Annotated in this window: 33 protein-coding genes; 21 read left to right on the top strand and 12 right to left on the bottom strand. The window is 60.6% G+C overall.

Annotation, left to right across the window (positions count from 1 at the left end; translation table 11 throughout):
• Nucleotides 1-571: 571 nt before the first annotated feature.
• Complete coding sequence (locus GNK13_RS12425) at nucleotides 572-1300, top strand: hypothetical protein (protein WP_164102850.1); 729 nt, start codon at nucleotides 572-574, stop codon at nucleotides 1298-1300.
• Nucleotides 1301-1348: 48 nt separating this feature from the next.
• The gene (locus GNK13_RS12420) at nucleotides 1349-3877 is read left to right on the top strand and encodes a DEAD/DEAH box helicase (protein ID WP_164102849.1); all 2529 of its coding nucleotides are present in this window, start codon (nucleotides 1349-1351) and stop codon (nucleotides 3875-3877) included.
• Nucleotides 3878-4030: 153 nt separating this feature from the next.
• Here GNK13_RS12420 and GNK13_RS12415 read toward each other — a convergent pair whose 3' ends face one another.
• From GNK13_RS12415 to GNK13_RS12385, 7 genes are all read right to left on the bottom strand, one after another.
• Nucleotides 4031-5023 carry a type I restriction enzyme HsdR N-terminal domain-containing protein gene (locus GNK13_RS12415; protein WP_164102848.1) on the bottom strand — a complete coding sequence of 331 codons (993 nt, stop codon included), beginning with the start codon at nucleotides 5021-5023 and terminating at the stop codon, nucleotides 4031-4033.
• A gap of 18 nt (nucleotides 5024-5041) precedes the next feature.
• Entirely contained in the window at nucleotides 5042-5995 is a 954-nt protein-coding gene (locus GNK13_RS12410) for a hypothetical protein (protein ID WP_164102847.1), read from the bottom strand.
• Between the two features lie 767 nt (nucleotides 5996-6762).
• Entirely contained in the window at nucleotides 6763-7344 is a 582-nt protein-coding gene (locus GNK13_RS12405; protein ID WP_235935098.1) for an exopolysaccharide biosynthesis protein, read from the bottom strand.
• 334 nt (nucleotides 7345-7678) lie between these two features.
• Nucleotides 7679-8158, bottom strand: coding sequence for a DUF1579 domain-containing protein (locus tag GNK13_RS12400; protein ID WP_164102845.1), 480 nt, complete (start codon nucleotides 8156-8158; stop codon nucleotides 7679-7681).
• A 75-nt stretch (nucleotides 8159-8233) separates the two neighbouring features.
• Nucleotides 8234-8626: a YciI family protein gene (locus tag GNK13_RS12395; protein ID WP_164102844.1), complete on the bottom strand. Its 393-nt coding sequence runs from the start codon at nucleotides 8624-8626 to the stop codon at nucleotides 8234-8236.
• A 120-nt stretch (nucleotides 8627-8746) separates the two neighbouring features.
• Complete coding sequence (locus GNK13_RS12390) at nucleotides 8747-10126, bottom strand: DUF1501 domain-containing protein (RefSeq protein ID WP_164102843.1); 1380 nt, start codon at nucleotides 10124-10126, stop codon at nucleotides 8747-8749.
• Between the two features lie 179 nt (nucleotides 10127-10305).
• Nucleotides 10306-12702: a PSD1 and planctomycete cytochrome C domain-containing protein gene (locus GNK13_RS12385; protein ID WP_164102842.1), complete on the bottom strand. Its 2397-nt coding sequence runs from the start codon at nucleotides 12700-12702 to the stop codon at nucleotides 10306-10308.
• 511 nt (nucleotides 12703-13213) lie between these two features.
• Here GNK13_RS12385 and ahr point away from each other — a divergent pair.
• Nucleotides 13214-14230 carry an NADPH-dependent aldehyde reductase Ahr gene (ahr, locus tag GNK13_RS12380; RefSeq protein WP_164102841.1) on the top strand — a complete coding sequence of 339 codons (1017 nt, stop codon included), beginning with the start codon at nucleotides 13214-13216 and terminating at the stop codon, nucleotides 14228-14230.
• 162 nt (nucleotides 14231-14392) lie between these two features.
• On the opposite strand, the gene GNK13_RS12375 is transcribed toward ahr, so the two are convergent.
• Nucleotides 14393-15346, bottom strand: coding sequence for a nitrilase family protein (locus tag GNK13_RS12375; protein WP_164102840.1), 954 nt, complete (start codon nucleotides 15344-15346; stop codon nucleotides 14393-14395).
• 195 nt (nucleotides 15347-15541) lie between these two features.
• Here GNK13_RS12375 and GNK13_RS12370 point away from each other — a divergent pair, with 195 nt between their 5' ends.
• Together GNK13_RS12370 and GNK13_RS12365 are read left to right on the top strand one after the other, a co-directional pair.
• The gene (locus GNK13_RS12370; RefSeq protein ID WP_164102839.1) at nucleotides 15542-18019 is read left to right on the top strand and encodes a DUF1549 domain-containing protein; all 2478 of its coding nucleotides are present in this window, start codon (nucleotides 15542-15544) and stop codon (nucleotides 18017-18019) included.
• 32 nt (nucleotides 18020-18051) lie between these two features.
• Nucleotides 18052-19530 (top strand): DUF1501 domain-containing protein, encoded by a 1479-nt coding sequence (locus GNK13_RS12365; protein ID WP_164102838.1) that lies wholly within the window; start codon nucleotides 18052-18054, stop codon nucleotides 19528-19530.
• 291 nt (nucleotides 19531-19821) lie between these two features.
• Here GNK13_RS12365 and GNK13_RS12360 read toward each other — a convergent pair whose 3' ends face one another.
• The 3 genes from GNK13_RS12360 to GNK13_RS12350 form a co-directional block, all read right to left on the bottom strand.
• Nucleotides 19822-20448, bottom strand: coding sequence for a DJ-1/PfpI family protein (locus GNK13_RS12360; protein WP_164102837.1), 627 nt, complete (start codon nucleotides 20446-20448; stop codon nucleotides 19822-19824).
• 151 nt (nucleotides 20449-20599) lie between these two features.
• Nucleotides 20600-22381: a thiamine pyrophosphate-binding protein gene (locus tag GNK13_RS12355; RefSeq protein ID WP_164102836.1), complete on the bottom strand. Its 1782-nt coding sequence runs from the start codon at nucleotides 22379-22381 to the stop codon at nucleotides 20600-20602.
• A 58-nt stretch (nucleotides 22382-22439) separates the two neighbouring features.
• Nucleotides 22440-23303, bottom strand: coding sequence for a type 1 glutamine amidotransferase domain-containing protein (locus GNK13_RS12350; protein WP_164102835.1), 864 nt, complete (start codon nucleotides 23301-23303; stop codon nucleotides 22440-22442).
• A 161-nt stretch (nucleotides 23304-23464) separates the two neighbouring features.
• Between GNK13_RS12350 and GNK13_RS12345 the strand changes: the two genes are divergently transcribed.
• The 16 genes from GNK13_RS12345 (at nucleotide 23465) to GNK13_RS12270 (ending at nucleotide 40534) form a co-directional block, all read left to right on the top strand.
• Nucleotides 23465-23920, top strand: coding sequence for a nuclear transport factor 2 family protein (locus GNK13_RS12345; protein ID WP_164102834.1), 456 nt, complete (start codon nucleotides 23465-23467; stop codon nucleotides 23918-23920).
• A gap of 117 nt (nucleotides 23921-24037) precedes the next feature.
• A complete protein-coding gene (locus GNK13_RS12340) occupies nucleotides 24038-24463 on the top strand; it encodes a nuclear transport factor 2 family protein (RefSeq protein WP_203329040.1) in 426 nt (141 codons plus the stop codon).
• A gap of 50 nt (nucleotides 24464-24513) precedes the next feature.
• Nucleotides 24514-25701: an aldo/keto reductase gene (locus GNK13_RS12335; RefSeq protein ID WP_164102833.1), complete on the top strand. Its 1188-nt coding sequence runs from the start codon at nucleotides 24514-24516 to the stop codon at nucleotides 25699-25701.
• Nucleotides 25702-25710: 9 nt separating this feature from the next.
• On the top strand, nucleotides 25711-27333 hold the full coding sequence (locus tag GNK13_RS12330; RefSeq protein ID WP_164102832.1) for a GMC family oxidoreductase: 1623 nt from the start codon (nucleotides 25711-25713) through the stop codon (nucleotides 27331-27333).
• A gap of 341 nt (nucleotides 27334-27674) precedes the next feature.
• On the top strand, nucleotides 27675-28148 hold the full coding sequence (locus tag GNK13_RS12325) for a VOC family protein (protein ID WP_164102831.1): 474 nt from the start codon (nucleotides 27675-27677) through the stop codon (nucleotides 28146-28148).
• Between the two features lie 61 nt (nucleotides 28149-28209).
• Entirely contained in the window at nucleotides 28210-29514 is a 1305-nt protein-coding gene (locus tag GNK13_RS12320; RefSeq protein WP_164102830.1) for a potassium/proton antiporter, read from the top strand.
• A 163-nt stretch (nucleotides 29515-29677) separates the two neighbouring features.
• On the top strand, nucleotides 29678-31567 hold the full coding sequence (locus tag GNK13_RS12315; protein WP_164102829.1) for an AGE family epimerase/isomerase: 1890 nt from the start codon (nucleotides 29678-29680) through the stop codon (nucleotides 31565-31567).
• Nucleotides 31564-31932 carry an STAS domain-containing protein gene (locus GNK13_RS12310; RefSeq protein ID WP_164102828.1) on the top strand — a complete coding sequence of 123 codons (369 nt, stop codon included), beginning with the start codon at nucleotides 31564-31566 and terminating at the stop codon, nucleotides 31930-31932. Before GNK13_RS12315 ends, GNK13_RS12310 begins: the two co-directional genes overlap by 4 nt.
• The gene (gene glgX / locus GNK13_RS12305; RefSeq protein WP_164102827.1) at nucleotides 31904-34030 is read left to right on the top strand and encodes a glycogen debranching protein GlgX; all 2127 of its coding nucleotides are present in this window, start codon (nucleotides 31904-31906) and stop codon (nucleotides 34028-34030) included. Before GNK13_RS12310 ends, glgX begins: the two co-directional genes overlap by 29 nt.
• 137 nt (nucleotides 34031-34167) lie before the next feature.
• Nucleotides 34168-34506, top strand: a complete 339-nt coding sequence (locus GNK13_RS12300; RefSeq protein WP_164102826.1) for an STAS domain-containing protein — start codon at nucleotides 34168-34170, stop codon at nucleotides 34504-34506.
• Between the two features lie 37 nt (nucleotides 34507-34543).
• Nucleotides 34544-35020 (top strand): ATP-binding protein, encoded by a 477-nt coding sequence (locus GNK13_RS12295; protein ID WP_164102825.1) that lies wholly within the window; start codon nucleotides 34544-34546, stop codon nucleotides 35018-35020.
• The gene (locus GNK13_RS12290; RefSeq protein WP_164102824.1) at nucleotides 35017-36759 is read left to right on the top strand and encodes a PP2C family protein-serine/threonine phosphatase; all 1743 of its coding nucleotides are present in this window, start codon (nucleotides 35017-35019) and stop codon (nucleotides 36757-36759) included. Before GNK13_RS12295 ends, GNK13_RS12290 begins: the two co-directional genes overlap by 4 nt.
• 198 nt (nucleotides 36760-36957) lie before the next feature.
• Nucleotides 36958-37806: an outer membrane protein gene (locus GNK13_RS12285; RefSeq protein WP_164102823.1), complete on the top strand. Its 849-nt coding sequence runs from the start codon at nucleotides 36958-36960 to the stop codon at nucleotides 37804-37806.
• Between the two features lie 90 nt (nucleotides 37807-37896).
• Nucleotides 37897-38436: a transporter gene (locus GNK13_RS12280; protein WP_203329037.1), complete on the top strand. Its 540-nt coding sequence runs from the start codon at nucleotides 37897-37899 to the stop codon at nucleotides 38434-38436.
• A gap of 3 nt (nucleotides 38437-38439) precedes the next feature.
• A complete protein-coding gene (locus tag GNK13_RS12275; RefSeq protein ID WP_164102821.1) occupies nucleotides 38440-38916 on the top strand; it encodes a GNAT family N-acetyltransferase in 477 nt (158 codons plus the stop codon).
• Between the two features lie 343 nt (nucleotides 38917-39259).
• A complete protein-coding gene (locus GNK13_RS12270; RefSeq protein ID WP_164102820.1) occupies nucleotides 39260-40534 on the top strand; it encodes a porin in 1275 nt (424 codons plus the stop codon).
• Between the two features lie 129 nt (nucleotides 40535-40663).
• Here the strand turns inward: GNK13_RS12270 and GNK13_RS12265 are convergent, their stop codons facing one another.
• On the bottom strand, nucleotides 40664-42970 hold the full coding sequence (locus GNK13_RS12265) for a YXWGXW repeat-containing protein (protein ID WP_164102819.1): 2307 nt from the start codon (nucleotides 42968-42970) through the stop codon (nucleotides 40664-40666).
• Nucleotides 42971-43558: the final 588 nt, after the last annotated feature.

Below are 43558 nucleotides of genomic sequence, written 5' to 3'. Positions count from 1 at the left end.
GTCGCCTTCGGCTTGCCGTTAAACGACTTGATAGCCAACTGCTGGGCACTGCTGACTTTATGGCAATTCAGCGTGAGAAAGTGGCGCTGTCCAGTTAGCGAGAGACGGAAAAACCACGAAGGACACGAAGAGCACGAAGAAGGGTGGGAGTGTTGCGGCGAGGAGAGGCCCGGTAACGACGATTCTCAGTTCTCGCTCTTTCCTGTCCATCTGCGTTCTCTGTGTTATCCGCGGTTCCCTCCCCCTCCGCTGATCGATTCGTCTGAATCGTGCCATGCGTGGTTGTTCCCGGCCCACTACCGGACCTGGACTCCATGGGCGTCAAAGCAGCTGAAACAGACCACCACCGAGCAAATCGCCAAGTCGTCGCCCAGGGTCACCCACGCCTCCCCCCAAACCCGCTCGCCCTGAACGGGCAACGACAAGCAACTGCAACCTGTCGAATGGAGGTGCGTCCCCTTTTTATGGGTCTAGCCCGGCGAAAGGCGCATGCTGATGGCAGGTCGCACGGCGTCGGCCCCTGCACTATCATCTCCCCCTATTGGGTGCCGTGATGTGAGGGCGAGCAGGAATGCAACCACAGATCAAAAAGAACGTTTTCGGCAAGTACGAGGTCAAGTACGACTGCCCGAAGTGCGCCACCAGGCTCACGTCGCCACTCAGCGAGGCTGGCGACATAGAGCATTGCCCCGAGTGCGCCGCGGAACTCCGCGTGCCGGGCAAGAAGCAGCGAGAAGCGTGGGAAAAGAAGGTAAAGCAGGAGCAGGCCGAAAAGGAGCACGCTCGGAAAGAGAAGGAGAGAGCCCGAAAGGAAAAGGAGAGGGTTCAAAAGGAAGAAGCGAGGGCTCGAAAGGAAAAGGAGAGGGCTCGGCAAGAAGAGGAGCGGGAGCAGAGGCAGCTGATGGAGTGGATCGGTGAGCCAGAAGCAAAACAACCTGAGACATCGAGTTCCCGTCCGCCATTTGTCCAGGGCGAAATAGTTGGCTCCTCAGTTCCGGCCGGCGGGTTGTCGGACACGGCGGAGTGCCCGTTCTGCGCGGAGGTAATCGCGTCGAGAGCCAGAAAGTGCAAACACTGCGGCGAGCTGCTTGACCCCGTGCTCAGGGCAGCAGAGGAGGGCCGAAGGACGGCGGCTATGCCGCAAATCGTAAATGTCGTGCATGGAGGCAATGCGACGGCAGTTGCGTCGGCCACCGCCGAAGCATCATCAACGCCCAGCAGTAGCTGCGCGGGGTGCGTTAGTGCCGTCATCCTCATCTTTCTGCTTTTGCTGTGTGCAGGAGCGCTAAGTGGCGGCTAGGTCAGCCAGAGCAGTATTTCAATTTTGCTATAACAACCGGAGACGCGAATGGTTGACTTCAAGAAGAAGCTGAAACGACAGCAGGTAAGCAAACCCACGAATCCCGTGGAGCTTTACGAAACGCTCGACCGTGCAAGTGACAAGGGGCCGCTTCGGCCTGTACAGACACACGTCTTGAGCCAGTGGCACGATGAACGGCGAGACGATCGCGACATCATTGTGAAGCTTCACACCGGCCAGGGCAAGACACTCATCGGGCTGCTTATGCTTCAATCGAGGTTGAACGAAGGCCGCGGCCCCGCACTCTATCTATGTCCAAACCACTTTCTCGTTGAGCAAACCTGTATCCAAGCTCGCCAGTTCGGTGTGACTGTCACGCGTGCTGACCATGAGATACCTGACGATTTTCATAACGGAAATACGGTTCTCGTTACGACAGTACAAAAGCTCTTCAATGGGCTCACTAAATTCGGTTTGGGTCCGAGATCGGAAAAGGTGGGGACCATCCTTCTCGATGACAGCCACGCCTGTATTGACACGATCAAGCAGGCGTGTAGCATTGGCCTTGCGAGCAATGAACACCCTTATCAAGAGATCGTCCAGCTGTTTGAGGATGATCTCAAGCACCAGGGTGCCGGAACATTCAGCGACATCCGCAATGGCGATTTTGAAGCGGTACTTGCCGTTCCCTATTGGAGCTGGCTAGACCAAATTGACGCCGTCACAGAGATTCTGTCGCGACATAACAGCCTGAACTCCATAAAATTTACTTGGCCGCTTATTCGCGACATGCTCGATCGCTGCTTTTGCATCGTATCCGGGAAGTCACTCGACATCATCCCGCACTCTCCACCGCTGCAGCTCTTCGGCAGTTTTTTCAATGCGGACAATAGAATTTTCATGTCGGCAACAGTCACGGACGACTCGTTCCTTGTAAAGGGGTTGCGGCTCGCCCGAAAGACAATTGAGAACCCGCTTAATTACCCGAATGAGCCGTGGTGCGGGGAGAAAATGCTGCTACTTCCTTCACTGCTCGACTCCAATTTGTCTCGCGAGAAGGTGGTAGCGGAGTTTGCGAAGCCAGCAACCAGCACTCGAAAGTATGGCATCGTCGGCTTGGTACCAAGTTTTAAACGTGCCGAACTTTGGAAGGAAAGTGACGCAACCGTCGCTGACACTGACAGCATTGCTGAGGACGTGGAGAGGCTTCGCGACGGTGACTGCCGAAAAGCCTTGTGTATCGTCAATAGATACGACGGCGTCGATCTTCCTGACGATGCTTGCCGGATTCTTGTAATCGACTCCAAGCCATTGGGGATGTCGCTGCATGACCGCTACATAGAATCTTGTCGCCCAGACAGCGATGTAAACACACAGCGGATTGCTAGAATCGTTGAGCAAGGCCTCGGGCGAAGCGTTAGAGGCGAGAAAGACTATTGCGCTATAGTTCTTGCTGGCGCAGACCTAGTTCAAGCGATCAGAAGTGCCGCCGTTCGAAAATTCTACTCCGCGCAAACGCAGGGGCAAATTGATATTGGGCTGGAGATTGCGGAATTGGCAAACGATGAAATCGCGGCGGGAGTTGAACCGCTCGTTGCCCTGCACGGGTTAATTAGAAAGGTGCTCGAACGCGACGTCGGCTGGAAAGAATTCTACGTTGAGCGAATGGAAGATGTCCAACCTGCGAAGCCAGATGAGCGACTGCTTGAAATTTACGCGAGAGAACTAGCGTCGGAACATAAGGCTGATGCTTCACGATGGCCGGAAGCCGCAAAAATCCTGCAAGACCTACTCGATAGCACTGACTTTGCAGATCAGGAGCGCGGGTGGTACCTGCAAGAGATTGCCAGGTTGACCTACCGGCAGAGCAAAGCTGATTCCAAGAAGTTGCAACTGTCTGCCCACACGCTCAACCGTTTTCTCTTCAAGCCGGAAGATGGAGCGACGGTGAAAAGGCTTGAAGCCAATTCGTCGAAGCGAGTCGAAGCCATCGCATCTTGGGTGTCCGATGCGAGCGACTATGCAGAGTTGATGATCCGCGTCGAGGGAATCCTTACTGACCTGCGTTTCGGCAGTGATTCAGATCGCTTCGAGGCCGCGTTGAATGCGTTAGGCGCAGCCCTCGGATTCTCTTGTGAACGACCGGATAAGGAGTGGGGCGAGGGTCCAGATAATTTGTGGTGTCTTCGTGCTAATGCATACCTTCTCATTGAGTGTAAAAATCGTGTCAGTTTGGAACGTGACGAGATGGCCAAGGCGGAAAGTGGCCAAATCAATAACTCGATCGCCTGGTTTCGAAAGCACTACGGGGATGCGCAGCTTCACAGCCGCATGATTTTTCCCACAACCAAGCTCGGACAAGGTGTCGCGTTCAATGAATCCGTCATGATCATTAGGAGCGGCGAGCTAAAGCAACTGTTGCGCAATGTCCGGCGATTTTTTCAGGAATTCTGGAGGTCTGACATGGGAGACCTGGATTCGACCGTTATTCAGTCGTGGCTTGATCTTCATAACCTCAGCACTGAAAGTTTGATGCAAGATTACTGCCGCAAGCCGTTGGATGAGCGACTCCTGTAGCGTTGCCCGTCAGGCCGCGCGAGCGAAAAGAGCGAATCGCGAAGTAGCTGGTTTCCACATGACCGGCAGCGGGACACGCTGCCGCTCCGCAGTGGGATACCGTCAATTCCATGAACTAATCAATTACTCGCATCCAAGGGAGAAATCGCGTTGCTAGTTGCGACCTTGACCGCTCTGCGTTCGTTGGCACGGCGACTTCTCTATTTCGGAGAGAGCCTCGGCCGCTTGAAAGGCGGATTCGTCAAGCCGCTGCGCACCTTTAATCAAGAAAGGAACAAATGCATCGTGTTGACCACGCGTCGGTCTGCCAACAACGGCATCCAACGACGCATAGATCGGCCGAAGAGCGGTTATCATCTGCCCCGGCGCAATGAGTTCACGAATGTGATCTCGATTCTCGCTGTCGGTGAACTGAAGTATCTTGTCGAACATAGGCTTGTCGGCATCGAACGAAGCGAGGTGCTCGACGTCATCAATTTGAATGCCAACGGACATGGTGTAGAGATCGTTACGAACGCAGCCGAATTGCTGAAATTTAACAAACGGAAAGAACCATGGTTGCCCGGATGACGACCCCATCTTCACGACTGCAGTGCCAAAATCAGGTACGAAGTGCATCTCCGCCGCAAACGACACGTTCTTGGGGGAAAGAACGCTTTCGACGAGCGCCCACTCGCGACCAATGTGTTGGAAATCAATGACAAATATCGGAGCAATCCCGTAGATGTCATACGCAACTAACTGGCGTCCGCTACACAACGCGTAAAACCGAACGCGAACTTCTGGGTGGATCGCGTAGGAATACGCCTGTTCGGCATGCTTGGACTTTACCAGGTCCGTGTCTGGTCTCTTTGCATCTAACACAAGTCCGGGGCGACCATCGCTGTGCAACAGGTAGTCCGGAACGATGTGAACTGGATGTCTTTTTGACCCGATCATCACAAACGGATGCAGCAACGCTTTGCTGCGGACGATTCGGTTCGGCCCTGAAGCAGAATATCCGAGGCGTCTGAGGATCGGCACCACGATTTCTTCGCGAACCGCATCCTCCTTGAAATCAGGATCGTCGAGAAGCGACGGATCAAAGTTATCGAACATTTTTCGGATTGCCACCAGTAACCCACCATGCGCAGCTGCTGCCGCCACTGTACTGCATTTCCGCAGCTATTCTTCGTCGCGCTCCGAGCGATCGATCATCATTCCTTCTGGTTTCGCGAACTCACAGAAAACCTCGGCTGAGCTTTTCATCGCGATTGCGGCCACACCTGTGCCTATTATTGGTATGCCGATCCGCCATGCCGCCATTGTCGTTGCAAGCGCACCTGCGAAATAACCGCCATTAAAGACGGCTGGAACCTTCTTGGACCACAGCTTGTAAACCTCGCTGTCGGGGTCACAAAGCGACTTCCACGCTATCCTTTTCAGCACTGCGGCCGTCCTTTTGCCAACGCTCAGTGGCTTTTCAGTGTCCCCTGGCGAGGGAAGTAGCTTTCGATCGGGCAGCGGCAGGAGCTTGATTGAATAATGTCGCACATCCTGAAGCAGCTTAATGCTCGACGACGGAACCGCGTTGCCAATAAGTCGCAGGATTTCGTTGTCGGAGTTGTACTGAACGAGGCGCACCGCATGACGATGCATTTCTGCAGCGTCCAGAGGTGATGTATCGGTGCCTATCAGCTCAGCCAGTATGCACTCCTGCTCTATCCGTTCGATGAACCGCTTCTGAAACTTGTGCCGGCTTCGGTCAGAGGCGATGTCATCGAGGTTTTGGATGACTTCACGAATGGCGCGCTTGGCCTCGGTGTTTTTCTTCTGGCGTAAAAGACAGACAGCAAGCAATGACGTGGCCTCAAGGTGGATTCGAGTGCCTCGGTTCGCGAGTTTTCGCACGCCAATGAAGCCGGTCTCGGCATACGCGAGCCGGTTGGCGTCGAGCGCTGCCTCAAACGCCCACAACTTTGCCTTAAGTAGACGATGATGTCGGCGGTCACTGAACAGCTGCTGAATCTCTCCGGCGATTTCAATTGCCTCCTCAGCGGCTCCCCTTGATACAGCGGCCCGCAGCCTTGCCTCCATTGGGCGCAGTTGAGTAAGCGTCTCTTCAGGAAGTTCCGTCAAGATCTATTACCGACATAAAGGAAGCAGTGGTACATACAGCATCTCCCGAGCCCCGTCCGAAAGTAGGGTGCGACGTCCCGCAGGTCAAGGATGGTCGCTGGCGCAAATGCACGGCCTGATATAGCTGATCAGTGGACTCAGCCTTTGCCCCAAGTGTCGTTGGCTGCGCACCCATTGTACTTGGTTAATTTTCTACCGTTTTGGCGTTCGGCGGGGGCGAGGAGAGACTGGAAAACGCTGAGAATCGGCGCGAATCGTCGACACACCTGAAATGGCCGCTTATGCTCGTTTGAGCTGGGAAAACGTGGGAGAAGTGGCGATTCCCCGGTGGGACTGTCGATCCGGTGGTTGCGGGTGCGAGCGCCGTCAGCGTCGTTTCGGATAGGGCTCCAGTCGCCCCGTCCCGCGGGGGTTCTCGTGCGCGGGCCAGCAGAGCGGCATGAACAGCCCCGGATCGTTTAACGGCAAGCCGAAGGCGACTGGTCTTCTTGGAAGTCCGGCCCCGCCAGTTCTCCCAAGGCGGCCCCGGGTCCCCCCGGACGCCGAGTTGATCTATGAATCGGGAGCACCGAGAGACGGGGAGACTACGAAGGACACGAAGGACACGAAGAAGGGTTAGAGAGTTGCGGCGAGGAGAGGCCCGGTAACGACGATTCCGAGTTCTCGCTCTTTCCTGTCCATCTGCGTTCTCTGTGTTATCCGCGGTTCCCTCCCCCTCCGCTGATCGGTTCGTCTGATTCGTGCCATGCGTGGTTGTTCTCGGCCCACTAGCCGCCGATGAACTGGTAGAGCACGAGACCGAGAGTGCCGAGCGAAAAAAGGATCGCGATCCCGGCGACGAGCCCGTCCTTGGCCAGCAAGGCGAGGGCGAATGCTGTGATCGCTCCGCCGGCTAGGTTGGCGCTGAAGGGGACGAATTCGAGCAGCGGCGTCGAAGCGGCAATCAGGATACAGGCCACGGCGATCGTCAGCGCTCCAGCGTGGTTCACCAGCCCCGTGTACCGCCGCTTGGTCAGGCGGTCGAGCCAACCGGCTGGGCGGCGAAGCCAGGAGACCATCTGCTTAATGCGGCGGCTGCTGAGCTCCCGACGCTCCATCCACTGAGGAATCCAGATGTGCTCGCGCCTCAACAGGGGCTGGACCGCGACCAAGGCCACGAACAGCCCCAAAACGATTGGAACGCCGGGAATATCGGCTGGCCCTGGAGCCAACATGATCAGCCCCGGGACGAGGATTAGCGGGGCAAAGGAACGCTCGCCAAGCGCATCAAGAACCTGGCCGAGCGACACTTTTTCTCGATTCTCCGCTGCCGACTCGACCCGATCGAGCACGTCGTGCAGCGAGTGCACTTCCTTCGGCTCGGAAGGGGAGTCCTCCCGGTCCTGCTCAACGCGCCGCTCCTGCTGTGACCTGTCGGGGGAGCGATCGTCGGAGCGGGCACTTTGCCATTGTGTCTCGTGCGGTCGATCGGAGCTCGAGTAGTCACTGGGGGTCGTCGTCGTTGGGCGCATCGATTCCTCCCGATTGCGGGGCAGGCCAGCAGTTTCCCCCTTGGCTCTGCAGATTCCGCGCCCGCTCGCCGCTCGTCGCTCGCCAGTCGCCAGTCGCCGGGGCGATCGGAAGGGGCTTGGACGCGGGGGCTGCAACCGCGGCGGAACGCCGCCGGTAGGACGGGAGCTCCTCCTACTTCACTCGTCGGTGATGGGCGGTCATGAAATGCTGCCATTGACCGTCATCGCCGCGGACCCGCGAGGAGAGGATCCAGTGATCGTCATCGACCGATTCGAAAATATCCTGATAGGCGACCAAGCCTTCGCCTTCAAATCGGGGGCCTTCGGTATCGAGCGTCAGCACGCGTCCGGAGTCGTCGAGCGAGCCGGCGTAGATCCAGAGATGGTTCATCATGGAGCCGAAGAAAGTGCCGACGTATTGCTTCCGCCGTGGGTCGTAACCGAGCGTCAGAAGCGATGACCACTTCCCCATCTCCGGTGAGTCGCCGCCGCTCTCCATCACGACCCACATCCCTTCGAGCGAGCGAACCGAGATCCGCGATTCGCTTTTTTTCGACGGCTGATCGGCCCCCATCCGATAGTCCGACTCAACGTTCCAATCGCCAACGAGTTTGGCGAGCCAGCGGTGTTCAGCTTGAGGTTTTGCAAACATGAAGCGGTGATTCGTGAAGAAAATAAAGGCTTGGAAGAGTGCAAACGCGGGACAGCGGCGGGCCGATGAGGCGGCTCAGCCCTGTTGCGCGGCCAACTCGCGGGCAGCGATCAGGGCGTTGATCTCTTCATCGGCGGGCCGAATCTCGAACGGTCCGACCTTGATGCCGGGGTGTTTGGACATCAGCGCGACCGCGTGGTTCAGATCCCGGGCTTCGAGCAACAGGATCCCGCCGATCTGCTCCTTGGTTTCGGCGTAGGGGCCGTCGGTGACGACCGTTTCGCCATTCCGCACGGTCAGCGTGACCGCATTCCGCGCGGACTGCAGCGCCTCTCCGCCGATCCAGTGCCCGCCGCGGCGGAGTTCGTCGTCATAGGCAAAGCATTCCTCCATCATCGCCTCGAGTTCGGCTGCGGATTTCCCTTCCCATGCCGAGTCGTCGGCATACCCCAAACAGATAAATTTCATCGCCAACCTTTCGGGTTAAGTTGTGTCGAACCGCAAACTTCACCCAGTAATCGTTCGCGAAGCGGCGGAATCGACACGCGGCGAAAAATTTTTCTCGCAGCTGCCATCGGTCGACAGCGACTAGCTGAGGATGTCTTGGACCACGCGGCCGTAGACGTCGGTCAGGCGGAAATCGCGGCCGGCGTGTCGAAAGGTGAGTTGTTCGTGGTCGAGTCCCAGGAGATGCAAAATCGTGGCGTGCAGATCATGGACATGCATCTTGTCGACCATCGCTTTGAAACCAAAGTCGTCGGTCTCGCCGTAAGTCATCCCGCCTTTGACGCCGCCGCCCGCCATCCACATCGAAAAGCCGTGGTGGTTGTGATCGCGACCATCGCCCCCCTCGGACGTCGGCGTGCGGCCGAATTCGCCGCCCCAGACGACCAGCGTGTCTTCGAGCAAACCGCGCTGCTTGAGGTCGCCCAGTAATGCGGCGATCGGTTGATCGATATCGCCGCAGAGCTTCTTCGTTTGCTCGTTGTGGTTCGAGTGAGTATCCCACGGTTGGCCGTTGCCGTAGTAGACCTGCACAAAGCGGACGCCCCGTTCGACCAGTCGCCGGGCGAGCAAGCAGCCGTTGGCAAAATGGCCTTCTCCATACGCTTCGCGGGTGTGTTTCGTCTCTCGCGCGAGATCGAACGCGTCGCTCGCCTGGAACTGCATCCGGAACGCCGTCTCCATCGCTTCGGTGCGAGCGTCGAGGGCCGAATCGCCCGGTCGCGTCTCCCGGTGCACCGCGTTCAACTGTTCCAGCAGATCCAATTGTCGCCGCTGCGCCGCCCGGTCCCATCGATCATTCCTGAGGTTGGGAACCATCGTTTGGGGATCGATCTTCGAATGGTTGATATAAGTTCCTTGGTACTCCGAAGGCAGAAAGGCGCTATTCCACAAGATGGAGAATCGCACCGGCCGCCCCGGACAGAGCACGATATAACCGGGCAGATTCTCGTTCTCGGTACCCAGCCCATATAAGAACCAAGCACCCATCGTGGGCCGCGTCGGCAGGATCGTGCCGTTGTTCATTTGCAGCAAAGCGGGACCGTGGTTCGGATTGTCCGCATGCAACGACCGCAGTACGCAAATGTCGTCGATATGCCCGCTGAGCTTGGGCAGCAGCTCGCTCACCGGCACTCCGCTCTCGCCACAGGGGCGAAATTTGAACGGAGAAGGGAGCAGTCCGCCGGTCGGCCGCTCGGTGGTCAGGTCCGCTCCCGGTGGTTTTTGCCCCGCGTACTTTTCCAGCAGCGGCTTGGGATCGAACAAATCCGCCTGAAACGGGCCTCCATTCATGAACAGGTGGATGACGCGTTTGGCCCGTGGGGTGAAATGCGGACCGCGAATCTCCGTCGCACCAGGTGCCGCAAGAGCTTGTGGCGCCAGCGCACTGGCCGCGCCGACTAAACCCAACCCACCGCCGAATTGTTGAAGCAGTTGCCGCCGATTCAGTCCTAGGTGGTTCATGTCTGCTTCCGCTTTTGAGCGTTCGAATCGGGTATGGTTTTATACGATCAGCCGCCACACGCTAGCGTCCGGTTAAGCCTGAAACATAGTCGCCTTTCGCTCCGCGAAAGAAGCGGTTCTGCGCTACTTTCGCGGAGCGAAAGGCGACTATTTGGGGAATCCAATAGGGCGTTGGCTGGCTAATCGATAAACAGGAATGCATTGGAGGCTAGCAGCACGTGCGCGTACTGCTGCCAGGCGACCGCTCGGGATTCAGCGGTCGCCTGGTTCAGAAATCGAAGTCCGAGCTGGAGCTCCTGGTCAGTGGCCGCCCGCGAGAACAGCAGCCAGTGGGCACGCTCGATTTTCGCGCGGTCCGTTTCAACTCCGTCCGCCGACGCGTTCGCCCCGGCTGCAAACTCCGCGTTCAGACGATCGACGAGGGCTTCGGACTGTGCGGCCAGGAGAGGACCATTCAGCGCGAACAACCCCTGCAGCGCCGTCGTCGTCATGGTCCGCTGAGGGCTGTGCGCGTTGGGATCGGGGAAATCGTGAATCTGGAGCGTCGTTGACATCTCGCGGCGATGGATCGTCGCATAGATTGTCCGCCGCAGGTTCTCTGCCGACTCCAGCGGCAAGGAGGGGCCGCCAATGGTGAGGTCCAAGCGGCCGGTTGCCGCGAGCATCGCGTCGCGCCACGGCTCGAAGTCCAGCCGCCGGCGATTCATCCGCGAGAGCCAGCGATTCTCCGGGTCAAGCTCGGCCTTCCGCGGATCGAGTTCGCTTGACTGACGCCAGGTGGCCGAGAGGAGGATCTCGCGGTGCAGGTCTTTGATCGACCACCCGTTGGCAATGAATCGCGCAGCGAGATCGTCGAGCAGTTGCGGGTGCGAGGGACGGCTCCCCTGCTGGCCGAAATTGCTGGGCGTGCTCACCAGCCCCTGCCCAAAATGCGCGAGCCAGATTCGATTGACCAGGACGCGTGCTGCGAGCGAAGCTGCGTTGCCGCTGGTGATCGCTCGGGCCAACTCGAGTCTTCCGCTTCCCTGCTCGAACGGTTGCGAGGAGTCGGAAAGCACCGTGATAAATCGTCGCGGAACCACGTCGCCTGTGCGGTTGGGATTGCCGCGAATGAAGACGGGCAGATCGCGAGCTCCCGGGCGATATTCGAGCTTGGTGCCTTCTTCAGGCCGCTCGCCGGCACGCAGGACAAATAGCGACTGATCCGACACGGCGGATGCGAGCGGCGCGTTGTAGTAGGGAGTCGAAGATTCGATCTCTTGGATTTTGGCCGCGAGCTCCTCCGCTTTGATGTTCGGATCGGGCTCGTTCTCTTTCGGCTTCATCTTCTTCAGTTTCGCGATTTCCGCTTGGAGATCGGCGACTTGCGTTTTCGCGAGCCGCACCGGCTCGTAGAGCTCTTCCTCGACCAGCGGACGACCTTCCAACCGACAGCTCGCCACGATGCCGGCCAAGGCGTAGTAATCCTCGGTGCTAATGGGATCGAACTTGTGATCGTGACAGCGGGCGCAGGCGACGGTTAGACCGAGAAAAGTTTGAGAGACGGCGTCGACACGCTCTTCCCACTCGTCGGCCACGATGACTTTGATGATCTCACTGGGCAGCTTGAGCTCTTTCCAGTAGCTGGGGCTGAGTCCCAAAAAGCCCAGGGCCGGGATGTCCTCGGGCCCCGTTTCCGGCAGCATGTCGGTGGCCAATTGCCGGTGGATGAACTCGTCGTAGGGGAGGTTATCGTTGAACGCCTGCACGACCCAGTCGCGGTACAGGTGCGGCTCCCCCTTCTGCTCGAGCCAGCTGGCCGTCATGTCGGTGTAGCGAGCAAGATCGAGCCACATCCGGCCCCATTTCTCTCCATAGTGCGGCGACTGCAGGAGACGTTCGACGAGTTTCTCATACGCCTCCGGATCGTCGTCGCGGACGAACGCCTGGACTTCGTCGGGAGTGGGAGGCAGTCCAACGAGATCGAACGAGAGCCGCCGGATCAGGGTGGCCCGATCGGCTTCCGGAGCGGGCTGCAATCCTTCTCGTTCCATCGCGGAGAGCACGAACGCATCGATCCGGCGGCGAGCCCAGCCGGGATCGGTCACTTCCGGTAACGGTTGCTCGGCGACCGGCTGAAACGACCAAAACTCTCGCCCCGCCTCAAAATCGATCTGCCCGTCGGGACGCTCCGCGGCTTCCGCCGAAGGAGGAAACGGAGCGCCTCGCTGGACCCAGTCGACCAGGAGGTCGATCTCTTCCTGCGGTAACTTTCCCTCCGGCGGCATCTGAATATCGCCCTCGTAGGAGAGCGTTTCAATCAACAGGCTCGCCTGCGGCTGGCCGGGAACGAATACCGCTCCGGAATCGCCCCCACGCTCGAGATCGCTCGCCGAATCGAGCCGCAGGCCCGCATGGAGCGTGTCGGCTTCGGCTGAATGGCACTCATAACACCGCGCGCTGAGCAGAGGCCGAATCTTCCGCTCGAAGTACTCATAATCGTCGGTCGTAAATTGCGAGCCTTGCGGTTCCGCGGCGCTGGCCGGCGAGGTGAATCCTGCAAGGCACGCAATCAGCAGTAGTGCATGACGGACCATGGGCGCCCTGGGAGTCAAGGAAGGAGGAAGGCGGGAAGGAAAGACGGGTGGGGCGGGGTGAGCATTTCGCTTTCGGATGGAACTCTGTTTTAGCAGAGAACTCGAGCCAGTTCACGCAACCCGAGTCGGTAGCGACGGCACGAGTCGTGCATCGATACCTCCAGCAATCGCCCAATGCTACTCGCTTTCGCACTTCCTTGAGCCGCAGGCGCTAGCCTCGGGCCTCATCCGGTTCGTGTCGTGGACGAACGTTGCCCCGGAGCTGCGTTCGGAGAAGAGCTCAGGCCGGTCAGGAGAGAGAGACGGAACCCGCGGCTAGCGCCGTCGGCTCACCCGCGGCTAGCGCCGTCGGCTCACCCGCGGCTCACCCGCGGCTCACCCGCGGCTCACCCGCGGCTCACCCGCGGCTAGCGCCGTCGGCTCACCCGCGGCTAGCGCCGTCGGCTCAAAGTGGATGGCATGGGGCAATGGCCCTTCAGCGAGCGTTTAGATACATAACTTGGAGGCAGTGATGAGTCGGATTCGCGCTTGGTCCTCACCGGCCGCTGGACAACCCTTGGAGCTCGCGGAGTACGACCTGGGGCCGCTCGGCAGCGAAGAGGTCGAGGTGGAGGTGGAGCACTGTGGGATCTGCCACTCCGATCTGTCGGTGCTGGAAAATGAATGGAAGAGCACCCATTATCCGGTGGTGCCGGGGCACGAAGTGATTGGCCGCGTTGTCGCGATGGGAGCGAACGCCAAGGGGCTGCGGGAGGGACAGCGGGTCGGCGTGGGCTGGAACGCGGGCAGCTGCATGCATTGCCGTGCCTGTTTATCGGGAGATCAGCATCTTTGCCCGGTCGCCCAAGCGACGATCGTGGGGCACCACGGTGGGTTTGCCGAGCGAGTGCGAGCGCATTGGGCGTGGGCGATCCCGATCCCGGAGCGGCTCGAACCGGCGGCCGCGGGCCCGCTCCTGTGCGGCGGTGTTACCGTCTTTTCGCCGTTGGTCGATTTCGCAGTTCGCCCCACGCAGCGGGCGGGCGTCGTGGGGATTGGCGGGCTGGGACACATGGCGCTGCAGTTCCTTGGCGCCTGGGGGTGTGAAGTGACGGCGTTCACTTCGAGCAAATCGAAGTTTGACGAAGCGAAACAGTTGGGGGCGGACCACGTCGTCTCCAGCCGTGACTCCGACGCGATCGAGCACTTGGCCGGCAAGCTCGATCTGTTACTGGTGACCGTCAATGTCCCACTCGACTGGAACGCCCTGATCTCCACCCTCAACGCCCGCGGCCGAATGCATTTGGTCGGTGCGGTGCTCGAGCCGATCCCGGTTTACGCGTTCGATTTGATTGCGGGGCTTCGCAGCGTTTCCGGATCGCCGACCGGGCCACCGACGACGATCGCCGAGATGCTCGACTTCGCCGCTCGCCATTCGCTCGCGCCCCAGATCGAGCGATTTCCCATGAGCCGTGCGAACGAAGCCTTGGACCACCTGCGGGCCGGCAAGGCAAGGTACCGAATCGTCCTCGACGCGGACTGGAGCTGAGCGAGACCAGAGTCGCCTCGCATAGTCGCCTTTCGCTCCGCGAAAGTTGCGCCGGCCTATAGTCGCCTTTCGCTCCGCGAAAGTTGCGCAGAAACGCTACTTTCGCGGAGCGAAAGGCGACTATGGCGGAGCGAAAGGCGACGATGGCGGAGCGAAAGGCGACTAACTAAACCTTGCTTCGCGGGCGGAGACTTCGCTTCCCTGTTTTTGGGCCAAGATCTTATACAGATCGGGGCGGCGGGCCCGCATCCAGCGGGCGCCGGTGGAACGCTCGCGGAGGCTGCCGATAAGATCCGCGACGACCATATCATCACCAATCTGTTGGCTCTCGCGGAGAATTCGACCGTAGGGATCGAGGATCATCGCATTGCCCGTCCGGACTTCGTCGTCGTCCCGTCCGACGCCGTTGCTGAAAATTAGAAACATCCCATTGTCGTGGGCTCGGGCTGGCAGCCACCGCAGCAACCAACCACGCCCCTTGTCCCCGCGGAATTCATCGGCGAGTGGTTGGGGATTGCGGTCGCGATTCTCCCACAGCTCGACATCGATCGGCCCCATCGCCTCGGGACTGCCCGATCGACAACCGCCGGTTTGATGGGGAGCGAGCAGAACTTCCGCCCCGAGCAGCGCCGTGGCCCGCGCGTTTTCCACCAAGTTGTTGTCGTAGCAAATCAGCACTCCCACGCGGCAATCCCAGGGAGTGTCGAATACCGTATAGCGGTCGCCCGAGTGCATGTGTGCGGAGACGAAGCAGTGGAGTTTGCGATGGCAGTGCCACGCGCCGCCGGGAAGTGCCACGATGTAGCTGTTGTACAGTCGTCCTTCGCTGTCGCGCTCGATCAGTCCCGCTCCGATCAACATCCCTCGCCGATCGGCTTGTTCACAAAGCCACTGGGTCGTCGGGCCGTCGGGGACCGGTTCGGACAACTCGGCCAACTGTTCCGGCGAAGCGTTCCGCAGAAACCAGTATCCGGTGACGCAGCATTCGGGAAAGACGAGCATCTGGACGCCCTGCCGCGAGGCCTGCTCGATGAACGCTTGCATCGTCGCCAAGTTGGCTCGTTTGTCGCCATTGACGTGCTGAAACTGCACCGCGGCCGCCCGAATGTTCTGCACGAGCTTTGACTCCTGGAGAAGATAAAATCCTGTGCGGCCAATCCTACCCGATTCCCACCCCGTCGCCCGACCCGCCCCTCTAGCAGGGGCCGAGCCTCGGAGTGATTCGCGGTGGGCCGGTTGCGGTTATTCTGTAGGGAGCGACGCCGCCGGGGAGGGCGGTGGTTCGATTCGACCCGCCATCATTTGTGGATCATGATTCATCTCAACCGCGGCATCGGCGACCATGGCCTTGGTGGACGCTTGGGGGGCTGTCTGCTCGCGCTGGCGGCCCTCGCGGCGCCTTCCCGTTCGCTTGCTGCGGAACCGACGATCGACTTCAGCCACGAGGTCGTCCCGGTATTGCGAGAACACTGCGTCGAGTGCCACGGCGATAAGGAAGCTAAGGGAGGTTTTTCGATCAACTCCCGCTCGCTGATCGTCGACTCCGGTTCCGTCGATCTGGAAAGTCCCGGCGACTCCTATTTGCTGGAGCTCATCACTTCGAGCGATCCCGATCTGCAGATGCCGCCGGCGGACCATGAGCGGCTGAGCGGGTTGGAAGTCGCGGTGCTCCGTCGCTGGATCGTCGGCGGTCTGCCGTGGGAGGAAGGTTTTAGCTTTGGAGCAACCGCTTATGAACCGCCGCTGCATCCGCGACTGCCCGAGCTGCCGCCGGTGGTCGCGGGCCGCACTAACCCGATCGACCGCATCCTTGACAACTACTTAGCCGAGCGTGACCTGCCGACGCCGGCACCGATCGATGATGCGTTGTTCTACCGCCGGGTCCATCTCGATTTGGTGGGGCTGCTCCCGGAGCCCGAGGCGCTGGCCGCATTCGTGGCCGATCCGGCGAGTGATAAACGCGAGCGGGCGGTTGAGACGCTGCTCGAGAAGGACCTCGCCTACGCCGATCATTGGCTGACGTTTTTCAATGACCTGCTCCGCAATGACTACAGCGGCACCGGTTTCATCACCGGAGGTCGGCGTCAGATCACGGGATGGTTGTACGCGGCGCTGCTCGACAACATGCCCTTCGACCAGTTCGCTCGCGAGTTGATCGCTCCGCCGACGGCTGAGAGCGGCGGCTACATCGAAGGGATCAAATGGCGAGGCGAGGTCAGCGCGGGGCAAACCGTGGAGATCCAGTTCGCCCAGAACGTGTCCCAGTCGTTCCTGGGAATCAACATGAAGTGTGCCTCCTGCCACGACAGCTTTATCGATCGGTGGACGCTCGAGGAGGCGTATGGGCTGGCAGCGATCTACGCCACCGAACCGCTGGAGATCCATCGCTGCGATAAGCCGGTAGGGAAAACGGCCGAGGCGGGGTGGCTCTTTCCCAAACTCGGTCAGATCGACCCCCAGGCTCCGCAACCCGAGCGCCTGCAGCAATTGGCCGGCTTGATGACGCACCCCGAAAATGGACGTTTCACCCGGACGATCGTCAATCGACTGTGGTACAAGCTGATGGGCCGCGGCATCGTCCATCCGCTCGACGCCATGCAGAGCGAGCCTTGGAATGCGGACCTGCTCGATTACTTGGCCTGGTATCTGGCCGAGGAGGACTACGACCTCAAGCGAGTCCTTCGCTTGATCGCCACCAGCCATGCCTACCAATCGGCGAGCGAAGTGACGGCGGCAGAGTCGGGCGGGGGGACCTACACGTACCGCGGTCCACTCCCCAGGCGTCTGACCGCCGAGCAATTTCTCGACGCCGTCTGGCAATTGACCGGCGAAGCTCCCTCGGCACCCGACGCGGCCGTGGTTCGGAGCCTTCCCCCGTCGGGCGACGCTGCGGAGGTCGACGCTTTGCCGCCCGTACCGGTGCAGTGGATTTGGGGAGGAGCGAGCGATGGGGTGCCGCCGGCTGGTCAGCAACTGGTGCTCCGCAAGACGCTGAAGCTGGAGGAGCCGATCGCTCGCGGAGCTGCCGTTTTCACTTGCGACAATGAATTCGTGTTGTACGTCAATGGTCGCGAGGTCGAGCGGGGCGATAATTGGACAACGCTGCATACGTTGCCGCTGCGAGGACGACTGAAGCAGGGGGACAACCAGTTCGTGTTCGTTGTGAAGAACGCGGGCGACGCGCCGAATCCGGCGGGTCTGATGTTGGCCGCGGCTTGGAAGACCGAGTCGGGAACGGTCGGCCAGTGGGGAACCGACGCCACGTGGCAGTGGAGTCCGACGTTGCCCCAACCGCGGGAAGGTCGCTTGGGAAATCCGCCCGGTCCGTGGAAGCCGGCCCACGTCGTCGAGCCGGTCGCCAGTTGGACCGAGACGATTGGCTCGCAAGTCCAGTCGCAATTGGTGCTGGCCGCCGCTGGAGAGACGCCGATGGTCCGCGCTTCCCTCCTGAAGAACAACGCCTTGATGCGTTCGCTCGGCCGACCCACCCGCGATCAAGTCGTCTCGATGCGACCGCCGGGACTGACGACCTTGGAAGCGATCGATTTGGCGAACGAGCAGACGCTGGCCGACGCCTTCGCCGCTGGCGGGGAACACTTGCTCGAGAAGGCGGAGGGTGATCCCGACGCGGTTCTGCGTCACCTGTATGCGTTTGCTCTTTCGCGGGAACCGACCGACGACGAACGCGCGGTGCTAAGGGAGCGTCTGGGTGAGCGACCGACGGCAGCCGCGGTGCAGGATGTCCTGTGGGCGGTGTGCATGCTGCCGGAATTCCTGCTGGTCCGGTAGGTGCCAAGCTACTTCGAAAACGTGATTGAACCATGAATGATTTTGAGCTCGATCTGAAGTCCGCTGAAGTCCAGGCGGTCCCGGAAGCAGTCGTGCGACGCGAGTTCCTCAAACGGCTCGCCGCCGCGGGCGCTGCCGCGCTGGCGGCTTCGGAGCCGCGAGCCCTGACGGCTGCCGAGACGCATCCGGTCGACCGCCCCGAGGCGACGGCCGATGCCTGCATCGTGCTCTGGCTCGCTGGCGGGATGGCAGCACCGGAGACGTTCGATCCGAAGCGCTACCTGCCCTTCGAGCCGGGACTGCGCGTGGCCGACATGCTCAGCACTTTCCCAGCGATTCCCACCGCGGTGGACGGTTTGCAGATCTGTGCGGGGCTGGAGAACATCGCGGGGGTGATGGACCGGGCGACGTTGATCCGCTCGGCGGTCCAACCCGACCTGGGCAGCATCCTCCACTCGCGGCATCAATACCACTGGCACACCGGCTATGTGCCGCCGCAAACGGTCGCCTGTCCGCACATCGGGGCCTGGATGGCTCGGGTGCTCGGTCCGCGGAACCCCGTGATGCCGCCGTTTATCAACATCGGCCAGCGGCTCGAGGGCGTTGGTGAAAGTGAAGAGCTCAAAGCCTTCACCACCGCGGGCTTTTTTGGCAGCGAGTTCGCCCCGATGAATTTGCCCTACCCGGAACAAGCGGCCGCCAGCGTTCGCCCGCCGGCCGGCATGGACGGGCAGCGGTTCGCCAACCGCAATCGCCTGTTTCGCAAGCTGGTCGACCAAAGTCCGCACCGCGACCAGATGAGCGACTACCAGCAGGAATCGATGCTGCGGTCGATGGACAACGCCTACCGGCTGCTCAGCTCCAAGGAACGGGAGGCCTTCGATATCACGACGGAACCGAAGGAGAGTTACGAAGCCTACGATACAGGGCGATTTGGCCGCGGCTGCCTGCTCGCCCGGCGGATGGTGGAAGCGGGAGCCCGGTTCGTGGAAGTGACCACCGAGTACGTTCCCTTCCTGCACTGGGATACGCACGCCTCGGGCCACACCACGGTCGATCGGATGCATAAGGAAATCGATCGCCCGATCGCCCAGCTCATTCGCGACCTCGAACGCCGGGGGATGCTCGACCGAACGCTCGTCGTGATCGCATCGGAGTTCAGCCGCGACGCTTTAATGGAAGGCCAACCCGGTTCCAATGCCAACGATCAAGCGACGGAGAAGGTCGACGTCGTCACCGAAATGAAGCACTACGGTCTGCATCGCCACTTTACTGGAGGAACCAGCGTGGTGATGTTCGGCGGCGGAATGAAAAAGGGCTTCGTCTACGGAGCGACCGCCGAGGAGCGGCCGTTGATGGCGATCGAAAACCCCGTCTCGATCGAAAACTTGCATGCCACGATCATGACCGCGATGGGGATCAGTCCCCAGACCGGCTTCGACATCGAGGGCCGCCCCTTTTACGTCACCAAGGACGGTTTGGGGCGCGCGGTCGGCGATTTATTCGCCTGACCCAGTGGCGCCGGCCGCTTAAAGGATATCAGCCGCCGGGGGGTAGACTCGGTCAGAAAACGCCCTCCCACCATGACCCTCCCCCCGGGAGGGTAGGGCTCATAGGCCCGGGGAGGGCTGCTGAATACGGCCGTGTCGAGGCTCTAGGTCCCCCATCGCCCTCCCCGCTCGTTCCTCGCGACCCTCCCGGGGGGAGGGTGTTGTTCCCGGTTTCGACTGACCCGAGCCCGGATTATTCATCAGCCGCCGGGGGGTAGACTCGGTTCCCGAAAACGCCGTGAGAACCGGACGCTACCGCGCGGCGGCTGAGAGGAGTTGTTCCGCAACGCTCAGCGAGTCCGTTGCATCGGCTCGCTCACTGAGGATTTCGATGATCTTGCGTGCGAACAGATGGCAGTGATTTCCGCTTCGCGCGGTCACCAGATCGCCATCGACGACCACGTCCTCGTCGACAAACTCGGCGCCATAGGCCAGTGCATCGCCGTGCAGATTATTATGGCAGACGAGGCGCCGGCCCCGCACCACATCCCGCACCGGCGCGGCGAGCCACAGGCCGTGGCAGATAATGCCTTTGAGAATCTGGGGTTGGGCAAAGGCCCGTCTGAGGAATTCCGCAGCTGGCGGCAGCTTGCCAAGATCCTCGGTGTATCGCAGCCGATCCGCCACCATTCCCGAGGGAACGATGATGGCGCTGTACGTCGCCAATTCCTCATCGTCGATCGACTCGAAACTCTCCTGACACGGCCAAGGAGCCTTCAGTTCGTGCCCTTGAAAGGTGAGCGACGATTGTCCCCACAGGCGGCTCAGAAAATGGACTTCGGCACCTTCCTCCGGAAAGCGGAAGTTGTAATAGAAGATCTCATTCTCATAGAAATCGCCTTCGATCAGAATGCCGATTTTCTTGCCGGGAAGTTTCATGATTGTCTGTGTGTTAGGGTGAAAGCGAACGTCGCCATAGTCGCCTTTCGCTCCGCGAAAGTAGCGCCTCGATGCCATAGTCGCCTTTCGCTCCGCGAAAGTAGCGCCTCGATGCATCTTTCGCGGAGCGAAAGGCAACTCTTCGACTCGGCTATTGGCCGCAGCGGACGCCGATCATTTCCGGATGGATGTCCCCCTCGATGATCACTTCCAGCAGGAACGGCCCTTGATGTTCCAGGGCTTGGCGGATCGCCGGCGCGATTTGTTCTTGCCGCTCGATCCGGATCCCGGGCACGCCCATCGTCTGCGCCATCTCCGCGAATCGGATGTCCGGTTTGGAGAGGTCGAAGCTCAGGGGGAAATCGTGTGGCGGAATAGCGTTCTCACGCCAGTACTGCTGGATGTTCAACTGCAGCAATCGATAGGAGCGGTTGTTGCAAACGATGAACTTTGCGTCGACGTTATGCCGCGCGGCTGACCAGAGGGCTTGAATCGTGTACATCGCCCCGCCGTCACCGGTGACGCCGATCACGGTGCGCTTCGGCATTGCCAGTTTCACCCCGATGGCTCCTGGAATCCCCACGCCCAGCGATCCGCCGCGGGTTTGGAAAAACGATCCGGGGTCGGTCGGCGTGCAGTAGCGGGTCAGAGCCGGCGAATTGGTGAGCGCTTCGTCGAACAGCACGACATCCGCAGGGACCTGCCGCGCGAGCTCTTCCATGAAGGTTGCAAAATGCAGCGGGGTGCGATCGCGGAGGGCGATGTCCTTCTGCAGCTCGGCTTCGCGGGCGAGCTGCTTGGCTTCCGCCATCGCGGCTGTGCGTGCCGCCGCGGCCCGACGAAAGTTCTCGGACAGTTTCCCGTCGAGCACTTCGGCCAGTTTGCCCAGGGTGAGTTTGGGGTCGCTGACCAGCCCCAGGTCGACCGGGTGGTTCTTCGCGATCTCGTAGGCGTTCAAATCGATGTGGATCGATTTGGCACCGGGCGCGAAAATATTATCGAGGCTCGGGAATACCTCGGGCAACATGTAAGTCCCGACAATTAAATTCACGTCACCGCGGGTCGTGATCGATCGGCTGCTCTCGCCGAACATATGCCCGGTGGAACCCTGGTGGAGCGGATGGGCGAAGCTCATATTCAGCTCGCCCGAGTCGACCGCCCAGACTTCGGCGCCGAGCAACTCGGCGACGCGGGCCAGCTCCGCCTCGGCTTTTGAATAGGCTACGCCGTCGCCCATGAAGATCATCGGCTTTTCTGCCGCGGCGAGCATTTCGGCAGCTTCCGCGAGGAGCGCCGGGTCGGGCATGACGCGGGTGCTCGGAATCACGGTCGGCCGCACCGGCTCGGATGAGAGGCTATCGAGGACGTCCTGCGGCAAACAGACGTAGACCGGCCCCATCGGTGGCGTTGCGGCAATCTTGATTGCGCGGCGGAGCACTCGCAGCGTCGAGGCCGGGTCGGTGACCATCGTCGACCACTTGGTGACCGGGCGGGCCATCCCGACCAGGTCTCCGGCCATCTGCGCGTCCATCGCCTGATACTTGGCGCCCGCATCGCCGCCGATCACCACCAGCGGAGCGTGTCCCCGCATCGCCTGGTACAGCGCGCCGATCGAATTTCCCAGCCCGGGAGTGCTGTGAATCTGCACGACCGTCGGCGTTTGAGTCGCCCGAGCGTACCCATCGGCGATCATGACAGCGATCGTTTCTTGCAGCGTTAGAACGTACTTCAAATCGGGGTAATCCCACAGCGAATCGAGCAGGCCCTGCTCGACCGTTCCCGGGTTACCGAAGATGTACTGGATGCCGTCGGCCCGTAATTGGTCGAGCACAGCGGTCTGGCCCGTTTTTCTTAGGCTCCGCTCTGCAGTCGCCACTGGGGCTATCGCGGCCACTGGGGCTGTCGCGGCAGCCAATGTCGAAGATGTGTTCATTCCCCGGTTTCCTCAAAAGCATTGATTGTCTGTCGCATGGTTTGCCGGAGCGCTCGCCCTACCAGCCGTGACGCCGCAGCCCGTTTTCAAGACATTCCACGAGCAGACGCCCACACTCCAGCGACGAAGCGGTGCTCCGACTGGTGATGAACGGATAGTCGACGATCACGCTGGTCTCATGGCCAACGTTTCCGATGAACTGGCCCTCGGGACCCACTGCGTCTCGCAGGATGTATTCGAGCGGATAGAAGGGCGCGCCGAAGTTGATAAACCCATCACCAAACCCGGTCTTGCTGCCGTCGAGTGCGTGGGGTCCTTCGAATCCGGTCCCGTCGAGGTAGTCGTAATCGAGCGGGTGCCCGGTCACGTGCCGGCCCCAAATCAAGCTGCGCTTCTCGCGGATATCGCGGGCGAATGCCAAGCAGGTGACTCCATAGCACTCCGCGGCAATCGGCTTGTCCAGTTTATGGAAACCGAGAATGAGATCGTGGAGCCGGCTGTTGTTGGCCAGATCAATCAACGCCCCGCTGCCGCCGACGATCACCATGGCGTCGTACTGAGGCAATTCTTTGGCGACGATCGCGTCGACGCGCTTGTGGTAGGCCTCCATGTCTCGCAGATACGTCGGCGAGCTGGGGTATGCCCGCTGCGGGAACCACTCCTTCAAGCTTCGCGGACGATCGAGCTCATTGCTCTGCGTGAACGCGCGGACTTTCTCCGCCATTTCCTTCGTCGTCACCGAGCGTCCCAGCGGGGGATCGATGTACTCGGGATCCATGCTGACAACTAACGCCGCTGGCTTTTGCCCGGTGGGCGTGAGGAACTCGACGTTGTAGCCGGCGCCCTTGCAGGCCTCGAGCGGTCCAATCAGCTCTTCACCCCAATAACCCCACTCCGAGACCACGAACAGAACGTTCTTCACCGAGCTTCTCCAGAATCGATTGATGTGTATTCGGAAAGTCCCCTCACACCGCCGGTCCTTCCCAAACTTCATAGTCGGAATGCGCGGCACAAAATACCAAGCGGATTTTGGGAGCTATGGTTGTGCGGGCCTCCCCGTTTAGACCATTGGAGATTGATTTAATGACCGCCGTCGCAACCGAACTGACTGCTCCCACCGCTACCGAAGCCGAAGCGCTTGCCGCCGATTGGTACCGAAAGCTGGATATCCACGCCCCGCTCGACGAGGTGCTGGCGTTGCTCTCGGGCGACGACGTGGAGATGCAGTTTCCCGAAGCGACGCTTCGCGGTACCGGAGAATTTCAGCAGTGGTACGAGCGCGTCACGAATCTCTTCTTCGACGAAGTGCACACGCTCAAGCAGGTCGACGCCGAGCCGACCGACAATGGAACCACGGTGAAGGTCGTTGTCCGCTGGGAAGCAAGCGTCTGGAACCCGCCGGCGGCGAACAGTGAACGGATCAAGTGCGACGCCTATCAGACGTGGCATGTGACTCGCGCCGCCGGCAGCGGACGCGCCGTCATCTCCCGCTACATCGTCGACGAGCTCGTCTTCGACGCCGACTCGGCCAAGCTCTAACCGCCGGGGGCGCCAGCGGCCGCATCCTATCGCTGTCTGACAATCCTGAGCCGACGGCGCTAGCCGCGGGTGCTGCACCGCACTCATTCAATACCCCTTCCTTGGAGTTCCCATTCCATGTCCAGCCTCACCGCTTCGGTTGCCGCTCCCACGATGAACGTTCCCGACACCGCTTTGGGGCGGTTGTATGAGGAGCACATTCGCCTCGTTTTGGAAAAGGACATTGAGGCGCTGTTGGACCAGTACACCGAGGATGCGGTGCTGATCAGCAGCTTTGAGAAAGAGCCCAAATACTTTCGCGGCCGTGAAGAACTTCGCGCGCATTTCCAGGGCATCCTCGGAATCGAGGGCCTGCAGTCTGAGATCGCCTTCTGGGGCGAGACGGAAGAGCCGCAGACCCTGATGGTCATCGAAGCGATCACGATGCAAACGGCCGACGGTGAGGCTCACATGCGTTTCGCCGACAACTGGGTGCTGCGTGATGGCAAGATCGCGATCCACTTCGCCGGCATGGTCCAGTACCCCGATGGCTCGCTGGCCTAGGCACGCGTTCCCCACTACCACCCATTCATCCGGATTTGAGTGCCATGTCTATGAAGTATCGTTTGCTTGGTCGGAGCGGATTGCGCGTCTCGGAACTCTGTCTTGGCTGTGCAACTTTCGGAACCAACTGGGGATCGATTGGATCAGACGAGCAGGAGAGTGGGCGCATCTTTGACGCCTTCGTCGAAGCAGGCGGAAACTTTTTTGATACATCCAACCGTTACCAAGAAGGTCAGTCGGAGCAGATTCTTGGTGGGCTGATCCAACGCGACCGCGACCGCTACGTGATCGCATCCAAATATTCGCTGCAAGACGGTTTGACCGATGGCACGGATCCGAACGGCTGCGGTAATCATCGCAAGAACCTGTTCCGCTCGGTCGAAGGAAGTTTGAAGCGGCTCAAGACGGATTACCTCGACATGCTGTGGATTCATATCTACGACTACAGCACGCCCGTCGAGGAAGTCATGCGAGCCTTGGATGACCTCGTGCGGCAGGGCAAAGTTCACTATGTCGGCGCTTCGAATTTTCCGGCATGGTGGATCGCTCGTGCCAACACACTGGCGGAGCAACGGGGATGGACGCCGTTCGTCGCGACTCAGTTGGAGTACGCGATCACCGAGCGATCTTGTGAACCTGAGTTTCTGCCCATGACACATGAGCTGGATCTGGCGCTGGTCGCTTGGTCGCCGTTGGGCGGTGGAATTTGTACTGGCAAGTACAACCAGGGCCCGCTGGACAGCGCTCAGCCGCATCGGTTGGTGGACGAGATCGACCCAGAAAAACGCCACTACTGGCACCAGGCCACTCGCCGCAATCTGGCCATCATGGACAAGGTTATTGAGATCGCCGACGAGATCGGCCGGCCGACGGCGCAGGTGGCGCTCCGCTGGTTGCTGCAACAAAAGGTCGTCACGATCCCCATCTTCTCGGCCCGCACCCTGGAGCAGGCCGAGGTGGATTTGGGATCCGTGGACTTCGAGCTCACCGCGGAGCAGATGGCAGCCCTTTCGGAGGTCAGCCGCCCGGCGATTGGCTCGATCATGCCGGACGCCGGTGCCTATCCCTACCCGATGCTCGAGTACGGTAGCCCCGCGCTGCCCGAGTTTTACTCTCGACAACTTCTGTACGGGCAGACGGAGTCGGCGATTGTCAACCACCGCCGCGCCTACCCTTACCTCTACCACCGCCCGGCAACGCAGGCACCGGTTGTGGATGGTGAACCCGTTGCCGTTTAAGGATCTGTCATGAATTCGCCCTCCTCCTTCGACTACATCGTGATCGGGGCCGGCTCGGCCGGTTGCGTGATCGCGAACCGACTGTCCGAATCGGGAGCAGCCCGCGTGCTGTTGCTCGAGGCGGGCCGCCGGGACGACAAGCCAGAGATCCACGATCCCTCGGGATTCGTTTCTCTGATGGGGTCGGACGTCGACTGGCAGTATCAGTCGGAGGAGGAGCCGCACCTGGCGGGTCGGCGACTGAATCTCAATCGCGGCAAGACGCTCGGCGGAACGAGTTCCACGAATGCGATGATCTTCATTCGTGGACACCGCCACGACTTCGACCACTGGAACTACCTCGGCAACGAAGGCTGGGGTTATGACGATGTGCTGCCGTACTTCAAACGCTCCGAGGATAATGAACAGGGGAGCAACGCATTTCGCGGCACTGGAGGACCGATCCACGTCCGCCATTACAGCAGCTACGCCGAACCCTCTCCCGCGGCTCAGGCATTTGTCGGCGCGGGGGTCGAGATGGGTTTCCGCGGAGGCCCCGACTGGGACTTCAATATAGACGCGGCTGAAGAATCGGTCGGGTTCTATCAGTTCAGCCTCACTCCCGAGGGCCAGCGCTGTAGTGCCGCTGTGGGATACCTGCATCCGATTCTGGGGCGGGCCAATCTCGAGATTCAAACGGGTGCGCAGGTGACGCGGCTAATCCTGGAAGGGAACCGCGTGATCGGTGCCGAGTACCTGCAGAACGGTCAGAGCCACGTCGTTCTTGCCGAACGTGAGGTCGTGCTCAGTGCCGGCGCCTTCGATTCACCGAGGCTGTTGATGCTTTCGGGTGTGGGGCCGGCGGAGCAGTTGCGGCAGCGAGGGATCCGCGTGGCGGTCGACCTCCCCGGTGTTGGCCGCAACCTTCAAGACCATCTACTGATGCCGGTCGTCTTTCAGTGCAAGCGGGAACAGCCCGTTCCGCCGCTACTGGCCGAGGGAGGGCTGTTGACCCGCACGCGAACCGGCCTCTCGGCGGCAGCGCCCGATCTGCAGATCAATTTCAACGCGACCATTCCCAACCTGCTGCCGCCGGATTGCCCGGCCCACGGACCCAGCTTCACTTTTATCACGATCCTCGCTCAGCCGCAGAGCATCGGCGAGGTGACGCTCCGCGATGCCGATCCACGGTCGGCACCGATGATCCGAGAGAACTATTTGCAGTGTGATGCGGACCTGCAAGTGCAACTCGAGGCGATCAAGCTGTGTCGCGAAATGGTGCAAACGCGAGCCTTCCGCGAACTGGCCGATGCCGAGGCGCTTCCGGGGAAGCGGGCGAGCGAAGCCGACCTGCGTCACTACGTCCGGACCCATGCGTCGACGATCTGGCACCCGGTGGGAACCTGCAAGATGGGGCGCGATGCGATGGCGGTCGTCGATCCGCAACTCCGCGTCCATGGCGTCGAGGGACTTCGCGTTGTCGATGCCTCGATCATGCCCCGGATCGTCAGCGCCAATCCGAATGCAGCCATCCTGATGATTGGCGAAAAGGCGGCCGAGATGATTCAAGCCGGTTCTCGGCCAGGCGACAGCCAAGCCGGTTGGGACGCTGGGCAAGAGCAGGCCATGCCAGAACTGATCGGTTCAATTTAAGCAATAGATTCTGGGTTTATTCAGAAAACCTCTCAACGACACCCTCCCGGGGGGAGGGTAATGCCAGTAGGAAGTTTTCTGATAGAGCCTAACTGGACAGCGCCACTTTGGATCGGTTCGGAGCAGGACGGCTCGCGGAAAAATCGTTTAACGGCAAGCCGAAGGCGACTGCTTTTTAAAACACAGTCGCCTTCGGCTTGCCGTTAAACGACTTGGTAGCCAACTGCTGGGCACTGCTGACTTTATGGCAATTCAGCGTAAGAAAGTGGCGCTGTCCAGCTAACGCCATCGGCTCAGCGTTTTCCGAGCAAACCAATTCTTTCTCTCAAAGTAAAAACACTATGTCTGCTGTAAACTTTTCGCATGTGGCGCTGAACTGCCGAAACATGGCTGCGGTCGAAGCGTTTTACACGACCCATTTCGGCTTCCGCCGTGCGCGGCTGATCGATCTAGGAGGAGACGGCCAGATTCTTTTTCTCAAGTCTGGCAGTGTCTATCTGGAACTTTTCCAAGCCGCCGAAACTTCGTCAGTCGAACCACCGCAAAATGACGGACCGAGCACGCCTGGCGTACGGCATCTTGCCTTTCAGGTCGCGGATATCGATGCCAAGCTCGCCGAGATGGGCGCAGCGGCTGAGGTGACTCTCGGCCCGCTGGCTTTCGACGATTTCATTCCCGGATGGAAAACGGTTTGGGTTCGCGATCCCGAAGGCATGATCGTGGAGATCAGCCAAGGGTTCGTCGATCAAGGAGACGTTCCTCCGATGCCTGCGGTAGCGACTCCGGCGGCGACCGCCTCGGCCGCGACGATCTGAGCGGTCACCCGCCAAAGGGATTCCCAGTACTGGAGCATGCGCGGCTCCGAGGAATGAATTCATGGAATACGACGTTCCAGAACTGACTGCGATGGCGATGACCGCCGGCGGACTCTTGCTGGCGGCCAGCTGTCTGCTGAGCCGCGTCGGTGCAAGCTTCTGCATTCCGGTGTCACTCCTCTTCCTCCTGGTGGGGATGCTTGCCGGATGCGACGGACCGGGAGGGATCGAGTTCGATGATTTCCCACTGGCTCATGCTTCCGGGACCATCGCCCTCGCCGCAGTGCTGTTTGCAGGCGGACTGCAGACCCATTTCCATACCGTGAAGAATGCGATCGCTCCGGCGGCGGTTCTAGCGAGTGTGGGAGTGGTGGGGGTCGCCAGCATTACCGCTTTCGGCGCTCATTACCTCGGACTTCCGTGGGGCGAAGCGTGGTTGGTCGGCGCGATTGTGGCATCGACCGACGCTTCGGCAGTGTTCAGCGTCCTTCAAGGGGTCAGTCTGCCCCGACGAGTGGCCTCGACGATCGAGCTGGAAAGCGGCCTCAACGATCCAATTGCGGTCATCCTGACGCTGGCGGCGACATCGCTGATGCTCGGTCAACCGGCGTCGTGGGCCGAGTTGGCCGTCCAGGTGCTGCAGCAGTTGACCATCGGCGTGTTTTTCGGCTTGGCGATTGGTTTTGCTGCACGGGAGATGCTCATTCGCGTGCCCCTTTCGACGCCAGCTCTGACGCCGGTGTTGACCCTCGGATGCGCCCTGATGGCATTTGGCGGGCCTGCGATGCTCGACGGTAGTGGCTTCCTCGCCGCCTACCTGGCGGGAATCGTCGTCGGCAATGCGCCGATTCCGGATCGAGAACCGCTGGTGCACGTCCACGACTCGATATCGTGGCTCGGACAAGTCGCGATGTTTTTGATGTTGGGATTGTTAGTGAATCCATCCGACCTGCCCCACGTCGCCGGTTATGGAATTGCCATCACGCTGCTGATCGCGTTTGTCGCTCGTCCTCTCAGCGTCTCACTTTGCCTGCTTCCATTCCGGATGAAATGGAATGAGAAGCTGTTTATTTCGTGGGTGGGACTACGCGGCGCCGTGCCCATCATTTTAGCGACGGTGCCGGTGCTTCGAGCCAACGGGCAAAGCGCCAGAATGACGGAGGCGCTGGATGTCTTTGACATCGTCTTCTTTGTTGTCGTCGTTAGCGCGCTAATCCCTGGAGCGACCGTTCCCTTCGTCGCCCGGTTATTGAGGTTGGATGCTTCGAGCGACGGGGAAGCGGCTCACTTCGCGTCAACGTCTTCGGCGCCCTATGCGGCGCCAACCGCAGCACAGCCGACACAAGCGATGCAGCAGAGCCTCTGATGCGACGGGTGTAAAAAAGTTTTCTCCCCTCCACTGGATTTTTGTCGCTCGCTCGGAATGGGACCTAGGGTTTGACAACTCAGCAACAGAAGCGTTGCTGGTCCGCCGGAAAAGACAAACCATCCACTCAAGGCCCCGTACGGCTCGGACAGGAACCAAGGCTATGTCGATTGCGACTGAATATCTCCCCGCATCGGAAGTTGCCAGCGTAGAGGCGGCGACCAATTTGGAGTTTTCCTTCTCCGATACGATCGCCGGATATGTGCGAAGCTTCGATCGCTTGGCACGGTGCTTCACCTTGGAGACCTCCGACGGACGGGAATATGAAGTCTATTTGACGCCCACCACGTTTGGACGAATCACACAGAACCTGGGCGAAGGTTACATCGACGCCACGGGCCGCTTCGGTGAGATGATCACCGAAGGGCAGTTCCTCTACGCGTACGGCGTCTTCTACTTCGACGGCGGAGCGAAGCACAAGTTCGAAGCAAAGTCGATTGTGTTCCCTGGCAACGATCCGGAGCACTATCGGCAAGAGGAGCCGGACTGGTGGACGAACCAAATTCGGTCGATTTCGAACTCCTATCTCAAATGGCAGTTCAACTACCCTGAGCAGAAAATTGATTACCGAAACTACCGCACGGTGCTCCACCTCGAGGGAGCCAAGCGGGGCGATTTCCTGCAAGAGACCGACACGATCTCGCGTCTGGTCTATGGGTTCGCATCCGCGTTTTTGTTGACCGGCGAAGACGCATTCCTCGAAGCCGCCGAAGAGGGAACCGAGTACCTCCGCGACCACATGCGGTTCTTCGACCCGGACGAGAACCTGATCTACTGGTACCACGGCATTCAAGTCAGCGGCAACCGCGAGCAGAAGCTGCTGACTTCGGAGTTCGGCGATGACTATGATTCACTGCCGATGTACGAGCAGATCTATGCTCTGGCCGGCCCGACCCAAACGTTCCGCGCCACCGGCGATCGGAAGATCCTCTCGGACATCGAGAACACTGTCGAGCTTTTCGATCGATTCTACAAGGATCATGTGGGCGGTGGGTACTTTTCGCACATCGATCCGATCACCCTCGACCCACGAGCCGAATCGCTCGGGCCGAACCGGGCGCGAAAGAACTGGAACTCGGTCGGCGATCACGCTCCGGCCTATCTGATCAATCTGTTCCTGGCGACGGGTGAAGAGAAGTACGCCGACTTCTTGGTCGACACGGCCGATACGATCGCCCGGCACTTCCCCGACTTTGAAAACAGCCCCTTTGTGCAGGAGCGGTTCCATGAAGATTGGAGCCACGACCAGAGCTGGGGCTGGCAGCAGAACCGAGCGGTGGTCGGTCACAATTTGAAGATCGCTTGGAACTTGATGCGAATCCACCACGCTCGGCCTTCGCAGAGTTACGAGGAGCTCGCCCGCAAGATCGGTGACGTGATGCCCGAAGCGGGCAGCGATCGCCAGCGGGGCGGCTGGTACGACGTCGTCGAGCGAGCCCTTGAGCCGGGCCAGCGGGTGCACCGCTATGTGTGGCACGATCGCAAGGCATGGTGGCAGCAAGAGCAGGCGATTCTGGCCTATCTGATCCTGCACGGTGCTCTCGGCGAGGAAGTTTATGAGAAGCACGCTCGTGAAGCGGCCGCTTACTACAACGCTTTCTTCTTGGACCATGAGGATGGCGGTGTGTACTTCAACACGCTCGCCAATGGTTTGCCCTACCTGCTCGGCAATGAGCGATTCAAGGGAAGCCACTCCATGTCCGGTTACCACTCGATGGAGCTCTGCTATCTGGCAGCGGTTTATACGAACCTGCTGATCACCAAGCAGCCGCTCGATCTGTTCTTCAAGCCTTATCCGAACGGATTCAAAGACAACCTCCTGCGGGTTTCGCCCGACCTGTTGCCGCCCGGCAGCATCCGCATCGGTGCGGTCGAGATCGATGGCCAGCCCTACGAGGACTACGACGCCGATCAGCTGATCGTGCGGCTCCCCGAGTCGGAACAGCGTGTCAAGGTGAAAGTCACCGTCGTCCCCAACGAGAAGAAAGCATGAGTTGCTCCGTTTCGATCGACCTCCACGAGGAAATTTTGACGGCCGCGATCCGCGGGAAAATCGACGGGCAAAGTGCTCCGGGGCTGCAATTGCAGTTGCTCGAAGGGCTCGGTTCCGCGGCGTCGGCCGTCCTCGATGTCCAGGGTGTTTCGTACATGTCGAGCGCCGGGTTCCGCATGCTGCTGTTGCTGCATCGCGAGATCACCACGCGTCACGGTCGAACGGCGATGGTGGGACTGTCGGAAGATGTGCGCGACACCATGGAAATGACAGGATTCCTCGATTTCTTTCTCCTCTTTGACAGCGTCGAGGAGGCCCTCACACAGGTGCGTCACCATGCAAACCTTGATGCTGCAACGCGTTGATGCTTACGCCACGCGAACGATCGCGGGGATGAGTGTCCGGGCCGGCCGGGTCTTCCCGTTCGGCGCGACGCTCGTCGCCGGGGGCGTGAACTTCTCCGTCTTCTCGCGCCACGCCACGGCTTGCACGCTGGTGCTGTACGAGAAGGGAGCCGCCGAGCCGTTCGCGGAGCTGCCGTTCCCGGACGAATTTCGGGTGGGCGACGTCTACGCCATGACGGTCTTCGAGCTGGACCACGAGAACCTCGAGTATGGTTATCGGATGGACGGGCCGAACGATCCCAGCGAGGGACATCGTTTCGATCCCTCGGTTGTCCTGATGGACCCCTACGCCCGCCAGATCGGTGGGCGGGAGGTCTGGGGACAGACCCCGGATTGGGACCAGGCTTACCAGCACCGTTCGCAGGTTCTGCAGGACGATTTCGACTGGGAGCACGATCGGCCGCTGGAACTCGCTGCCGAGGATTTGGTGATCTACGAGGCGCACGTTCGTAGCTTTACTCAACACCCTTCGTCCAACGTTCGCCACCCGGGGACGTTCGCCGGGCTGCGAGAGAAAATTCCCTACCTCAAGTCGCTCGGTATCAACTGCTTGGAGCTGATGCCGATCTTCGAGTTCGACGAATTCGAGAACAGCTCGGCCAATCCGGCCAATGGACAGCTCCGCTACAACTACTGGGGCTACAGCACCGTCGGGTTCTTTGCTCCCAAAGCGGGTTATGCGGCCACGGGGCCTCTGGGGATGCAGGCCGATGAGCTGAAGACGCTGATTAAAGATCTGCACCGCAACGGGATCGAGGTGATGCTGGACGTCGTGTTCAATCACACGGCCGAAGGGGATCATCGGGGACCGACGATTTCGTTCCGAGGTCTGGATAACAAGACGTATTACATGCTGACGCCGGAAGGTTACTACTATAACTTCAGTGGCTGCGGCAATACGCTCAATTGCAATAACCCTATCGTGCGGCAGGTCGTTTTGGACTGCCTGCGGTACTGGGTGTCCGAGTACCACATCGACGGTTTCCGGTTTGATCTGGCAGCGATCTTAGGCCGTGATCCATCGGGGGTGCCGTTGGCGAATCCGCCATTGCTGGAGAGCCTGGCGCACGACCCCGTGCTGGGGCGGACCAAGTTGGTGGCCGAAGCGTGGGACGCCGGTGGTCTCTATCAGGTGGGAAGTTTTCCCGCCTATGGACGCTGGGCCGAGTGGAACGGCAAGTATCGCGATACGGCGCGAAAGTTTCTCAAGGGAGACATGGGTCAGGTATCGGAGATGTCGCTGCGACTGCAGGGCTCCCCCGATCTGTACTATGGCCGTGGCACGGCGGCGAGCATTAACTTCCTGACTTGCCACGACGGTTTCACGCTCCGTGATTTGGTCTCCTACAACGAGAAGCACAACGAAGCGAACGGCGAGAGCAATCGGGACGGGGCGAACGACAACGAGAGCTGGAACTGCGGAGCCGAAGGGGCAACCGATGACCGGCTCGTCGAGTCGCTACGGCTTCGCCAGATGAAGAATGCCGCCACGCTGCTGATGGTCAGCCAAGGAATCCCGATGATCCTGATGGGCGATGAAGTGGGCCGCACCAAGCAGGGCAATAACAACACCTACTGCCACGACAATGAGCTGAACTGGTTCAACTGGTGGCAGGTGGAAGAGAACGCTGAGCTGCAGCGGTTCTTCCAGAAGATCATCGCGTTCCGCCACGCACATCCGGTGCTTCGCAGCCGCGATCACCTCCGCCACGCCGACTGGGTCGGCAGCGGCGTTCCCGACATCTCTTGGCATGGAACGCGCGCCTGGGAGCCCGATTGGTCGGCGCTGAGCCGAGTCGTTGGGCTGCTGCTCGGGGGGCATCATGCCAAGGGAGGAACCGTGGCGGATGACGACGTTTACGTGGCGTCCAACATGCACTTTGAGGCGCTGGAGTTCGAGCTTCCGCGGCCTGCGGAGGGACGCCAATGGCACGTCGCGGTGAACACTGGGGTTCCGGCGCCGGGCGATGCGCACCCCTGCGGTGAGGAGCCGATGCTCGAACAACAGGACCGGTGCCTCGTTGGCGGCCGCTCCGTGGTGGTACTGGTCGGGCGGTAATTGCGGCTCGGACCGATCCCTCGCTTGCAGCCCACGAAGCGTACTGGAAGTACTGAACTTTTTCAACGACTCTGTGCGACCTCTTGGGAGGCCGCGCCTCATGATTTCCTCTTTCGCAGTTTTAGGAGATTCCGAAAATGGCCTTCACTGTTACCTCATCCGTCGATGGAACTGTCGCGAAACTTACGCTGGCCGGTCGGCTCGATGCGAACACCGCTCGGGAGTTCCAGGTCGAGATTGAGAAGGTTGCGGAACAGCGGCCCTGCACCGTGGCTCTGTTCGTGCACGAGCTCGAGTACATGGCCAGTGCCGGCATTCGGATGCTCGTATTTACCAAGCAGAAGCTCGGCAGCGAGACGGACGTCTATGTGGTCGGTGCCCAGCATCAAATCATTCACACACTCGAGATGACCGGTGTCGACAAGTCGGTCATCTTGGTCGACGAGTTCGAACCCGCCGCGAGCATTCAAGGCTAGTAGGCCGCGGCCGCTTTACGGAACTCGTACCGACTCAATGAATATGCGAACTCTCATCGTTCCCAGCGACCTAAGCTCGCTCGATCTCGTGGCCGACTTGGTTCTGGAGGAGGCTCGGGAGGCGGGACTCGACCAGCGCGAGACTTACCAGCTACGGCTGGCCGTGGATGAAATCCTCACGAACATCATCAATTACGGTTATCTCGCGAACGGTCTCAGCGGCCAGATCCACGTTCATGCGGAGCGGTACGACGAGTCGCTGGTTATCACGCTCGAGGACACCTCACCGCCGTATGACCCGTGTCAGCGGGACACGGCGAGAGTCGCGGAGGATTTCGATAAACCGCTCGAGGAGCGGCAAATCGGGGGGCTGGGAATCTATTTCGCCCTGCAAGCGGTGAGCGAGTTTCGCTACGAGTACCGAGATGGCCGCAACCGCAACATCTTCATCATGCGTCGGTCGCGACTTACTTCTTCGACCACATCGGATCAGCAAGACGTGGTGCACTCATGATGCAAGAGACTTTCTCGGAGATGGCCGCCGCTTCGCCAACGGGGGTGGGTGAGATCGCGGGGGCAGAGTGTCGAGCGTCTTCGGCGATGACCGAGCGCCGCGGCAACGGGACCCTTCGCCGCCGCATCCTCTGGTTGGTTGCCGCGGTCAACGTGGCTTCGACGATCGTCGCCTGCGCAATCGCCTACAATTTCCAGAAGCAGGCGTTTCTGCACGGTATCGACCGCGTCTTGATCGCGGGAGCTCGGGGGGCGCAACACATCCATGACGACGAGTTCCAGCAGTTGATGCTCGCGGGGCAGGAGTTTACTCCCGAGGAAGAACTCTTGCACCTTAAGCAGATCTCGAGCTATGCCAACCAGCTGCGTCTCAATTATCTGGGGGCGCTGGTCGAGCGGGATGGCCGCTATTTCTATACGGTCACCAGCTCTCCCGACCATGAGTTCGTCGATGGTACCTTCGACCGGATGTGGACCGAATACACTGACGTCACTCCAGCACTCAGAGCGAGTTTCCGTGACGGGCAGGTGCGGTTTGAGGAACACGAGGATCGTTACGGCAGTTTCCGCTCCGCCTACGTTCCGTTTCGCAATTCGGGTGAAGGCAAGGTCGGCTACGTGTATGTCGCCGATATCGGCCTCGATATGATCTACGGTCACCTGCACCGCACGCTGGCAAAGACCGCCTTTGCTGGCTTGCTGATCAGCGTCGTCTCGCTGTGGATGACGTGGCTCCTCGCCGGTCATGTGACGCGGCCACTGGTCCGCCTGGCGAACATGATTCGGCAGGTCATCGTCCAGGACTTTGGCATGCAGCCAGAGCAGCGTTCGGCAATCGCTTGGATTGCCGAGCAGTCGCACGAGGAGGTCAGCCATGTCGCCCGAGCATTTTGCAAGATGGAGTCACGGCTGGAAGAGTACCTGGTCGAGCTCCAGGCGACGACGGCCGAGCGGGAGCGAATGGCGTCGGAGCTGAGCATCGCTCACGATATTCAGATGGGACTGCTTCCTCGAGAGCTTCCCCTGCGGGAGAACTGTGACGTCTTTGCCCGCGTGATTCCCGCCAAGGAAGTCGGGGGTGACTTGTTCGATGTGGTGATGCTCGATGAGCACCGGATGCTGCTGGTCGTCGCCGATGTTTCCGGGAAGGGGATTCCCGGCGGGATGTTCATGGCCGTTACCAAGACATTGCTCGATGCAGCGACCGCTTCGTGCACAAACCCGGCCGAGATCGTCCGCTTTCTCAACGACCGACTATGTGCACAGAACGACGCCTGCATGTTTGTGACCATGTTTTTGGCGGTTCTCGATACTCGGACCGGTTGCTTGGAATACACCAATGCGGGGCACAATCCTCCTTACCTCCGCCACGACGATGGAACGCTCGAAATGCTCAGCGCCCGTCACGGAATGGCAACGGGCATCGCAGCCGGGCAGGATTATGGGTCCGACACTTTGACCCTTCGCAGCGACGATCTGCTGCTGATTTACTCCGATGGCATCACGGAGGCGCAAGATTGCGACGAGCAGTTGTTCGATGAGTCGCGGCTCGAAGCCTGCCTCGCGAACGTCGGGCATGAAGCGGCGGGCGAAGTGGCCGCGGACGTGATCCAGCGAGTCATGGAGTTCCAGGGAACGGCTCCCCAAGCGGACGACATCACGATCCTCGCCCTCCGCTATGCAGCCGGCGTATCGGTCGAGCTCGAGTTGGCCGGGAAGAGCAGCGGCGCGGAGCGGTAGAGGGGGGAGAACGGATCGTAGGTGGCGTAGGATCTGCGACGATTGTTCCGACCACGACCAACGAATCCACGGCGGCCGCTTGAGTGAAGCTCGCCGCTGGCCGATGAGAATTCCGATAGCCGCTGATGCGTCGCCTTCGGGCGGTCGCCTGCCGGTTCGTTCTCTCGCGCTTCATTCGTTACGGAAGGATCCGTTTCCATGATGGAAACTGCAAAGAGGTATGGAAATCTCGCTCTGCTCGTGCCTGCGGCGGTGTTGAGCGGCTTTCTCTCAACTCCGGCATCGGCGGAGGCTGAGGAACGGCCCCTCGGAGGGGCGATTACCCAGGTGGCCGTGGTCGAGGCCGGCGAGCTCCCGAGCGTGGTGCCAGCCAGCTTCGCAGCTTGCGGCGGCGGGCAGTGTGGGGACGTGGGCTGCCAGGTCTGCTGTGAGCAGTGCGCTCGGAGCGGTTGGTATCTGAGCGCCAGTGGCGGCTGGCAGCACCGGGAAACGGTGCATGAAGCGAATGATCCGCAGACGTTTTTGACGTTCGATGACGGCTTCTCGGCCAACGCCGCACTTGGTTACCGCTTTGATCGGTTCCGGATCGAAGCCGAGACCAGCTTTATGAACAACGAGGTGGATCGGGCCGGCGCCGGCGGAAACTCGAGCGACGCCGCGGGAAATGTGAATATCCGGGCGCTGATGTTCAACATCTATCACGACATCGATCTCAACATTTTCCGCTGGCAGCCCTACGTGGGGGCGGGGATTGGTCTCTACCAGTCGGACATCAACAGTCTCTACCCCGAGTTCTTCGACTTGGCGGGGGCTCCGATGGCAGGTACGGCGGTGAACTCGACGAGCGACATGCCTTTCGCCTACCAGTTCCGTGCGGGCTTGACTCGGCAGCTGAGCGAGAAGTCGGAGTTCTACACCGGGTACCGTTACTTCCGTGGGGAAGAGCTGGAATTTGCGGCCCTGCCCTTCTCAAATTTCGCCCCCACGTTCCATCCGGAAGGGGTCAAGAGCCACTCGGTTGAGTTCGGGTTCCGGATTAACTTCTAAAGATCCACGGCTGATTTTGTCACTCACCTCCCTGCTCAAACGTCCGCGAGTGCGTTCGCTCAGGGCCTCCCACTGTTCCTCTGGTATTGAATGTTCTTGACGCGATTTGGGATGCATCTCCGCGCCTGCGGTCTAGGCGGTGCCGTGGCTCGCGTGGGAGCCGTGGCCGCGGTGTGGGCAGTGGTCGCGGTGGGGGGATCGCCGTTTGCGGCCGCGCAGGAGACCGCTCCGTATCCCAACGGCACGTCGGGCATCAAGGCGGAAACGGTTCCGCCACCGGGCTATTACTGGTTGATGTACAACCGGATGTATCAGGTCGAGGAACTGAAAGGTCCCGCTGGAGAGACGCTTACGGCCAACGATGGGAGTCCGCTGGGCGCGTCGATTCGCGGCTACGCGAACGTGCACCGATTCGTGCATGTGACGGAACTGGAGTTTGCTGGAGCGAATTACTCTTGGAACGCTGTGCTACCGTTCGTCGCGATTAAAAATCAGATTGCGGGTTGGCAGATCGAAGACTCCCAGTGCCGGATCGGCGACGTGAATCTCGAACCGCTGGTACTCGAGTGGCATCAACCGCAGTACGAGTTCGGCTTCTTGTATGGGCTGACGTTCATCAAACCGCTGTGAGCGATGATCCGAATCGAGCATTATCAAGAGGCAGATCTCGAGGGGCTGGTATCGCTTTTTACCTCCGCGGTGCACATCCTCGGCGCGAGTCACTACGAGGCCGCGCAACTTGCCGCCTGGGCACCCCAGCCGCCGGACCTAGAGCAGTGGCGCGTTCGCTTGGCGGCGGTCGAGACGTTGGTGGCCAGAATCGATTCGGCGCTCGCCGGCTTCGTCTCGTTTGAGTGGAACGGTCACATCGACCTGTTATTCACCTCCCCCCACCATGCCCGCCGTGGAGTGGCCTCGCGATTGCTGAACATGGCGGAGGAAGCGGTTGCTGCGGAGAAGGCCCCAGCGATGTTCACCGAAGCCAGTCTTATCGCTCGCCCCTTCTTTATCCGCCACGGCTACCAGGTCGTGGAAGAGCAACTCGTGATGCGCCGCGGCGTCACTCTGCGGCGGTTCGCCATGCGAAAGTCGCTTGCCGAACCCTGCTAGTGCTCGACCCGTTTCTGTCGGCTGTTCTGCTCCCCTCGAATGGCGAATCTTCAGACAGGGCGGAGACTCCGCGCAACCGGAAAAGTTTACCGAGCGGTCCGGATTTGAGCTCGATTCCGGGCAATCTAACTGGCCCCGGCATGGTTTGGATTGGCGGCCGCGGTCGATACAAGACACGGGAATTGTAGCTCACTTGCACCAGAGCTGGCTTCGTTCGGGAGCATCGAACGATGCGTGCAGCGAAGTGGTTCTGGGTGTCGGGTCCTTGAGTCGGGGACGGCGGTCGACGGCAGGAAGCAAGACACAGGTGCCACCGCTCTGGGTGGTATAGGAGTCAGGGAAGATGAAGCTAAGCACGTTAGCGCTGCTTACGTCTCTTTGTGCGGCCGCTCAAGTGGGCGCGGCGGATGGGCAGCAAGGAGCGGTTCGAGTCGTTGGCCACCAGTCCGGAGCGACGTTCGCCGCATGCGATTGCGGGGAAGTCGTCTGCGGGTGTGAAGAAGTGCTCGCCCCTGCCTGCGGATGTGAAGGAATGGTGGAGGGAGGATGTGACGGAGCGTGTGGCGGCTGCGCGAGCGGCTGCGACTTAGGCGACCCGTTTCGGCTGATCGGCGAGCATGGCAACTGGAGCGCCGGCGGCTGGATCCAGATGGGGTATCACAACAACGACATCCCGCTGTTCAACCAGCACAAGCACAACTTCAACTTGCACCAGGCTTGGCTGTACGCCGAAAAGGCAATCGATACGAGCTGTGGGTTCGACATCGGCGGTCGCATCGACTACGTCTACGGCGTCGATGCTCAGGACACGCAGGCGTTCGGGACCAATCCGCGCGGCTGGGATAACGACTGGGACAACGGCATCTATGGCCACGCCCTGCCGCAGGTTTATCTGGAAGCCGGCTACGGCGATCTGGCAATCAAGGCCGGCCACTTCTACACGTTGATCGGCTACGAATCGGTGATGGCGCCGAACAACTTCTTCTACAGCCACGCCTATACGATGTATCTCAGCGAGCCGTTCACGCACACCGGTGCGTTGGCGACCTATCAGCTGAACGATCGCGTGACGCTCTACGGCGGTTACACCTTGGGGTGGGACAGCGGCTTTGATGACAACGGCGATAACTTCATCGGCGGCATCACGACGGCTGTGACCGATCGCTGGAACTTGACCTACGCAACGGTCGGCGGTCGGTTTGGCGAGGCTCGCTTCAATGGCGTGGAGAAAGGCTACATGCACAGCGTGGTCAGCACCCATCAGCTGACCGAGAAGCTGCAGTACGTGTTTCAGTCGGACGTGCTGAGCACCGAAGACGGAGATGGTGCGACGGTCCGCGACACGTTCGGGATCAACCAGTACCTGCTGTACGCACTGAACGACTGCTGGTCGGTCGGTGGTCGCTTCGAGTGGTACGAGCAGCAGGGCGTGTTCAATGCTCCGACCGATCCGCGAACCGACATTTACGCGACCACGGTCGGATTGAACTACCGGCCGCATGCGAACGTGTTGATCCGTCCGGAGCTCCGCTACGACCATGACGAAGAAGGCGTCGCCGGCTTGGACCATGGAACCAGCCAGACCACCTTCGGATTCGACACGATCCTGACTTTCTAAGCTTCATCTGACTCGCGAAATCGCTGGGTCTTCAACGCAAGGCAGGCTCAACCGCCAAGGGTGGTTGAGCCTGCCTTTCTTTACGTTAAGCCTGTCATTCGTTAACAGGGATTCTCCGTCGCCGAAGTCTCAGTCTTCGGCCGATTCACTGCCGCCACTGCCGCCACTGCCGTCAGCGGAGGCTGGAGCGGGTGATGGCGCTGGCGAAGGCGATGGCGATGGCGAAGGCGCCGTGGCTGGACGCTCGGCGGCAGGTTGGCTCTCACCGTCTGGAGTGTCCGCTGCGGGAGTCGCATCGGGGCGACCTGGGGCACCGGGCTGAGCCGCAGCGCCGGGTCGCCGCTGACTACGGTCTCCAGCCGCGCCGGGAAGAGTGGCGCCAGAGCGCTCGCCCGGGCGGACTCGATCCAGTGCCCGATCTGCGGCGTTCGCTCCGGCGGCCTCGGGACGGGTGCCCCGGGGGCAATCCGCTGCACCACGCTCACCCGCACGATTGCCTCGGCCCTCTCGGTTGCGCTGAACCTCTCGCTCGCGTTGGCCCGCTCGGTCGCGCTGGCCCGCTCGGTCTCGTTGCCGACGCCCGTCGAGGCGGGGAGGCGGAGTGAACGCGTCCCGCGCTGCCTCAGCCGCACCTTCGCTTTCCCGCTCGCCTCGCTGTTCGGCGCGATTGAGCAGATCCGAGGGCTGCTGGTCCCGATCGCGGCGGTCACTCCGCTCAACGTCGGCTCGAGCTTCGCCGCGGGCTCGAGCTCCGAACGGCGTGAGGTCGAAGCTGCCCCGCGCCCGTGCTGCCTCGCCTCGTTCGCGATCGCGACCATCCGCTCCTCGACGTCCGGCCTCTCGGTCCTCTCGTCCCGGCCGATCAGCTTCGGGGCGATCGGTTTCAGGACGATCGGTTTCGGGGCGATCGGCTTCAGGACGATCGGCTTCAGGGCGATCGGCTTCAGGACGATCGGCTTCAGGACGATCGGCTTCAGGACGATCGGCTTCAGGACGATCGGCTTCAGGACGATCGGTTTCAGGACGATCGGCTTCAGGGCGATCGGCTTCAGGACGATCGGTTTCAGGGCGATCGGTTTCGGGACGATCGGCTTCGCGTCGATCCGCATCAGGGCGATCACGATCGACGTTGGGCCGCATCACGCGTTCCCGGCCGGGGGTGACGATGCCTCCATCGACCGATCCTTCCGCTTCGGCTTCGAAGCGACCTCGGGCGAAGCGACGGCTTGCTTCGATTTGCTCGCGGACTTGCTCCAGCTCTCGACTCTGTTCTTCGCCGAGCCGTTCAAAGCGAAGCCCGCCCTCGCGGCGCGATCCCTCCTGCGTGATCAGCTGTTGCACGGGAGTGGCGAAGCTCGACCACCGCACCAGGTCGGAGTCGGACGGCGCCGAACCGATCCACTGACGGTATTCGGTATAGCTGACGGGGATCCGAGAGTATTGGGCCACGTCGATCCCGCGATGCGCGACGATGAGATTTTGCAGGTAGTCGACGCGGCTTGTGCGGTAGTACGTGTAAAGGGGGTCATAGTAGGTTGGGCGTTCCATATACGCGGCCCACGGTACAAATCCGATTGCGTTATACCGGTCGCCGTAGTAGTTGCCAAAGTAGTAATGGCGGTAATCGGGTCGCACGAACCAGTGCACCATGGCCCGAGTGACGTCGATCGCTACTTGGGGACGGTAGGCTCGACGGTACGTGGTTGCGACTCGCACCGGGGCGAAGAGCACGCCGCGAGTTTCCACCGGATAATCCCAATACCCGGCAACATAGATGTAGCCGCGGGGCGTCCACACGTAACGCGACGGGACCCAAATCCAATTTGGTTGAACGCGCGCCCAGAATCCCTCTTCCCACTGATAATCGTTACCAACCCAAACGTACTGGCCGGGGACCCAGAAATAATCCTCTCCGGGAGCTTCCACGGTCGGTTCATAATCTTCGACCGGTGGAGGAGCAGGCAGATATTCGACCCGTTCCAGCGAGTTGTCCGCCCAGAACCCCGAGACCCACACCGAGGCTCCGTCGACCGTCGCCCAGTAACCGGGAACCCAGCGAGTATTGGGGGGCGTATAACGCCAGGTCCCCGAGATCCAGACCAGTTCGTCAGCCTCTCCTTCGACGCCCCAATAGCCGGGAACCCAGGTGACTTCACGACCATCGCTGGTCGGACGCACGTCGGCAGGCAGTTCTTCAATCGGCTCCGGTGCCGGCTCCGGCAGCTCAAGAAACTCTTGCTCGCCTCCCATCGGTTCTGCGAACCCCTCGTGGACGGGGCCGCGCATCAAAACCTCTAATTCAACGGAGTCGGTTTCGGCTCCGACATTCGCTGCTGGCGGCTGGGCAAGCAGCGGTGCGGCTGCTGTCCCAAATGCGGCCACAGGGACCGCCATCGCGAATAGCGCGCGGCGGCATTGACGCACGACGTAAAACATCACTTCCTGTCTCCAGACTAATTTCATGTTGCCTTGAAAGCTTGCCGCCCCACTGCGGCAGAGGAGGAAGGATCTTGCAAGCGATTCATGTGCCGAAGGCTGGAACTAGAGGAGAACTAGTTCGGTAGCGCGCGGCAGACCTCCCGGGTGCTGCCGCCTTTGGGGGATCTGTCCCAATCGCCTGATGGGTCGTCCTCCGTGACCGCCTGGGTGGACCGCAGCGATCCGGTGCAGGGCCGCGAGCGGAGCTGGCAACGCATCGATGGCGGTCGAAGAGGGCTTGCCGCGCTCGAAGAAGAGGATCCGTTTCTGTAGCGAGCGGCCGTGGGGGGATTGATCTCCCACAAACAGATGGCCGCGCTGGATCGCCGCGCGCACTCGGATCGCGGAGCGGAATCGCAGGAAGGGCGGGGCGGCCGGCTCGCACGCCTCGCAATCGCTCGCTAGGCTCTGTCAGAAAACCCGGCGATTTCACTCTTTTGAGCCGTAGGCGATAGCCTCGGGTGAGCCGTAGGCGCTAGCCTCGGGCCTCGCAGCCCCGGGATTTCCGCTGCAGCACCCGCGGCTAGCGCCGTCGGCTCAGGGTTT

Origin of the sequence: Candidatus Laterigemmans baculatus (assembly GCF_010367455.1) — a bacterium.
Lineage (GTDB): Bacteria > Planctomycetota > Planctomycetia > Pirellulales > Pirellulaceae > Laterigemmans > Laterigemmans baculatus.
This window is presented reverse-complemented; position numbering and strand designations above follow the sequence as displayed.

Bases quoted from the DNA above. Each gene is read 5' to 3' on its own strand.
- GNK13_RS12425 (WP_164102850.1), top strand. From the start codon at position 572: ATGCAACCACAGATCAAAAAGAACGTTTTCGGCAAGTACGAGGTCAAG.
- GNK13_RS12420 (WP_164102849.1), top strand. From the start codon at position 1,349: ATGGTTGACTTCAAGAAGAAGCTGAAACGACAGCAGGTAAGCAAACCC.
- GNK13_RS12400 (WP_164102845.1), bottom strand. From the start codon at position 8,158: ATGTTTGCAAAACCTCAAGCTGAACACCGCTGGCTCGCCAAACTCGTT.
- GNK13_RS12395 (WP_164102844.1), bottom strand. From the start codon at position 8,626: ATGAAATTTATCTGTTTGGGGTATGCCGACGACTCGGCATGGGAAGGG.
- GNK13_RS12390 (WP_164102843.1), bottom strand. From the start codon at position 10,126: ATGAACCACCTAGGACTGAATCGGCGGCAACTGCTTCAACAATTCGGC.
- GNK13_RS12385 (WP_164102842.1), bottom strand. From the start codon at position 12,702: ATGGTCCGTCATGCACTACTGCTGATTGCGTGCCTTGCAGGATTCACC.
- ahr (WP_164102841.1), top strand. From the start codon at position 13,214: ATGAGTCGGATTCGCGCTTGGTCCTCACCGGCCGCTGGACAACCCTTG.
- GNK13_RS12370 (WP_164102839.1), top strand. From the start codon at position 15,542: ATGATTCATCTCAACCGCGGCATCGGCGACCATGGCCTTGGTGGACGC.
- GNK13_RS12365 (WP_164102838.1), top strand. From the start codon at position 18,052: ATGAATGATTTTGAGCTCGATCTGAAGTCCGCTGAAGTCCAGGCGGTC.
- GNK13_RS12360 (WP_164102837.1), bottom strand. From the start codon at position 20,448: ATGAAACTTCCCGGCAAGAAAATCGGCATTCTGATCGAAGGCGATTTC.
- GNK13_RS12355 (WP_164102836.1), bottom strand. From the start codon at position 22,381: ATGAACACATCTTCGACATTGGCTGCCGCGACAGCCCCAGTGGCCGCG.
- GNK13_RS12345 (WP_164102834.1), top strand. From the start codon at position 23,465: ATGACCGCCGTCGCAACCGAACTGACTGCTCCCACCGCTACCGAAGCC.
- GNK13_RS12340 (WP_203329040.1), top strand. From the start codon at position 24,038: ATGTCCAGCCTCACCGCTTCGGTTGCCGCTCCCACGATGAACGTTCCC.
- GNK13_RS12335 (WP_164102833.1), top strand. From the start codon at position 24,514: ATGAAGTATCGTTTGCTTGGTCGGAGCGGATTGCGCGTCTCGGAACTC.
- GNK13_RS12330 (WP_164102832.1), top strand. From the start codon at position 25,711: ATGAATTCGCCCTCCTCCTTCGACTACATCGTGATCGGGGCCGGCTCG.
- GNK13_RS12325 (WP_164102831.1), top strand. From the start codon at position 27,675: ATGTCTGCTGTAAACTTTTCGCATGTGGCGCTGAACTGCCGAAACATG.
- GNK13_RS12320 (WP_164102830.1), top strand. From the start codon at position 28,210: ATGGAATACGACGTTCCAGAACTGACTGCGATGGCGATGACCGCCGGC.
- GNK13_RS12315 (WP_164102829.1), top strand. From the start codon at position 29,678: ATGTCGATTGCGACTGAATATCTCCCCGCATCGGAAGTTGCCAGCGTA.
- GNK13_RS12310 (WP_164102828.1), top strand. From the start codon at position 31,564: ATGAGTTGCTCCGTTTCGATCGACCTCCACGAGGAAATTTTGACGGCC.
- glgX (WP_164102827.1), top strand. From the start codon at position 31,904: ATGCAAACCTTGATGCTGCAACGCGTTGATGCTTACGCCACGCGAACG.
- GNK13_RS12300 (WP_164102826.1), top strand. From the start codon at position 34,168: ATGGCCTTCACTGTTACCTCATCCGTCGATGGAACTGTCGCGAAACTT.
- GNK13_RS12295 (WP_164102825.1), top strand. From the start codon at position 34,544: ATGAATATGCGAACTCTCATCGTTCCCAGCGACCTAAGCTCGCTCGAT.
- GNK13_RS12290 (WP_164102824.1), top strand. From the start codon at position 35,017: ATGATGCAAGAGACTTTCTCGGAGATGGCCGCCGCTTCGCCAACGGGG.
- GNK13_RS12285 (WP_164102823.1), top strand. From the start codon at position 36,958: ATGATGGAAACTGCAAAGAGGTATGGAAATCTCGCTCTGCTCGTGCCT.
- GNK13_RS12280 (WP_203329037.1), top strand. From the start codon at position 37,897: ATGTTCTTGACGCGATTTGGGATGCATCTCCGCGCCTGCGGTCTAGGC.
- GNK13_RS12275 (WP_164102821.1), top strand. From the start codon at position 38,440: ATGATCCGAATCGAGCATTATCAAGAGGCAGATCTCGAGGGGCTGGTA.
- GNK13_RS12270 (WP_164102820.1), top strand. From the start codon at position 39,260: ATGAAGCTAAGCACGTTAGCGCTGCTTACGTCTCTTTGTGCGGCCGCT.
- GNK13_RS12265 (WP_164102819.1), bottom strand. From the start codon at position 42,970: ATGTTTTACGTCGTGCGTCAATGCCGCCGCGCGCTATTCGCGATGGCG.